Annotated in this window: 48 protein-coding genes (1 of these 48 running past the window's edge); 22 read left to right on the forward strand and 26 right to left on the reverse strand. The window is 43.1% G+C overall.

Going from position 1 to position 57,671, the window contains the following annotated elements; genetic code table 11:
- Positions 1-407 precede the first annotated feature (407 nt).
- The 6 genes from AB4351_RS03760 to AB4351_RS03785 all read left to right on the forward strand — a co-directional run bounded on the left by AB4351_RS03760 (position 408) and on the right by AB4351_RS03785 (position 8,760).
- A complete protein-coding gene (locus tag AB4351_RS03760) occupies positions 408-620 on the forward strand; it encodes a DUF1656 domain-containing protein (protein ID WP_017059802.1) in 213 nt (70 codons plus the stop codon).
- 10 nt (positions 621-630) lie between these two features.
- A complete protein-coding gene (locus AB4351_RS03765; protein ID WP_017059803.1) occupies positions 631-1,497 on the forward strand; it encodes an HlyD family secretion protein in 867 nt (288 codons plus the stop codon).
- Positions 1,498-1,506: 9 nt separating this feature from the next.
- A complete protein-coding gene (locus AB4351_RS03770) occupies positions 1,507-2,862 on the forward strand; it encodes an FUSC family protein (RefSeq protein WP_102319722.1) in 1,356 nt (451 codons plus the stop codon).
- A gap of 326 nt (positions 2,863-3,188) precedes the next feature.
- Positions 3,189-4,847: a hypothetical protein gene (locus tag AB4351_RS03775; RefSeq protein WP_104216369.1), complete on the forward strand. Its 1,659-nt coding sequence runs from the start codon at positions 3,189-3,191 to the stop codon at positions 4,845-4,847.
- A 218-nt stretch (positions 4,848-5,065) separates the two neighbouring features.
- The gene (locus tag AB4351_RS03780; protein ID WP_372125094.1) at positions 5,066-7,219 is read left to right on the forward strand and encodes a carboxylesterase family protein; all 2,154 of its coding nucleotides are present in this window, start codon (positions 5,066-5,068) and stop codon (positions 7,217-7,219) included.
- A gap of 83 nt (positions 7,220-7,302) precedes the next feature.
- Positions 7,303-8,760, forward strand: coding sequence for a phospholipase D family protein (locus AB4351_RS03785; RefSeq protein ID WP_029235238.1), 1,458 nt, complete (start codon positions 7,303-7,305; stop codon positions 8,758-8,760).
- A gap of 101 nt (positions 8,761-8,861) precedes the next feature.
- Here the strand turns inward: AB4351_RS03785 and AB4351_RS03790 are convergent, their stop codons facing one another.
- The 7 genes from AB4351_RS03790 to AB4351_RS03820 form a co-directional block, all read right to left on the reverse strand.
- The gene (locus AB4351_RS03790) at positions 8,862-9,626 is read right to left on the reverse strand and encodes an aspartate/glutamate racemase family protein (RefSeq protein ID WP_017070494.1); all 765 of its coding nucleotides are present in this window, start codon (positions 9,624-9,626) and stop codon (positions 8,862-8,864) included.
- Positions 9,627-9,854: 228 nt separating this feature from the next.
- Complete coding sequence (locus AB4351_RS03795) at positions 9,855-11,573, reverse strand: autotransporter assembly complex family protein (RefSeq protein ID WP_102319724.1); 1,719 nt, start codon at positions 11,571-11,573, stop codon at positions 9,855-9,857.
- A gap of 214 nt (positions 11,574-11,787) precedes the next feature.
- On the reverse strand, positions 11,788-13,077 hold the full coding sequence (locus AB4351_RS03800; RefSeq protein WP_017059810.1) for a DEAD/DEAH box helicase: 1,290 nt from the start codon (positions 13,075-13,077) through the stop codon (positions 11,788-11,790).
- Between the two features lie 201 nt (positions 13,078-13,278).
- Complete coding sequence (locus AB4351_RS03805) at positions 13,279-14,019, reverse strand: DUF1223 domain-containing protein (RefSeq protein WP_017059811.1); 741 nt, start codon at positions 14,017-14,019, stop codon at positions 13,279-13,281.
- 175 nt (positions 14,020-14,194) lie between these two features.
- Positions 14,195-14,383, reverse strand: coding sequence for a hypothetical protein (locus AB4351_RS03810; RefSeq protein ID WP_017059812.1), 189 nt, complete (start codon positions 14,381-14,383; stop codon positions 14,195-14,197).
- A 313-nt stretch (positions 14,384-14,696) separates the two neighbouring features.
- Positions 14,697-15,698 carry a TerC/Alx family metal homeostasis membrane protein gene (locus AB4351_RS03815; protein WP_017059813.1) on the reverse strand — a complete coding sequence of 334 codons (1,002 nt, stop codon included), beginning with the start codon at positions 15,696-15,698 and terminating at the stop codon, positions 14,697-14,699.
- 574 nt (positions 15,699-16,272) lie between these two features.
- Positions 16,273-18,012 (reverse strand): bifunctional UDP-sugar hydrolase/5'-nucleotidase, encoded by a 1,740-nt coding sequence (locus AB4351_RS03820; protein ID WP_372125095.1) that lies wholly within the window; start codon positions 18,010-18,012, stop codon positions 16,273-16,275.
- Positions 18,013-18,250: 238 nt separating this feature from the next.
- On the opposite strand from AB4351_RS03820, the gene AB4351_RS03825 reads away from it, so the two are divergent.
- A complete protein-coding gene (locus AB4351_RS03825) occupies positions 18,251-20,014 on the forward strand; it encodes an ATP-dependent endonuclease (protein ID WP_372125097.1) in 1,764 nt (587 codons plus the stop codon).
- Positions 20,015-20,185: 171 nt separating this feature from the next.
- Here AB4351_RS03825 and AB4351_RS03830 read toward each other — a convergent pair whose 3' ends face one another.
- Both AB4351_RS03830 and AB4351_RS03835 read right to left on the reverse strand, forming a co-directional pair.
- Positions 20,186-20,680, reverse strand: coding sequence for a DUF1097 domain-containing protein (locus AB4351_RS03830; RefSeq protein WP_017059817.1), 495 nt, complete (start codon positions 20,678-20,680; stop codon positions 20,186-20,188).
- A 205-nt stretch (positions 20,681-20,885) separates the two neighbouring features.
- On the reverse strand, positions 20,886-21,791 hold the full coding sequence (locus tag AB4351_RS03835) for a LysR substrate-binding domain-containing protein (RefSeq protein ID WP_010429535.1): 906 nt from the start codon (positions 21,789-21,791) through the stop codon (positions 20,886-20,888).
- Positions 21,792-22,064: 273 nt separating this feature from the next.
- Between AB4351_RS03835 and focA the strand changes: the two genes are divergently transcribed.
- A complete protein-coding gene (gene focA / locus AB4351_RS03840; RefSeq protein WP_050650436.1) occupies positions 22,065-23,516 on the forward strand; it encodes a formate transporter FocA in 1,452 nt (483 codons plus the stop codon).
- Positions 23,517-23,790: 274 nt separating this feature from the next.
- Here the strand turns inward: focA and AB4351_RS03845 are convergent, their stop codons facing one another.
- The 3 genes from AB4351_RS03845 to AB4351_RS03855 all read right to left on the reverse strand — a co-directional run bounded on the left by AB4351_RS03845 (position 23,791) and on the right by AB4351_RS03855 (position 25,295).
- Positions 23,791-24,360, reverse strand: a complete 570-nt coding sequence (locus AB4351_RS03845; RefSeq protein WP_017059819.1) for a YceI family protein — start codon at positions 24,358-24,360, stop codon at positions 23,791-23,793.
- On the reverse strand, positions 24,357-24,896 hold the full coding sequence (locus AB4351_RS03850; protein WP_017059820.1) for a cytochrome b: 540 nt from the start codon (positions 24,894-24,896) through the stop codon (positions 24,357-24,359). The genes AB4351_RS03845 and AB4351_RS03850 overlap by 4 nt, the downstream gene beginning before the upstream one ends.
- A 153-nt stretch (positions 24,897-25,049) precedes the next feature.
- Positions 25,050-25,295: a DUF2164 domain-containing protein gene (locus AB4351_RS03855; protein ID WP_017059821.1), complete on the reverse strand. Its 246-nt coding sequence runs from the start codon at positions 25,293-25,295 to the stop codon at positions 25,050-25,052.
- A gap of 252 nt (positions 25,296-25,547) precedes the next feature.
- Between AB4351_RS03855 and AB4351_RS03860 the strand changes: the two genes are divergently transcribed.
- Complete coding sequence (locus tag AB4351_RS03860) at positions 25,548-26,183, forward strand: hypothetical protein (RefSeq protein WP_017067365.1); 636 nt, start codon at positions 25,548-25,550, stop codon at positions 26,181-26,183.
- Between the two features lie 576 nt (positions 26,184-26,759).
- Entirely contained in the window at positions 26,760-27,497 is a 738-nt protein-coding gene (locus AB4351_RS03865; RefSeq protein ID WP_372125099.1) for an EAL domain-containing protein, read from the forward strand.
- Positions 27,498-27,676: 179 nt separating this feature from the next.
- Here AB4351_RS03865 and AB4351_RS03870 read toward each other — a convergent pair whose 3' ends face one another.
- Genes AB4351_RS03870 through AB4351_RS03880 form a run of 3 tightly spaced genes read right to left on the reverse strand, consistent with a single transcriptional unit; the run spans position 27,677 to position 32,876 of the window.
- Entirely contained in the window at positions 27,677-30,736 is a 3,060-nt protein-coding gene (locus AB4351_RS03870; RefSeq protein WP_372125101.1) for an efflux RND transporter permease subunit, read from the reverse strand.
- Positions 30,733-31,788 carry an efflux RND transporter periplasmic adaptor subunit gene (locus AB4351_RS03875; protein WP_372125102.1) on the reverse strand — a complete coding sequence of 352 codons (1,056 nt, stop codon included), beginning with the start codon at positions 31,786-31,788 and terminating at the stop codon, positions 30,733-30,735. Before AB4351_RS03875 ends, AB4351_RS03870 begins: the two co-directional genes overlap by 4 nt.
- Positions 31,788-32,876 (reverse strand): efflux RND transporter periplasmic adaptor subunit, encoded by a 1,089-nt coding sequence (locus AB4351_RS03880; protein ID WP_102319710.1) that lies wholly within the window; start codon positions 32,874-32,876, stop codon positions 31,788-31,790. The genes AB4351_RS03875 and AB4351_RS03880 overlap by 1 nt, the downstream gene beginning before the upstream one ends.
- A 150-nt stretch (positions 32,877-33,026) precedes the next feature.
- On the opposite strand from AB4351_RS03880, the gene AB4351_RS03885 reads away from it, so the two are divergent.
- Positions 33,027-33,767, forward strand: a complete 741-nt coding sequence (locus AB4351_RS03885; RefSeq protein ID WP_102393232.1) for a TetR/AcrR family transcriptional regulator — start codon at positions 33,027-33,029, stop codon at positions 33,765-33,767.
- Between the two features lie 127 nt (positions 33,768-33,894).
- On the opposite strand, the gene AB4351_RS03890 is transcribed toward AB4351_RS03885, so the two are convergent.
- The 3 genes from AB4351_RS03890 to AB4351_RS03900 form a co-directional block, all read right to left on the reverse strand.
- Positions 33,895-35,166, reverse strand: a complete 1,272-nt coding sequence (locus tag AB4351_RS03890; protein WP_017059829.1) for a DEAD/DEAH box helicase — start codon at positions 35,164-35,166, stop codon at positions 33,895-33,897.
- 57 nt (positions 35,167-35,223) lie between these two features.
- A complete protein-coding gene (locus tag AB4351_RS03895; protein WP_017059830.1) occupies positions 35,224-35,835 on the reverse strand; it encodes an ACP phosphodiesterase in 612 nt (203 codons plus the stop codon).
- Between the two features lie 205 nt (positions 35,836-36,040).
- A complete protein-coding gene (locus AB4351_RS03900) occupies positions 36,041-36,169 on the reverse strand; it encodes a hypothetical protein (RefSeq protein ID WP_017059831.1) in 129 nt (42 codons plus the stop codon).
- A gap of 446 nt (positions 36,170-36,615) precedes the next feature.
- Here AB4351_RS03900 and AB4351_RS03905 point away from each other — a divergent pair, with 446 nt between their 5' ends.
- Positions 36,616-37,839 carry an aromatic amino acid transport family protein gene (locus tag AB4351_RS03905; protein WP_017059832.1) on the forward strand — a complete coding sequence of 408 codons (1,224 nt, stop codon included), beginning with the start codon at positions 36,616-36,618 and terminating at the stop codon, positions 37,837-37,839.
- 148 nt (positions 37,840-37,987) lie between these two features.
- A complete protein-coding gene (locus tag AB4351_RS03910; RefSeq protein WP_017064641.1) occupies positions 37,988-39,412 on the forward strand; it encodes a methyl-accepting chemotaxis protein in 1,425 nt (474 codons plus the stop codon).
- Between the two features lie 408 nt (positions 39,413-39,820).
- Here the strand turns inward: AB4351_RS03910 and AB4351_RS03915 are convergent, their stop codons facing one another.
- The 3 genes from AB4351_RS03915 to AB4351_RS03925 all read right to left on the reverse strand — a co-directional run bounded on the left by AB4351_RS03915 (position 39,821) and on the right by AB4351_RS03925 (position 43,214).
- Positions 39,821-40,546: an HAD-IA family hydrolase gene (locus AB4351_RS03915; RefSeq protein ID WP_372125104.1), complete on the reverse strand. Its 726-nt coding sequence runs from the start codon at positions 40,544-40,546 to the stop codon at positions 39,821-39,823.
- A 304-nt stretch (positions 40,547-40,850) separates the two neighbouring features.
- Complete coding sequence (locus AB4351_RS03920; RefSeq protein WP_017059835.1) at positions 40,851-42,659, reverse strand: HD domain-containing phosphohydrolase; 1,809 nt, start codon at positions 42,657-42,659, stop codon at positions 40,851-40,853.
- A 60-nt stretch (positions 42,660-42,719) separates the two neighbouring features.
- The gene (locus AB4351_RS03925; RefSeq protein ID WP_017064644.1) at positions 42,720-43,214 is read right to left on the reverse strand and encodes a hypothetical protein; all 495 of its coding nucleotides are present in this window, start codon (positions 43,212-43,214) and stop codon (positions 42,720-42,722) included.
- A gap of 248 nt (positions 43,215-43,462) precedes the next feature.
- On the opposite strand from AB4351_RS03925, the gene AB4351_RS03930 reads away from it, so the two are divergent.
- The 4 genes from AB4351_RS03930 (at position 43,463) to AB4351_RS03945 (ending at position 49,561) form a co-directional block, all read left to right on the forward strand.
- Complete coding sequence (locus AB4351_RS03930) at positions 43,463-43,942, forward strand: CreA family protein (RefSeq protein ID WP_017064645.1); 480 nt, start codon at positions 43,463-43,465, stop codon at positions 43,940-43,942.
- A 129-nt stretch (positions 43,943-44,071) separates the two neighbouring features.
- On the forward strand, positions 44,072-45,376 hold the full coding sequence (locus tag AB4351_RS03935) for an inosine/guanosine kinase (protein WP_017069885.1): 1,305 nt from the start codon (positions 44,072-44,074) through the stop codon (positions 45,374-45,376).
- A gap of 294 nt (positions 45,377-45,670) precedes the next feature.
- On the forward strand, positions 45,671-47,419 hold the full coding sequence (locus tag AB4351_RS03940) for a formate--tetrahydrofolate ligase (protein ID WP_372125106.1): 1,749 nt from the start codon (positions 45,671-45,673) through the stop codon (positions 47,417-47,419).
- Positions 47,420-47,656: 237 nt separating this feature from the next.
- Positions 47,657-49,561 (forward strand): diguanylate cyclase, encoded by a 1,905-nt coding sequence (locus AB4351_RS03945; protein ID WP_372125107.1) that lies wholly within the window; start codon positions 47,657-47,659, stop codon positions 49,559-49,561.
- 63 nt (positions 49,562-49,624) lie between these two features.
- On the opposite strand, the gene AB4351_RS03950 is transcribed toward AB4351_RS03945, so the two are convergent.
- Positions 49,625-50,230 carry a beta-phosphoglucomutase family hydrolase gene (locus AB4351_RS03950; RefSeq protein WP_017069882.1) on the reverse strand — a complete coding sequence of 202 codons (606 nt, stop codon included), beginning with the start codon at positions 50,228-50,230 and terminating at the stop codon, positions 49,625-49,627.
- A gap of 87 nt (positions 50,231-50,317) precedes the next feature.
- On the opposite strand from AB4351_RS03950, the gene arfB reads away from it, so the two are divergent.
- Positions 50,318-50,728, forward strand: coding sequence for an alternative ribosome rescue aminoacyl-tRNA hydrolase ArfB (gene arfB / locus AB4351_RS03955; RefSeq protein ID WP_017059842.1), 411 nt, complete (start codon positions 50,318-50,320; stop codon positions 50,726-50,728).
- A 93-nt stretch (positions 50,729-50,821) separates the two neighbouring features.
- Here arfB and AB4351_RS03960 read toward each other — a convergent pair whose 3' ends face one another.
- Positions 50,822-51,139 carry a helix-turn-helix transcriptional regulator gene (locus AB4351_RS03960; RefSeq protein WP_372125110.1) on the reverse strand — a complete coding sequence of 106 codons (318 nt, stop codon included), beginning with the start codon at positions 51,137-51,139 and terminating at the stop codon, positions 50,822-50,824.
- A gap of 200 nt (positions 51,140-51,339) precedes the next feature.
- Here AB4351_RS03960 and AB4351_RS03965 point away from each other — a divergent pair, with 200 nt between their 5' ends.
- On the forward strand, positions 51,340-51,666 hold the full coding sequence (locus AB4351_RS03965) for a hypothetical protein (protein WP_372125111.1): 327 nt from the start codon (positions 51,340-51,342) through the stop codon (positions 51,664-51,666).
- A gap of 100 nt (positions 51,667-51,766) precedes the next feature.
- Here the strand turns inward: AB4351_RS03965 and AB4351_RS03970 are convergent, their stop codons facing one another.
- From AB4351_RS03970 to AB4351_RS03980, 3 genes are all read right to left on the reverse strand, one after another.
- Positions 51,767-52,828 carry a trypsin-like serine protease gene (locus tag AB4351_RS03970; protein WP_372125113.1) on the reverse strand — a complete coding sequence of 354 codons (1,062 nt, stop codon included), beginning with the start codon at positions 52,826-52,828 and terminating at the stop codon, positions 51,767-51,769.
- A gap of 279 nt (positions 52,829-53,107) precedes the next feature.
- Positions 53,108-54,241, reverse strand: a complete 1,134-nt coding sequence (gcvT, locus tag AB4351_RS03975) for a glycine cleavage system aminomethyltransferase GcvT (protein ID WP_372125115.1) — start codon at positions 54,239-54,241, stop codon at positions 53,108-53,110.
- 447 nt (positions 54,242-54,688) lie between these two features.
- Positions 54,689-55,312, reverse strand: coding sequence for a helix-turn-helix domain-containing protein (locus AB4351_RS03980; RefSeq protein WP_017059847.1), 624 nt, complete (start codon positions 55,310-55,312; stop codon positions 54,689-54,691).
- Positions 55,313-55,752: 440 nt separating this feature from the next.
- Here AB4351_RS03980 and AB4351_RS03985 point away from each other — a divergent pair, with 440 nt between their 5' ends.
- The 3 genes from AB4351_RS03985 to gcvP all read left to right on the forward strand — a co-directional run.
- Positions 55,753-57,045, forward strand: coding sequence for a serine hydroxymethyltransferase (locus AB4351_RS03985; protein WP_017064653.1), 1,293 nt, complete (start codon positions 55,753-55,755; stop codon positions 57,043-57,045).
- 51 nt (positions 57,046-57,096) lie between these two features.
- Positions 57,097-57,477 carry a glycine cleavage system protein GcvH gene (gene gcvH, locus AB4351_RS03990; RefSeq protein WP_017064654.1) on the forward strand — a complete coding sequence of 127 codons (381 nt, stop codon included), beginning with the start codon at positions 57,097-57,099 and terminating at the stop codon, positions 57,475-57,477.
- Positions 57,478-57,566: 89 nt separating this feature from the next.
- On the forward strand, positions 57,567-57,671 hold the 5' portion of the coding sequence (gene gcvP, locus AB4351_RS03995) for an aminomethyl-transferring glycine dehydrogenase (protein ID WP_372125117.1). Its footprint extends 2,775 nt past the window's final position; only the first 105 of its 2,880 coding nucleotides appear in the window; the start codon lies at positions 57,567-57,569; the stop codon falls past the right edge of the window.

Raw genomic sequence — 57,671 nt, forward strand, 5'->3', positions numbered from 1 at the left:
ATTTGTTGGATTATTCAAAATAAATAAAGCATCTCGTTGCTTCGAACCGAATATTAAGAACAAAAGGTTTTATTATGTAATCCCATTTGATGGATCAAATCATCACTTTAACTGTTCGCATAGTTTTTGAAGTGCAATTTACATCTTAAGTGATTGTTTTAAATGGATTTATCTTAAGCCGGCAAAAGTAGATGATTTTCGAAATCAATTTCAATTAAGTGTTTCCACTTCAAGAACGACAACCTACCTACCGTTGTTTTACTGGCTTACGGCTCTCAACAAAGAGGCAGTTGGCATAATCACCGAATAAAGTTGGATTTTGATGGGTACGATCCTCTATAAGCGATTATCACAATAAATCGAACTCCGTTACCGTTGCATTCATCAAACAAATAGAGAACAGAACCATGAATACCATGCCGCATGAGCTTGTGTGGGATGAAGTCTACTTCCCACCGCTGTTATTGGTTATCGCACTGGCTTACATACTGACAATGCTAACAGGGTCAATCGCGACACGGTTTGGCCTTCATAAGTACGTCGCCTTTCCTGCAATAGCAGAACTGAGCTTGATCGTGATTTTTACTGGCGCTATCGGCCATTTTATTACCATTTTTTGAGGCACTTACTGTGATCAAACGTTATCTCATCACACTTTTATTATTGGCTGCTGCGGGAACTGTGGTTTATAGCTATTACCAGTCGTACTCAAGTAACCCATGGACCAGAGACGGACAAGTCAGCGCTTATATCGTCTCGATTACACCTCGAGTCACGGGTCAAGTCATTGAAGTGCATGTCGAAGACAACTCGAAGGTAAAAAAAGGCGATCTTCTTTTTGAGATCGATCCGAGTATTTACAAGGCGACCTACAGAAAAGCACTTGCGACTCAAAAACAAGCATTTGCCCTACTCGCCAAAGCCAAAAACGAAGAGCAACGCGCGTTGAATTTAGAGAAAAGAACGCCCGGTGCCGTGCCCGTGCTGACACTAAACAACTTGAACAACGCGGTAGAAACCAGCGCCGCAAATGTCGAACTGGCAAAAGCGAACGTAGAAGAAGCACATCTCAACCTTGAGTACACCAAGGTATATGCGCCTACTAACGGCTATATCACCAATCTGAACCTACGTGTTGGCTCTCAAGTTGTCGCGAATTCACCTGTGGTTGCGCTAATTGATGAAGATAGCTTCTGGATTGAAGGTTATTTCAAAGAGACTGATTTAGTCGGTGTCGATGCTCAGGACACTGCTTATGTGACCTTAATGATGCACAACAATGTTCAGCTAGAAGGACATATCAAAAGTATTGGTTTTGGTATCGCGAAGCAAGACGGCAGCACAGGTAATGATTTATTGCCAAACGTGAATCCAAACTTCCAATGGATACGCCTAGCTCAACGCATCCCTATCAAAGTGAAGTTAGACAAAATACCAGAAGACGTACAACTGCGTGTTGGTATGACTGCCTCGATCAAAATAATCAAAAATAGCTAGGTGATTCTTATGTTCACTGCATCGACTAAAGACGCGATTAAAGTCGCACTCTCTATAGTTATCGCAATCTGCCTAGCGTTGTGGTTTGGTTGGGAAAAACCGTATTGGGCTGCGATAGCCGTCGCAGTGATGGCATTGAACGAGAGCTTCGCCCATTCAATAAACAAAGGCCATAACCGGTTAATGGGAACCTTGTTAGGGACCGGTTATGCCTTTTTCCTCATTGCGATGTTTTCACAAGATCGATTTTTGTTTCTAACATTTCTTACCGTGTTCTTGGGCACTTGTATTTTCATGTCTAGTGACGAGAAATACGGCTACATCTTTTCAATAGGATTTACCGTGTGTTCGATTGTTGCTTGTCTGGGCGGGTTTGATAACCAAACCACCTTTCACTTTGCTGTACTTAGACTTCAAGAAACACTATTAGGTGTTGTTGTGTTCTCTATTGTGTATCGCATCGTGTGGCCAGTGAATACTGAACTCAACTTTGTACAACGTTTCGAAACCAGTAAACAAGCGTTGTTAGTTGCGATGGAAAAAACAGACAACATCGACATTGCCGCACTTGAAAGCAACACCGCGAATATTGATAAGCTGTATCAACTTTTAGATCTGCCACTGACCGGAAGCTACCACCTTAAAGAGAACATCCAAACATGGCGCTTGCGTATCGATGAAATGGCACATATCCAAGATACATTACTCAAACAAAGTAACAGCGAATCAGACTTAGATATCCAATGGGCAGTTCTTACTCACAACTTGAAGACGTTCGATGTATTAACACCAGAACAATCTCTTGTTGAGGGTGAACTCAATGTCATAGGTGATCATAAAGACGTGTCTTGGCATCATGCACATCGCACGTTTGTTGAACATTTGAATGAAGATGGGCGCAAAGTGCTGCAAGGCGTGTCGATGTTTATCACATCGCTGTTGGTTTGGATTTATCTTCCAGTTCCAGGTGGTTTCATATTTCCTATGTTAGCCGGTGTATTCTCTTCTATGGTGCCGACCATGCCACCAAGCGTTATTAAGGACGCTTTTTATGGTGTGTTGGGTACAGGGTCGGTGGTTCTGTTGCAATACATCTTTGTGATGCCATTAATGACAGAACTATGGGAGCTGGGACTATTCTACTTCCTTAACATTATGGTGATATGGAAAGTGTTCGCGACACCTAAGCTCATGGTACACCGAATATTGGGTATTAACTTATTAGTTGTTCTCACATCTGGTGCGCTCAACCTCACACCTGTTTATGGAATTGAAACGCCACTTTTGATGCTCGTAAACATTTTGATTATTCTGATGATAGCGAAGTTGTTTACTGATCTATTTAGAGTGAGGGTAGCTGCTTAGAACTAAATGCGCTTAACAACTCACAACAAAACGGTCTGCCAAGTATTTTTACTTCACAGGCCGTTTTTTTATCTATTGAAAATCATTATAAATCAATTGATTAATGCTAATTATTACTAAGTGAGGATAGCGTCCATCAAAAGCGATTAACGCGATCTGCCACCTCCTATTAAAATCCTCTCATTGATTGACGCAATGCATTTTTAGTCGCGACATTCACACTAGCAATCCTAACGGATAAATACATAACAACTGAACACGACGTTCAGTATTACATCGACTGTTTGAGTCTCGAAGGTTTGAGGCCACTCAGCGTGGAAACCGTCATGAGTTTTTTTGAAATACGCACCAGCGCCTGTAAGACCCATACTCTTTCTGTGTTAGCGAGCGCCCTATTACTTACCACCCCCAATTTTGCGTCTGCGGCAGAAACCAATACTTACAGCGAAGTTATGGAAAAAGGTCGAGCACTATTTGACAAATATGGCATCAGTCATGATTTACCAAAGCTAGCAATCAGTTCGCTCGTACAGGGCGAACACCTAGTTGAACACGCACATCGAACCATACAAATTGGCGATGAGGTTCGTGACTCAAGCGTCTATCTGATAAAAAACACAGACAGCAAAGGCAACATCGACCTGCGCGTCAAATACAACCCGCAAGAGCTGGATGAAAACGAAAAACTGATCGATGAAATTGAAGAGTTTACGCGCACTGAGTATCGACTAAGAAATTATGCAGAAAGCTTCGATCCATCGTCAGTGAAAGTCAATGAAAAAGACAACGGCGACGTGACCATTAGCTTCAACTATTCGAAATACGGCTTACCACAAGACATCGCCTATTTCCGTTTCTTGAATGTTGATATTGAACTTGTAGGCGGCACACCAAAACGCATGGTAATCACCAACGACAAGCCATTTAATCTTGGTAAGTCAAAAGTCGATACGTATTACCAAGTGATTGATTTCCAAACGTTAGACTCTGGTAAAGTCGTTATTGAACGTAAGACAACTAACATCGAGGGTACGTCTAAAACGAAACCGATGACCATGAGCGCTGTAACTGAACCCGTCGCAATTTATGAAGACGACAACGGCGTTAATGTCCTGCATGAAGAGCGTCTAAAAGAAGTTTCAGATCCTCGTATGCAAGAAGCGAGTGTTAAGTTAGATCGAGTATTCCCTTTAATGGGTGACATGGTGCGTCGTCAAGGTATCGATTTGCCATTACCATTCGGTGTTTCAGTTGCTTATCGCAATCAAGACATGAACCTTCCTATGACCGATTACGTGATTGGCGGTGTGCGCTTGAATGACCTGTTCGACCCTGAAGATAGCGTTGCAACGGTTAAAGCAGAAAGTCTTTCAATACGTGGTGATGTGAATATTCTGCCGTTCTGGAATGTATTCGGATATGTAGGAAAGGTAAACGTTGACGCGAATGTTGATGCCTCTTACACCGGCGCTGCGGGAGAATATCTACAAGATAAACTCAATAACAAACTACCTGGTCTAGGTGACAAACTGTGCGAGGGCGTATCAGCACTGTGTAACAGTGGGCGTTTAAATGTACCACTGCATCTCGAATATGACTTACGCGGTGCGGGTACAACACTATCTGTTGGTTACAAAGAGTTCTTTGCATCACTGACCGGCACCTATTCACAAACCCGTCTGAAAGGGATGGATGATTGGGGTGACGGCATTGTCACGATTCAGCCAATGTTGGGCTACCAATTAGTTGATTATCGCGCTCAATTCTTCGTTGGTGCTGAATACCAAGGTTTAGATTCACGTATGCAAGGTACTGTAAAGACAGACGATATTGAGTTTGATTACGACGTTGGTGTCGACATTAACCAGTGGGCATTTTTAACCGGAGTCAACAAACAGATTGGCAAGCATTACAACATGACCGTGTTGTACAACAAAGGTGAAACTCGTTCGGCTGTGACATTGAACCTTGGCTATCGCTTTTAGACTAAATCTAACCAAATTTCTGATGTGAACCTACGTTGTATTAGGTCGACATCATACAAATGAAAACGCGCCAACGTTGGTTATCCAGTAGATAACACACGAAGAAACACAACGTCAAATGCTCCAAAGACGGAGCCATCACCTTATGGATCTACAGGTTTGACGGTATCGATGCGCGGTTCGTTATTTTACCGAATTCTATTGTGGACACATTTTTTATGACTATTGCATATCGTTCTCTCATCGCACTCGCTATTGCGGCCGCTCTTGCTGGCTGTGACACAGACGTTGAACCAACGGTTCCAAAGCCAGATAAACCTGAACCTCTCGTACCTGCCCCTGCTGAAACGTTTACTACTCAAATCGGCGATGTGATGGTTACTGCGACCAAAGAAGAGCTGGTTATTACATCTAATACCGAAGACGATAAGCTGGCTTCTGTTGAGTCTTTTAAAGGCATTAAGTTTGCCGATGCAGAGCGTTTTGAACATAGCAATCCTGTCGACTTAACTGAGCTGCTCAATTCAGAAGGCATTGTTGAAGCAACGTCGTTTGGTGATGCTTGTCCTCAATTGAAGACCGTTTCACAGAACACATCTGAAGACTGTTTGAATCTGAACATTTGGCGTCCAGTAGGCGTAGATGCTGATGCAGACCTACCAGTTTATGTATTCATCCACGGTGGTGACTTTGAGTATGGTTCAGGTTCTGAGGCACTTGTGCACGGTGATACAGTGGTTGCTCAAGGAAGTGAGAATGGCATCACTAATGAGTCATTTATATATGTAAGCTTTAACTACCGTTTAGGTCTACTGGGTAGTAAATGGGTCGATGGTAAAGCTAACCCAGAAGGCGGAAATTTCGGGATACGCGATCAAAAAAACGCTCTTAAATGGGTGAAGGAAAATATTGATAAATTTGGTGGCAACACCGAGAACATTGCTGTTATGGGGCAAGGTTCTGGAGCAATGTCTATAGGTATCTTAATGGAAGATGAAGATATCTTGGACGTAGACGACCCTAATTCTTCGTACTTTCAACAAGCGATCATGCAAAGTAATCCCTATGGATATGAATATGCTAGTTATGATGTAGCAAAAGAACGAACAGAAGATTACGACCTATCTAGAACGAGTGATGTAGAAGACATTTTGAAAGCACAAGCAAAAATATCTGATCCAGGAAATCAAATTTTAGGCTGGTTGAAGCTATCGATCGGCATAGATCCGACTAACCCTTTAAATTTATTATCTTCTGACAACACTCCTATGTCTGCACTTATGCCGTTTGCACCATATGTTGAATATAAAAAGAAGACTTTTGGGACTGATATAAAAGGTTACCACTTAACTCAACAACCTGTTCAAACAGGTCTAAAAATACCGACAGTCATTGGTGTTAACGCTCATGAATCAAACAGCTTTGGTATGCTACCAAGTCTTACATTTCTAGCTCCAATGATAATTTCAGAGCTGTGTGAATCTGGCTTGATCGATATAGAACTAATATGTGGGGGAAATAGTGAACTTAGTTCTCTATCTCAAGACGATATTGATGACCTTTCCATTGGAATGATTAACTGGTTAGAAAACGATACAAATAAAAAGCAATTACTAAATAATATTGGAGCCATGTCTGAACAAGAGATTATTAACCAAGCCGAGGCTGGCCTTACGGCTTATGGCATAGTTACCAAGTTGTTTTTTGGTGAGTTACTTAGCTTGGGGGGAGAAACTGGATCTAGCACGTTGTTAAATTTATCAGACTACTATCCTAATCCAGAGATCGAAATCGGTGGCACGCTTGACAATATGAAGCAGTTTAAAACTCTACTAAACGATGTTTTATTTACTGGGCCGTCACGCACTTTAGCGAGCAGCAGCGAAACTACCAGTACTATGTATTATTTTGACATACAGCCAACGTTCAATATGTGGAGTTCCGAGAAGTTATTCGAGGATGGAGAAATCGTTTTGGGAGCAATTCCAAGCTTAATCAAAAGTATTGGTTGTATTTCTGGAACATGTAACAGTTCTGAACTTCCTTTTATTTTTAATAAATCAGTTCGATTCGATGGAAGTGAGGTACACCCTAGCAGCAATGAAAGAACACTGATGAATAAAATCTCGCGCGCTTGGTTCAGTAGAGATTTGTTTAACCAGCACCCTTATAGTGCTAGTGAAGACAATGTGCTTGTAATTGATCGCACTGGTATTAATGAAAGTGAATACTCAATGGGAAACTGGGATTACCGCAACAATCTTAGTACCGAAACATGGTTGGACAAAGGTCGTTTAACTCACTTAGATGACGAAAAACTAACCCTGTGGTATCTAACATCAGACGATGAAGATACAGGTGAAGACAAGTAACCACAAAAATTGACCACGAAAAAACACGGCCAGCTCGCTGGCCGTTTCTATATCCAAATTTTATGTTTAAACGCAGGTTAGTTATGACACTTAGCAAACTAAAAACAGCATGCACAATAATGTTGATTGCTTTGGTCACAGGATGTGCCCAACCTTACCCCGATGTTGAACCTGACTTCGAAGCTAACTGGCAAAGCACAGAACATCAAGCCGAAGTCTATTTGATCCCGAGTGCGCCTGAAGCCTTTGCGCGCCGCATTGATCTGGTTCGCCAAGCAAAACACTCGATTGATATGACTTACTTCTCTTGGGAAAACGACACTCTGGGTCTGATGCTGTTAAACGAGCTGAAACACGCCGCTGACCGCGATGTGGCCGTGCGCCTCACACTGGATGACTTGTTGGTATTCAATGACAAATGGCTTGCGGAGTTGGACTCACACGCCAATATTGAGATTCGACTGTTCAACCCTTTTGAGTCACGTAAAGCTGGCTGGATTGGTCGTGCGCTCAACTTCTCTACTCATCAAAAACAGTTAGATAATCGACTGCATGAGAAATACTTTAACGTTGATCACCAATCGATGATCCTCGGTGGGCGCAACATCGGTGATGACTACTTTGGCTACAGCGAAAGTGCCAACTTCTTTGATATGGATGTGCTGTTTAAAGGCGACGTGATTGCTGCTTTCGACCGAAACTACCAAGCGTTGTGGAACAGTGAGCATGTAGTGCCAATTCAAGAACGCATTAAAATCAAAGAGAAAGAGCAATACCAAGCGTTCACCAAAGCGTTGAACAAAGGTGAAAAGAATCAAGCATTGATCACGTCTGAAGTCGAAAGGCAGATAAAGAGCTTAAACCAACCGAAGTTCATTTCAGCCTCTGTCACGCCGGTATTTGACTCACTGGAGAAACTCAATGACAACAAGCCCTACTTTCGCCAACGTATTGAACACTTGATGAAGCAAAAAGTACCGACACCTTCTAAGGTTATTATTTCTACGCCTTATATGGTGCCAAGCGATAACAAGTTTGTATTCGTCGATGCACTTAGAGAGAGCGAAGCCGAAGTCACCTTACTGACGAATTCATCGGCTTCTAATGATTCGGGCTTTGTGCCTGCGTATTACGAAAAACACCGTGAGACTCTACTCGACAAGGGCGTAAGTATCTATGAGTACAAAAGCCAAGCGATCAATGATGATCACTACTTTCATGTTGATACCTACTACCACAACAAGACAGTAATTTTAGATGAGCGTGTCACCTATATTGGCTCTTCTAACTTCGATCCAAGATCAGACTTTCTCAACGTTGAGTTTGGAGTGTTGGTTGACAGTGAAGAGTTTGCGAAGCAAGTGACACACTACTTAACACGTCAGAAAGAGGAGTTGTTCTGGGCTGTGTCGCGAGAACAATCAGGTGACACCATCTGGGCTTCAGAGGAACAAATCCATACTAAGAACCCGAACTACAGTTCATGGAACAAGGTACCTGATTGGTTATTTCGAAAAATGAATGGCGAGTTCGAGCTTTAAGTGTTCAGCTTCGAATCTTAATTTTTAATTTTCTCCAGTCCAAATGTAAAAAAGCCGCGTAATTCGCGGCTTTCTCATGTTTCAAATACACGTATCTGAGCTTATAGACGGTAGGTCATCGCTCTTTGGGCTACGTAGTTCACCATATCAAGCGTTGTGAAGATCGAATTAACATCATTAATGTTGTAATCCACATGTCCACGCTCCACATATTGCTCAGCGAGACGGTAAATATCAACGACACGCTCAGCTACCGCTTCCATAGGATCAATAAAAGTGACTGTTGGAAATGCCGTTTCAAGTTGCTTTCTAACCAAAGGAAGTTCCGTGCATCCCCAAATAACCGTATCAACGCCCTTCTCTACGATGGATTGAATCGCTACAGCAAGCAGTGCGGCATTACGCTCAAACTCGCCCGCTTTGATCCCGTTGGTTTCTCGGATTGCTTGTCCACACTCTGTCATCTCACCGGTTACTTCACCATAGATAGCACTATGCACGTTATGCTCTTGCTCAAAGGAATCTGGCTTAACGAACACCAGATTCGCGTCCGTTAGGTAACGATCATAGATTCCCGAATTGTATGTGCCGTTGGTACATAAAATACCAACAACAGATTCAGAGTTCTGCTCTTTGATTTGATCAACGGTGGTTTGAAGCATGTCGACGATATAAACGTTGGTGTGCTTTTGAACCTCAGGTCTAAAGTAATGAGCGGTGTTACAGGTCATTACGCCAAACTGAACATTGGCATGTTCTAAAATGCACGCTGACTCAATCAGTTCAGGCACAGGATCGGTACCGCCTTCGTTAATCACTTCAGATCGATCGGGGATATCTGAGTTTTTCACCACTATCATGGCCATGTGGTCTTAGTCTTTAAGTGCGCCGTGTTCAGTTTCTTTCTTGGCGACGATATCTTGGAACAGAGCATCTGCTTCAGGGCCCATATTACCAAATACACCGAATCGTAGCTTTTTCATTGTTTTTACCTTTGTGTTTGCTAAAGCACAAAGGTTATTACGCTCTTTCGATTTACTTGAATCCTATTAGATGGTTCGCATCCTCGCGAGTGCATAAACAGCGTACAAAAATCAGAATTGAGTACCCAAGGAAAAATGAATACGAAATTCGTCGCCTTCAGGCGCATCTAAGCCGTAAGCAAAATCGAGCTTAACTGGCATTAACTGTGAGTTCCAAATCAAACTCACGCCCGTCCCACGCTTCCAATCCGCTTGTTGATCAAATGCATCACCCACATCAAGAAATGCGCCCAACCAAATTGAACGATAGACTTGATGCTGATATTCGAGCCCAGCAGTTAACATATAACGTGCCCCCGTTAGTTCACCATTCTCGTCTCTAGGGGAGATAGATTCGTAACCATAACCTCGCAGGTTTCCATCGCCACCAGCAAAATACCGCAGTGACGACGGCACATCAGATAATGATTTGGCAATGTTGATGCCTACGTTGGAGCGGAAATGGAGCTTCTGCCTGTCACTAATATCCCATGAAAGGACACTGTTTCCTTCCAACCGCAACAGCCTTGAGTCAGAGAACAGACTAGGGTCAGAATACTCGACAGAATAGATGTGTCGATGATTGAGCTCCAACTGATCATTTTTACGATCAACCTGAGAAAAACTGATGCCAGGTAACAGTAATTGCGATTGCTCTTCCTCAGACGCCTGACGGTACTGTTCGTGCAAGTATTTGACATAAATGGTGCTTTGCCAATCACTGTCTAATTGCCAGTAACGTTCGAACTTAAGATCGTTTGTAAAGCTATTGGTGTCTCGATGATCAATTCGTTTCGATTCAAACTGAATACCAAAGTAATCCGTTGTGACTTTCTCTGTGGGGATTTTGTACCCCAACTGAAGTGATTGCTCCTGTTCAGACAAATATGTCTGTGTTTCAAAGCTGTGGCCTCTCCGATTATACCAAGGCTTTGACCAACTGAGAGAGGCGCGTAAACCGAGATCTGTAGAATAGCCGCCACCGACCTGCACGATATTTCGAGAACTTGGCTCGGCAATGATTTCAATTGGAACTTCTAGGTTGTCATCAAGTTTGTCAAAGTCACCATGTACGATGACACTTCGAAACCATTGAGTGTCTGACAAATCAGATTGCAGTTCACCTAACTTGATGGTGTCAAAGTCATCACCTTTTTTAAAGGTGGGTATTTTCTCGATACGAGTAGGGTCAACCCCATCATCAGGAATACTTATAGAACCGAACTTGTAGCGTGGACCACTTGCAAAATACAAGTGTATATTCGCGATGTTCTCGCTAGGAATAACTTCAATCTTTGACTCGATAAACCTGCCGTCAAAATAACCTTTCCGCTTTGCTAAAGAGAAAATCGCACGCTTAGTTTGGTCATATTCTTGGTGAGACAAAGTTAAACCTGAGCCTAACTTGCTTTGATTGAGTATATTGATGAACTCCGCATCTAGGCTAGCTTCACCTGTTATTTTTACTATCGATTCTGCGATGCGCATGACAGGACCAGAATCGATGTTAATGATCACGTTATCAGAATCATTGAGGTCGATATCGAGCTGTGGGTGATAATAACCATAAGGGTTGAGTGCATCTTGAATACGTTTAGATAGCTTCGTTTTCGATAGCTGTGATGCAGGAACATCGGCTAAAGGTTCTAAATATAATTCTACATTTTCGGTGAGAGTTTTATTAACCCCTTTAACCTCAAATTCAGCAGCACTAGAAGAGTGTTGGGTAAACAGGAAAAATGAAGTGGCCAGCACTAATTGTTTAATCGAGGTCTTCACGCGGTTACCCAATTGCTCAAAACCCGAACAGGTTATGAGCAAAGCGTTAAATCGCCGAATCTCTTATGGAGGACGCTATCCTTCGAACGGCTTATCGGGTTGTTTAACACTGCAACAGTCGTTTATTAACGACTCAAATCCCAGCCCTACAGACACAAAAAAGGCGCAATTAAGCACCTTTTGAATGTCTATTACTTATTGATTTATATGGCTTGCTGACTCAAGATCAGTTGTTGTTCAGCCACACATCTTGGTTTTTTGGAGCTTTCTTCTTCTTTTTCTTCTTGCCAGTACCGGCCGGTGGCGCAACAGGTTTTAGTGCTGCGATCAGTTCAGCTGTCGCTTCTTCATCCACTTCAAAGCCTTCAATTTGCTCACGCTCAAGACGAATCTTGTTCTTCTTCTCGATGATTTTGAAGTGGTGGTAATCTTCGTGATCGATCAGAGATAACGCAAGACCAACTTCACCTGCACGACCACTTCGGCCGATACGGTGCATGTAGTCTGACGGGCTACGCGGTAAGTCAAAGTTGATTACCACTGGAAGCTTCTCAATATCCAGACCACGTGCCGCGATGTCTGTCGCGATCAGAACGTCAATCTCGCCAGATTTGAAATCTTCTAGGATACGAGTACGTGAACCTTGCCCTTTATCGCCGTGGAATACTTCTGCGATGATACCGCGCTTGTAAAGCTTGTCTGCTAGGTGCTCACAGCTGTTCTTCGCATTAACGAAGATCAGAGCTTGGCGCCATTCATGTTGTTGAATTAGGTGTGCGAGTAACGCTGTCTTGCGACCTTTTTCTACTTCGAATACACGTTGAACCAGTGTGCTCGCATTGGCACTTTGAAGTTGAACTTCAATTGGATCGCTTAGAAGTTCGTGAGTCAGCGTTTTAACTTGCTCTGGGAAAGTTGCAGAGAACAACAAGGTTTGTTTTTTGCTCGGCAAGAGCTTCAAGATTGCATCAAGTTCTTCGGTAAAACCTAGGCTTAGCATTCGGTCAGCTTCATCAAGCACTAACGTTTTCACTTTATCTAGTTTGATAGCGTTGCTCGAAATAAGGTCAAGCAGACGACCCGGTGTTGCCACCAATATATCAGTGCCGCCACGTAGCGCCTGCATTTGAGTGTTTACCGATACACCACCAAACACACAAACCGTTTTAATCGCGCCATTGAAATGCACAGCGTAAGATTTAACGCTGTCAGCCACTTGCTTAGCAAGTTCACGAGTAGGAACCAAGATAAGGCCAGAAACAAAGTTACCTTTGCCTGAACGACGGTCCAGAGGGGCATCTTCATGAATCTTTTGTAACAGTGGAAGTGCAAATGCTGCGGTTTTACCTGAACCGGTATTTGCGCCTGCAATTAAATCGCGTCCTGCTAACACACTTGGAATCACTTGCGCTTGGATAGGCGTTGGCTGTTGGTATTCAAGCTCAGATAAACGAGCCATCAAAGGAGAGATTAAGCCAAGATCAGAGAAGTTGGTTGGTGTAGTGGTGTTAGTCATTAATTGCAGGAACTCAAAGCTAAAATAATAGCGCGCTATATTAACGTATTTCAGCAGTATTACGTAACTAAATCGCCCTTTCGCTTCTATTTCACTGATTAATATCCGTCAGAAGCGAAGTTATCGATGTGAGAACCTCGATACTCGCCGTACCAACTTCGTCTAAGAGTATTCCAGCTACACAATTGTCGTGGGTTGCAGTTAGTTCAGCCAACCTGCTACCGTTTGTTCCGGTGCATACGAATTCGGCTCGGTTAACCAAACAGCGACTGCGTCTGGTGTAGCGACAAGTGGCTCAAAATTGATATTAAATTGCCATTCAGACTCACCACGCTGATAACCATCGTAAACCACAACAAAATCATGTTCGAGTTTCTTACCCCTGTTCTCGCCCGCCTTAACGCTGGTGACTTCGTTCATCGCCAGCAAAGCTATATGAGCAACATAATCCCCTTTGCCTTCGTAACTTACGCTGAACGTATCGCCTTTATAGTTGACCGTTAGCTTGGGGTTATTTTGTTGTTTGAGCGAAGGCAACGTTCTGTCTAACCAGTTAAAGTAACCGCGCCACTCTTTTCCATCGACAACAAAGCCGGGTGTGTAAACCCCACTTGTTACTCCATAAGCTTTGTACAAGCGTTGCTTCTGACTGAACGCCTTACTCGCGAACTTGTCGCCCCAACCTAAGTAATCCCAATAATCGACGTGATAGGCAAGCGGAATAACTTGTGTCCAAAGTTTTGGATGGTCTTCAAAAGTACTGAGGTACTGATCAGCAGGTGGACAACTTGAACAACCTTCAGAGGTGAAGAGCTCGATAACCTGTGCGGGCTGGCCTTCATTACTCCAGGTTTGTGCAAGCGACACTGAGGAATAGAAGCCGATCGGTAAGGCAAATAAACAAAGTTTAATCAATGATGAATTGCGTTTGGCGTGTGACATACCGAGATCCTTGTACAAAGCGAATTGAATGGCGCTCAAATACAGACCGTTATGCCTAGGTTTTTCTTTCAGGTGCTTAGTTTACGAAGAGATTGAGTTTATTTCAGATACAAAAACGCCAGCTTTAGAAGCTGGCGTTTTCTTAAAATTCTATATTTACATGTTAACGCTGAGATTAACGGTTAATACCGATATCGCGTTGCATGTGACCAGATAGGTCGCTTGCGTAGTAACTACGTGGAGAGTTGTCTACGAAAAGAATATCGAAAATGTGTGCAATCAATCCTTTGAAGTTAACCGAGTAGGTTTTCTTATCCATAGAGTTAGGAACAGCGATAGTATTCATTTGTACTGCTTGAGCCATGATTGCCTCTCTATAAATTTATTAATGTGTTTCGTTCTGATGACAAGAATAATAGGTGATCTTTTGCAGGTTAAAAAATGACTAAAATTATATTTTGGGATTAGCTTTTCTAATAAAACAAACCATTAACAATGCCACAAAATAGATATGCAGATTATGTGATTACAAATTCAATATAGTGTTTAAATCATGCATTTAGTACAAATACCCCGCAAACAACAGTGGCCAATGTCACAGAAAATTTACATAAATAAATTTTCCACTTCATCAGCCACGTGTTCATTATCGACTTTTCGATAAGTTATATTTGTTTTTAATTTACTTGTTCAATGCCTGGCTTCTTCGCATAAACCGACGCTATAACCGCAATCGTCATCGTAGAAACCAATACCGCCAATGACCAGTAAGTTGGGATAGCCCACTCGCTATCAACCAGAAGCATTTTCACACCAATGAACACCATGATGAATGAAAGCGCGGGTTTCAAATAGATGAACTTGTCCATCATACCCTGCAGTACAAAATACAACGAGCGAAGACCAAGTAACGCAAACACGTTAGCCGCAAGTACCAAGAACGGTTCTTGTGTTACCGCAAAGATCGCAGGGATAGAGTCTAATGCAAACATCACGTCCATGACTGCGATCGCACCGATGACCAACATCATTGGAGTGAATGCCCATTTAGCACCCTGTTTAACCATTAATGCAGGGCCATGGAAGTCCTCTGTTACCGGCATCACTTTACGAAGTAGCTTTTCAGGCAGAGTATTCACACTCTCCTCTTCGCCCTTGTCTAATGCCAGCTTAATACCTGTACCAATCAAGAACGCAGCGAACACGTAAAGCACCCAGTGATATTCCGCCAATAGCTGTGCGCCTAGTGCGATCATAATTGCACGAAGCACCAATGCACCAATTACGCCCCAAAGAAGCGCACGAGGTCTTAGATGCTCAGGAACTTGGTATTGAGCAAAGATCATCGCAAAAACAAACAAGTTGTCTACGCTAAGGGATTTTTCTAACAAGTAACCCGTAATGAATGACACGGTTGCTTTTTGCGCTGTGTAGTCACTGTTCGGCGCATAAATGTCCCAAAATAGGTAAATCGAGCCAGCAAACAAAAACGCAAGTACAAACCAGAAAACACTCCAGATTGCCGCTTTCTTGATAGTAACGTTACCGCCACGAGTCTGATAGATATCAATAGAGACGAGAATAACCGTTAGCAGGAAAAAGCCCGCATAAGTCGTCATGATTGGCGATGAAAAAAAGGATTCACTATTGGTAGATAATAGAGATTGAGTTGAGTTCATTATTCCTCCGGGCGGAAGAACTGTACAAAGACCTTCCGCAAACAAAGCATATCAAGCTCCATTACGGATCTTGACTGTGATTGCGTTGGTCTCGTTGAAGTGAAATATGGGATTTCACTTTTACATACCGGATAGACTCTTGGCCTAACGAGATGACGATATGTAAACTTGCGCTAACTACTCCCCAAACGCGTGGATAATAATCCTCTGGTTGTGTTTCGTCTATATAAATTTGCACGGAAAAAGCAAAAAAGGAGCAAACGCTCCTTTCTGATTGATGCCACTTTGTCAAATAAACACTCGAATTGATTCTAAGAATAAATTCGCAAGTCAAACACACTATTGCACTGCGTAATGAATTTGCAAAAAGAGCAATTTACAGCCCTGCGGCAGGTATTAAATACACTAACGCTGACCAAACTGATACCCAACCGACAACCGCTACCGCATCTAACCAATCTTTCTTATCCATGCATATCTCCACAAGAAGGCGACCTGCAGAGATAAAGCATAAACAATGCCAATTTTATAAATAACCCAAAGTAATAGTGTTAAATATCAGTATCAGCTTTAGTTATCTAAAACACTCCATGCAATTCAACGGTTCATTGAGTTGAAGCGACTCTGGGTGGTCTTGCAGAAACTCGATGAAGCAGTCTGCCATCGAGTCAGTGGTGACCGTGCCATCACCGATCATATCCAACACAGCGTTATAGCCCTCTTTGCCTTTCATTGTATAGGCTGACGACGCGCCCCGGTAAATACGGTTGCGAGAAACAGCTTGCCAACCTGAATCATCAGAGTGAATTTCTAGATGGTGAATCCTGTGTCCTATAGGCGCTTCTTTGTGGTAACAAAACCTCAAATTATGTGTATAAGGAAAGCTACCTGAACCTGTGCCCACGACACCATTATCAATCGCGTTATTGATTGCACCTTCAAGCATGCCAGCGATCGTTTCACCTTTTACTTCATACACACCAATAGGTACGGCAAACGGTAGTAGTTTTCCGGCAATATCGGCAACAGAGACATCGCCGCTGTTCAGTGAATTTCTTACACCACCGGCGTTGTGAATGGCAAAGTCAACCTGATGCCCTTTCTTGTTCATTAGATGGTGAAATGATTGAGCAACCAAGGGGGCTAGTTGACTCGGGCCTTTAGCATCTGGAATACGTACATGGCGAAGTTTAGTGTCTGCATGAGCAATCACTTGTTGCTGAAGCTTTCGAACTCGCGGCTGGTATTTATCCGTCAGAATGCTCTGCAGCTCAGGATCTTTCTTACACACTGCAATATTAGGGTGATTGTTTAAAAACTCACACGCCATATCGTGGGCATCGTCTTGCCCTACTTCACTCAGTTTCGCGTCTATAAAGAGTCGACGGCCTAATAACAGTTCGTTTTTACCATTGAAGTGCGTCACTTTGCCTTGAGAATCGAACTCGATTTCGCAGTGTCCTAAGCTCATGGCGTGGAAACCCGCTTGCACAACATAGGTATCGCCAATTTTCACACCGTATTCATCATCTTTAACTAAGCCGATATCAGAGAAATCACCTTGTAAGCGATGACTATGACCACCAACGATGACACCAATACCTGTTACGTTGGCTGCTAACTCTAAATCAGCTTCGTAACCAAGATGGCTAAGTAACACAATCTTGTTGATACCTGCTTGATGGATTTGCTCAATGGTCGCTTTTGCTGTTTCCAAAGCATTTTCAAACGGTGTATCGATATCTGGGTTAGCGATGCCTGCCATCTTGTCGATGCTTAAGCCGAATATTGCGACCTTCTCGCCATCAAACTCTTTCGTTATAAAAGAAGCACTTCGTGTTTCAGGCCGATAAGGCTTAACAATGTCGTTGTCCGCTAGCGTATGAGTTTTATTGATACCCTCATTCGATAGATTCCAGTTACCGGCCAACAGCGGGAATTTGATTCTTTTCGCGAAAATCGCAACGGGCTCATTACCCATGTCTAACTCGTGATTACCGAGCGTCATGGCATCTATATTAAGGGCATTCAACAAATCGGCATTGGCTTTTCCCTTGAATAAGGAAAAGTACAACGTGCCTTGGAAGCAGTCACCAGCGTGCAAGAACAAGGTTCCAACCTTCTGACGCTGGGCATCTTGTTCTATTTGTTTGAAGCGTGTTGAAATTCGAGCAAAGCCACCAGCACTGACATAAGGTTCAATGATGTGGTTGTTCATTTTAAGTGATAGCTGTAACGAGGTTGGTTCAAAGTATGAGTGGGTGTCGTTGATGTGTGCCAACACTATTTTTGTCGGCTTATTCTTTTTAGTCATATTTTCTTCTCTCTTTGTCCCTTCATACTAGGTCGAGAATCATGACAGAATCGTGAATTTTATGAAACTGCACTGCAAAAAAATACTCGAGATAGATCAAAAATCTCATTTTGCACCGTATTAATAAACAACGGGTTTTGTGACAGGTGAGCATACCGGATTTGGATTTTTCGATTATGATTAAAGATATCTGTTAGCTTTCAAATAATTAGCAGAGCCTTCCGTTAGGAGTAAGCCTATGCAACTAGAAAGAATCGAGATTTCTGGCTTTCGAGGTATCAAGCGCATGTCACTCGCGTTTGACGAGCTAACCACGCTTATTGGTGAAAATACTTGGGGTAAGTCTTCATTATTGGATGCCCTTTCCGTCATTCTGCCCTCAGACGGTGTGCCATATCACTTTGAAATGACCGATTTTCATGTCGATTACTCTGTTTCACACCCGCAGTCTCAACATCTTCAAATTGTTCTCGCTTTAAAAGCTAACGATAAGAGCGAACTTAACGCAGGTCGTTATCGCAAACTCAAACCTATTTGGGTTCAAGATGAATTTGGCGTATTTCGCATCTACTATCGCATCAGCGCGACGTTAGAACAGTATGAGACAACAACACACTATGCATTTCTTGGTTTGGACGGTAATCCGCTCAAGCTTCATCATTCTGAAAAGCTTGCTCAAGAATTGATGACCTTACATCCCGTCATCCGTTTGCGTGATGCAAGGCACTTTGATCGTCCTTTTAACGGCAAGTCCCTTAACCACAATGCTCACCTGCCGACTAATGTTCACGCTAATAACGGTCACGCTAATAATACAAATTCAAACGGGAATCATCACGCTAGCAATGGAAATGGCACAAACGGAAACGGCGCCAATAACGGTAATGGTCGCCAAGCAAGAATAGAAAAACGAATCGACAACACATGCCGTCGTTTAATGGCGATTCCCGGTCACGTTAATAAAGGGGAAATGCGCAGTAGCCTAGAGTCGATGCAAAGTTTGATTGAGCACTATTTTTCTTTCAAAAGTACTTCTCGTCGTAACCCTAGAAAACAACGAGACGGATTGCTTTATTCCGCGGGCGCCAATGATCAGAGTATTCATCAACTCGTCGAAGAGACCAAAAATAAACAAACCCGCTTATTATTCATGGGATTACTTAACGCTTATCTACAAGCTAAAGGGCCAAACGACTTAAGACGATGTGCGCGCCCTCTTTTGATCCTTGAAGATCCAGAAGGTCGATTGCACCCAACACACTTGGCAAGGGCTTGGAGCTTAATGCAGAAATTGCCCATGCAGAAAATCCTCACCACCAACAGTGGCGACCTACTTGCAGCGGTTCCACTTCAATCGATTCGTCGCTTGGTTCGTCAGTCTGACAAAACCATCGCCAATCAACTCAACATGAACCACTTCAGTAAAGACGAACTTCGACGAATTGGTTTTCATATCCGTTTCCACCGCTCAGGGGCACTGTTTGCTCGCTGTTGGCTATTAGTAGAAGGTGAAACCGAGGTTTGGTTGTTCAATGAGCTTGCCAACCAATGTGGCTATAACCTAGCAGCCGAAGGTGTGCAGATTATTGAGTTCGCTCAGTCAGGACTTAAGGCACTGATTAAGGTCGCGCAAGAGTTTGGCATTGATTGGCATGTGGTAACTGACGGCGATGCGGCGGGTAAAAAATACGCAGCAACGGTGCTATCGAAGCTTGGTAATGATCAGGAAAGACATCGACTCACGGAACTGCCAGATAAAGATATCGAGCATTACCTATATATGAATGGGTTTGAGAGCTTTTTCCGTGACATGGTTAAGATTCCCTACGATCACCCTATCCCTCCAAAGAAAGTGGTTGCCAAGGTATTGAAGAAACATGCAAAACCCGACCTTGCACTCGCCATTGTTTCTCATTGCGAGAATCAAGGACAAGAATGCATTCCACTTTTGTTAAGGTGGACATTAAAACGCGTGATCACCATGGCGAATGGAAATACCTAAGCATAATTTGTCTTATAGATGCTATCAGTTGCTCTACTGATGAAATATTTAGCTAGTCGCCTCAACCAAAAAAGGCACACCAAACGGTGTGCCTGTATAAATCGATATACAAATTAATTGGGGGTTATCTTGCAAGAGTTCACAGTGTATAACTAAGGTTAGGTTAACGAATTAAGCCTTTGCCTGTTTAGCGTGTTGTTCAACAACTTCCGAAGATTGAGTCGATTTCTCGTGAAGCCATAGCCCCGTTGCTTTCATCAAGTACCCAAATACACCACCAAGCAGTAAAGATGGTACTACAAGTTGCCAATCGCCACCTGCAGCAAACGTCGCACAGCAACCAATGAAGGTTCCTGGGATATAACCTAGCCACGCTTGTTTCGCTTGAATACACATAAAGAAAGCCACAATAGCAGTAATCATGTAGCCTAAAATCTCTAACCCTGCGAAGGTTGAGCTTTCGATAATTACCATTGCCCAGAATACGCCAGTCATGTTGGTCAATAGGCTACCTGCAAGTCCTTTAACGCCGCCTGTTGGCGAAGCAAAGTAACTGGTGCAACCTAAGAAACCTGCCCATGACAATAAGCCGAAAGAGATAGCAATCCATCCCCATAGACCTGACAAAATACCTGTTGTTAATGAAATCGCGACTAATGTACTCATACTATTTCTAAAGCCTAATTACGTAATTGAACGCAACCGGATTTAGCCTCACTTAAAATCAAGTAAGCATACTATGGGAAGATAGCCCTTATTTAGCCGATCACGATCACATTAATAATGTACGTAGTTGTTCATTTATCACTAGATAGAGACCGGAATCGCTTATTCAACACATTTAGTTATTAGCATTGGTGTTGAATAGCGGCTAAAGAACCGACCGTTTGCCTTTCATCATGCGCTTACCTTCACGCTTGATACATTCAGCAAGTGGGTTCTCTGCCATGTCAGCACGCCAAATAAAGGACAAGGTTCTTTCCATTTCAAGCTCAGGGACATTTAATGTGACCAGTTGACCAGACTCAACAAACTGTTCGACATCGAGATAAGGTAAACACGTTAAATATGGGCCGTTTGCAACCAAACTTCTTAAAACAGGAACGTGTTCATACTCTCGCCAAACATCAAGATCACCAATTAAATGGTGAATAGAGCTATCAAAAACTTTGCGAGTACCCGAACCATGTTCACGTAATACCCATTTTGCTTGTTCTAATTGCGCCAAGCTTACTCGTTCACGCTTCGCAAACGGGTGATGAGCCGATGCAACCACCGTTAAATGGTCCGTACACCACACTTCTTGGTGAACTCGGTTGTCATCACAACGACCTTCGATAACACCCAAGTCATATTGATAATCTAATACGCCATCAATAACCGCATCGGTACTTTGTACGCCGAGCGAGATTCGCATCTCAGGAAAGTCGTTATCAATAATACTGATGAGGTCAGGAACTAGGTGTTCCGCTGGTGTTTGGCTTGCACCGAGTTTGAGCTCTCCACTTAGTAAATGCTGCTCATAAAAACCCATCTCAATTTGCTGCGCATCTTGCAGTAAACGCTTCGCTTTAGGCCTTAGCCACATTCCCCAATGAGTAAGAGCCATTTGCTTGCCCTGCCTTTCAAACAAAGGCCTGCCGAGCATTTTTTCCAACTGTGCAAGAGACATACTTGTCGCCGACTGAGTCAACGCCAATTTGTCTGCTGCCTGACTAACGCTCCCGGAGTCTGCTACTGCATCAAATACCGCGAGTTGCTTTAATGAATAACGCAAAATTCATCCTTAATGCTTTTAATTATTTGTGTCCTGATGCTCGTTTTTTATAAAGCCAATGAGCAATCAATTTCATTCTACGCGTAACCAAATCTATATCAATAAATTTGATGTGGTTTCTAAAAATTATCAATTTTACCTCTACCCCTCAACGCCCTAATCTGGAATGGCAGGACACAACGAGCCCTGCAAAACATTACTGATTAACCATTACGGATTAACCAGGTCATTAACACTAGGAATTACACATGACGGATTGTTCAAGGGGGGGATATGGCAACCAGCACTTCTGAAAATCATCAACTGTTCTCACCAACAGAAATGATGGCGGAAGCAGAGAAGTTTGCATTAAGTAAAGCAAATAAAACCAGCAGCATGACATTGAGTTTGGCAATCATGGCTGGCGCATTCATCGGGCTTGCTTTTTTGTTCTACATCACGGTAACCACGGGCAGCGCTGATGCTGGATGGGGACTGAGTCGCTTAGCCGGCGGTCTTGCCTTCAGTATGGGTTTGATCTTGATTGTGATTTGCGGTGGTGAGCTATTTACCAGCTCAGTGTTATCAAGCATCTCATGGGCTAACAAGCAAATCACCTTCACGAAGATGCTGTCTATCTGGGGCAAGGTGTATGTCGGCAACTTTATCGGTGCCATGTTCCTATTGGCTTTGGTAAGCGCAGCAGGCTTGTATCAACTGGATGGCGGGCAATGGGGCTTAAACGCTTTAAACATTGCTCAACACAAGCTACACCACACCCCAGTTCAAGCGTTTGCTTTGGGTGTGCTTTGTAACTTGTTGGTGTGTTTAGCGATTTGGTTAACGTTCAGCTCTGCTAACGCAATGACCAAAGCAATGATGACCGTGTTACCCGTTGCAATGTTCGTAAGCTCAGGCTTTGAACACTGTGTGGCGAATATGTTCATGGTTCCGCTAGGCATCACGATTCAAGCATTCGCACCAGAAAGCTTCTGGATGCAAATCGGCGCAACACCAGCCCAGTATGCAGACCTAAACGTCATGCAATTTGTCACCGCAAACTTAATACCAGTGACAATCGGCAACATCGTAGGTGGTTCAGTATTGGTCGGCTTAGCGAACTGGAGCATCTACCGTCGCCCACAACTTAAAGCAGCAAAAATTACCGCTATTACACAAACAACAGAAATTACGTCAGTTAAGGAAATTACTATGAACACAGCAACTACTATCAAGCAAATCATGAACACTCAACCAATTACACTGAGCGTAGAAATGCCAACATCAGTCGCGATTGATACACTTTTAGACGCGCAACTTGTTAGCGCTCCTGTTTGCGATGTTGAAGGTCGTCTAGTGGGTATCTTCTCTGTTCATGACGTAATGGTTGACCTTTGGTGCCAAGATTACATCCCAACTAAAGGCCAAAAAGTTGTAGACCTAATGAGCCGTGACGTTGTGGCAATCGACGCAAACGACAAGCTAGTGGACGTTGCTGAGTTCCTATGCATCGACAAAGAGCAACTGTACCCGACGACAAGCATGGGCTTCGCAACTCGCCTGACATCTCTTTCTCTAGAAGAGCGTGCAAAAGCGATGAAAGTAAGCCAACCACATATGCTTCCAGTGTTAGAAAACGGCGTAATGGTGGGTGTGTTGACTCGCATTGAAGTGATGCAAGCACTACGTCCAATCTACGGTGACCGACTAAACGTGGTTCCACAAGCTGAACTAGAAACGGCTTAACTAATCTTAAGTTGAACTATTAGGGATTAGTAGTTCAATTAGATAACTCAGTCATGGCAACGTTGACTGGCTAGAGGTAAACGGTGGCTTTTAACGTACTAAACGGTTTGACACAAAACAGACCTAAACGCGTTGCCATTTATCTCAATAAAAAAGGCGCAAAGTGAAAACTTTGCGCCTTTCTCTATTTCTAAATACTGACCTATTTAGTATCGACCAAACTTTTGATGTCTCTAAAAAATGTTGATACCTGTCAGAGAGCTAGAAAGCTAGATTACTTCTTTACACCTTCAACGTGTAGATCCATATCTACATAGCTTGAAGCGCCCATTACTGGAATGTTGAAGTCAGCAAGTTCTAGACGAGTTGTACCAACGAAACCTGCACGCTCACCGCCCCATGGGTCTTGACCAGCACCGATGAATTCAGCTTCGATAACGATAGGCTTAGTTACACCGTGAAGTTTAAGGTCACCCATTACTTCAAGTTTGCCGTCGCCTTTATCAACAACTTTCGTGCTGTTGAATGTCGCATCAGAGAACTTACCAGCATCGATGAAATCGCCGCTACGGATATGCTTATCACGTTCTGCGTGGTTTGAATCAAGGCTTGTAGTATCAACCGTTACGTTTACTGTAGACGCTTCAACGTTGCTTTCATCAAATGAGAAGTCACCTGAGAATGTGTTAAAACGACCTTGGATAAAGCTGTAACCCAGGTGGCTAACTTTAAAGTTAACTGAAGCATGCGCACCTTTTGTATCAATCACGTAATCAGCGGCGTTCGCAGCGAAAGGCATTGCCATTGCAAATGCTAATCCTGTAGCGATAATTGACTTTTTCATTTTGAAGCTCCTATCATTTTTCGTAGCGTATCGTCTTTGTCGATAACGTGGTGTTTTATCGCCGCTAAGGCGTGTACTGATGCCATGATGATCAGTACCCATGCAGCATAGTAGTGAATCGTTCCTGCGAGATCAGATTGGTTTGCAAACAGTTCACCCATACTTGGTACAGTGAACCAATTGAATACGTCGATCCCGCGGCCATCTGATGTTGAAATCAAATAACCTGAAATAAATAAAACCGCTAAGTTAATGTACATAAAGCCGTGAGCGATCTTCGCTGCTGCAACTTCATAGCTTTTACCTTCTACTTTAGGTGACGCGGTAACTAGTTTCCAAACCAAGCGGATAACAGTAACAGTAGCCAAAAGAATGCCTACCGAGCGGTGATAGTCTGGCGCTGTTTTATACCACTCGCTGTAATATGAAAGATCAACCATCCACAGGCCCACACCAAATAAGCCAAATACTGCGAGAGCTGAAATCCAATGCATTGCTCTAGCTAAAGGGTTGTAATTTCTAACGTTGTTGTCCATGCATCTCTTCCGAATGTTAACGAATCGTGTAGTTTTGAAAAGCGTACCCTACACTAAGTTTGTGTAACATATTATTTACCAAGCTTTACAATAGTTACATCATTGCAAATTAAACGAGTTATTCAAATTATTTGAACAAGTTTGGGCTAAACGTTAAATTTCAACAATTTGCTCGATCTCGTAGAGCTCATCTGAGATGTCTAACATTTTGCGTTCCATCACTTTCTGAGCGTCTTCTATCCCTTTGTTGTAGTAAACAGCACCAAACTTTTTGCTGATGAAGTCGACCAAGAATTCCGTGTCGAACTGACCAAGCTCCACATCAAGTTCATCTTGCAGATACTTTTGGAGCGTATGAGTAAGCTCAGACTTTTGTTTCGAATCTAATTGAATGGTCATGAATGTTTCCAAATAAAGAGTAAGTAGATCAATTGTGATTTGCTGACTAGACTATAGTCGAGGTAACTAGCTAGAATTCCTCATAATTTAGAATACAGACCTGTAGAGCGCCAGTGCTATCCATAAAATCACTCAGCAATGGTTAATTTTGATAGAGAGATCAAGAACTCGCACTTTGACGATAGGTAACGGAACCGCAATTACCGTACTATTGCCCATCAATAAGATAGTAGCTGTGTATAAGGGACTTCATTGTTATTAGATCTAGTGATTAAAAGCGTTAATCAATTTCAAGACGATTGCCTAAAGCTCTGTGAACGCCACTACCCTACTGTACACAATCAAGGGATCAGTGAGCACCATATAGGTAAGGCATTTGCCCGCCGAATGGAGCACACCTTCGTTAGCTTTAATCATGCAAGCAACATCAGCCCACTTGAAATGCTTTCCTCTAGAGAAACGCCTCGACACTTCCGAATATCTTCCGAAATCGGTACCGTTTGGATGATCAGTCATCATATGGTGAGTGCCGGGAAAACCTGTCGTAGAAAGTTGATGTTAGACATCCATAATTGGCAACAAGAGTATGGATTTTCCATTCAACCCAATGACGTTTTGATCATTGTCTCAGACCATTGGATTAGCCGAAGCAAAAACAGCGGTGAATTATTGCATTGGTGGATGGGTGAACTCCCAGACGAGATCACGGAATATAGCCAACAAGGTATCACGCTAAGAGAGAGTGATTCTCAATTCGCTACTGACTTAAATAATAATTTTAAAATCAGCCCTTGCTTCATTAAATTTGGACACCCTTTAAAGCGGTCAGGAAATCAACAACTGGTTCGTAAATACCTGCAACTTTACGCAGTACTTCAATGGCAGTAAGAATACGGGTCAACTTTTTTAATCAGTCTTGAAAGTAAATAGTTAGACCTCCATCCCAATATTTTATAAAACCCAACTCAAGCCCTACCCAATAATCAATCAAAATTTATCTTCGATAAAATAATAACTTATCAGCTCATCGTTCATATTTTGAGAAGTAGATATCATTTATATGCAAACAGAGTTGTTTGTTAATAATGTAACTTTGACATTCCCCCATAACCTGAGGCTTTATCCTTACTTTCACCTGGTGTATTAGCGTTGAAAGCTTATATTGATTGGTGTTGATATAAGATAGATTACTCAGAGATTAAATTCACAATAGTCATTATTAATGGTGAATGATAAGTAATTTTAATGACTAATATCAATTATCATGCTGTTTTTTCGTTAATTATATTTATTTAAATATTGACTCTACAAATGAGTTTTTATTAATTGACAATTTACTTACACCTGTCAATATTGTGACAGCCGCGACATGTACGTCCGCCATTGAATAAGCCCTCTTTACTAGCGACTATGATTTTATCAGACAGAAGTGAATTTATTAGCTGTATATCCGTAGATGCTGATATGCAGTTTATTGCGAAATACCAAGACCTGACGCTTAGAAGCGTCTATCAACCTATATTCGACTCTTCTATGACTCAAATAGGTGTTGAGGCTTTGGTGCGCATTTCAAATAACAAAGGTGATATTGTTCGTCCTGATCACTTCTTCCATTCCGACGAAACCTCAAGCACAGACAAAATCAATGTAGAGAGGTTGAGTCGAGCGATTCATATCCGTAACTTCGCACAATCGACAATCCGTCATTTACATCTATTTTTGAACGTTCTTCCAAACGTTGGTGAGTTGTTTGCTGCAGAAAAGGTCAGCGATAGCTTGTTAGCTAAACGCCTTCACGAGCTTAATCTTTCATGCGAACAGATAGTGATGGAGTTGGTAGAGCTTAATGTAGAGAGTGAAGAACGTTTGAAAGACGCAGCCCATTCATTGGCGGAAAATGGTTTTCAAATCGCTGTTGATGATTTCGGAACACAAGCATCAACCGAACAACGCGTTCGTCACATTAACCCTCATATCATCAAGATAGACCGCTCGGTTATGTTGGACTTTGAACAAGGCGACACTCGAGAAATGGAGTTAGTACTTGATCTTGCAAACCAAATTGGCGCAAAGACAGTGATTGAAGGTATTGAAACCCAACAACAACTCGAAGCGATGCAGGGCTTAGGCTTCAATATGTATCAAGGCTATCACTTAGCCATGCCAAACCCGATTGAATTAGACATACGCCTAGCAATCTAGAATTGCCCTATCCTTCTCAAAGCCGCTTGACCATTGAGTAGCGGATTTTTTAATGCTTGCCTATTCGTACCCTCATACCGCTCTCACGTGTCAACACATTTCAGGACGGGACAACACGCATAAAAAACCCAGTCAAATTTGACTGGGCTGGCTTAAAAGAATCTGTTTTATATCATTCCCTAATAACCCGCAGTGGACGGTTTGATTCTATATAAAATAGCGAACATCACCGGTACTACTATTAGCGTTAGTACGGTAGCAAAGCCTAAGCCTGCCATGATGGTAATCGCCATCGAGCCGAAAAATGCATCGAATACCAAAGGAATCATACCCAAGATAGTCGTTAATGCTGCCATAGATACCGGTCGTACACGACTAATCGCACTGTCGACAACCGCTAAATATGGGTCTTTACCTGTTGATAGCTCACTGTTGATTTGGTCAAGCAGTACAATGCCGTTCTTCAAAATCATGCCGCTTAGACTCAATAAGCCAAGGAACGCTGTGAAGCTGAATGGCATATTGGTACCTAACAGACCAATTGAAACACCAATGATAGAGAGTGGAACCGTAAACCAAATCACAAGCGGCTTACGAACCGAGTTAAACAGAAGCATCGTGATGATAAACATCAGCAAGTAACCCATTGGCAGTGAGCCAAACAGAGATTCTTGCGCATCTTTAGAGCTTTCGTACTCACCACCCCAGCTAATGCTGTAGCCTTCTGGTAAATCTAATGCTTCTACCTTTGGTTTCACACGAGCAAACAGACTCGCTGGCGTTTCATCACCAAGAACATCGTGGTCAGCCAATACTGTTAGCGTACGTTTTCTGTCGCGACGCTGAATCAGTGGCTCAGACCATTGAAGCTCTACGCCATCAATCACTTGCTCAACTGGGATGTAAGTTTGTAGTGATGGGCTCCAAATCTTCACATTGTTTAGCGATTCGAAATCAAAACGCTCTTCTTCCGGTAAACGCGCCACGATAGGTAACATATGAGTACCATCACGCAGTAGGCCGATGTTGTAACCGCCAAACGCCATCTGTAATGTCTCAGACAAGTCAGTTTTTGAAATGCCTAGGCGACGAGCCTTAGATTCGTTGAACAGTGGTACAAGTTCTTTAGTGCGTTCACGCCAGTCATGACGAACATTTCGAGAGCCTGGATCGGCAAGCAAGATGTCTTCGACTTCAACTGCAATGTTACGCAGTACTTGTGGATCGGCACCGATAATACGCGCTTCAATTTTTGAAGCGGGTGACGGACCAAATTCAATCAACTTGAACTGGAACGTCGGTTGTTCAAATTCGTTTGCTAAGTCTTTGTCTAGCGTCTCTAACGCCTTAAACATGGTGTCGCGGTCAGTCGTTCTTACTTGTAACTGAGCGTACGCTTCATAGCTTTTCTCTGGTTGGTATGTCAGAGCGAAACGTTGCATGCCCTGCCCAACCGTTGTCGTTACAAACTCAACGTTGTCTTGCTGGCGAATGTAGCTTTCAACTTTTTCTGTCTGCTTGATCGTTTCACGAACATCGGTGCCTTCTGGCATCCACATGTCTACGTAAAACATTGGGGTATTTGACGGCGGGAAGAACTGCTGCTTCACCATACCAAAACCGACGACAGAAACTGCTAATAGAGCGACCATACTAACTACAGTAAGCCATCTAAATCGAAGTGCTACTTTCAGACACGCACCGAATACCACAAACAGGATGCCTTTGTATGGGTCTTCGCTCGCATCAACCTTGTCTTCTGCTTTCAGCATCATTTCTGCAAGGAACGGAGTCAGTGTGAGTGCCGTAACCCAGCTTAAGAACAATGAGAAACACAGTACCCAGAACAGTGAACCCATGAACTCGCCTGTTGCGTCTTTCGACAAACCGATCGGCGCAAAGGCTGTGATAGCGATGATGGTCGCGCCTAATAGTGGCCATTGTGTTTGTGTCACGATGTCTTTTGCTGCTTGAAGTTTGGTCTTACCTTTCTTCAAGCCCACCAAAATACCTTCAACGACAACAATCGCATTATCCACCAGCATACCCAGCGCGATGATCAGTGCCCCCAGAGAGATGCGGTGCAGTTCAACATCGTTGTAATCCATCAGGATGAAGGTACCGAATACCGTCAATAGAAGAACCAAACCGATGATCAAACCACTGCGTAAGCCCATTGCGAACAACAATACAATGATAACGATGGCTACCGCTTCAACTAGGCTGATTAAGAAGTCAGCCACAGATTTGTCTACTTCTTGCGCTTGGTTGTAGAAGTAATTCAGTTCTACACCCGCTGGCTTAATGCTTTCTAGGCGATCCAGTTCAGCATCCAGTGCTTTACCAATCTCAACCACGTTTACGCCTGATGAGAAAGCAATACCTAAGTTGATTGCAGGTTTACCGTTGTACGTTAATACATTACCCGGTTTTTCTTGAATACCACGAGTCACTTCAGCAACGTCTTTTAGACGAATTAGATTGCCAGTGTCACGACCATGAATGATTAGGTTTTCTAGTTCTTCAACCGTGCTTAATGTGCCGTTTGGCTTAATCGTTAGGCTTTGACCATTCAGCATCACCTCGCCTGCCGATACCACACTGTTTTGTTGTGCTAGCAATGCTGTCACCGTCGACATATCTAGGTTCAATGCGGCTAAGCGTTCCAGTGACATCTCAACAAACAGTTGTTCTTGTTGGTCACCTGCAATGCTAACTTTACCGACACCGTCAACCAGTTCGATTTCACGCGTTAGGTAATCTGCGTACTGTTTGAGCTCAACGTAATCGTAACCATCACCGGTCAGCATGATCATCACACCAAACACATCACCAAAATCATCGATGATCTGAACGGAATTTACACCACTTGGCAGTGTTGGTTGTAGATCGTTGATCTTACGGCGCATTTCATCCCAGATCTGAGGCAGCTCGTCTGGACCGTAGTCCATCTTCATACTGACCATAATTTGGGACATACCGTTCGATGATGTCGAGGTAATCTTGTCGATGTACGGAAGCTGTCTTATCTCTTTTTCTAGTGGGTAAGTCAGCTCTTCTTCAACTTCCATTGACGTAGCGCCAGGGTAAGTTGAAATAATCATTGCATCTTTAATGGTAAAAGCTGGGTCTTCTAAACGGGATAGATTACCAAAAGACGTCACACCGCCAATGGCCAAAATGACTAGAAACAGCCAGCTGATTACTTTGTTCTTTATTGAATATTCTGCGATGTTCATTCTGCTTTTCCTGACAATTGGATTCCGTCACGGAGTTTTCTTAAATTCGAATTTACGAGTAGCTCACCTTGCTCAACACCATGAGCGATGAGTGCGCCTTGGCCACTGATCTTGTCGACTTCTACTTCGCTTTTGAATGCTTGTCCGTCTTCCATTTTCCACACATAGAACTGATTCGCTTCAGAGCCCGCTTCTAGCGTTGTCATTGGTAATTGGTAGCCTTGAACATCGCTCAGGCCCGCTTTCGCCATATCTACATTGACCGTAACGCTCGTGCCCGGCAGAATTTCACTTTCAGGCTGCTGCATCTGCATCCAAAATTCGTAGGTACGGGATTGTGGGTGCAGTTCACTGGTGTGTTCTAGATACGTCAGTGGATATTGGCCTGTGTGACCGCCAAAGGTCGCCTCAGGACGATAGCTATTTGAACGCATGTCTGGGCTAATTGACGCCAAGATCGAATCTGATACTTGAATTCGCACATACACCTTGTCGTTCTGGTACACACTCAGTAGTGTTTCTCCAGGCGTCGTATTTTCGAATCGTTGCTTATCGACAGTTGAAACTGTTCCTGAGAATGGCGCTAAAAGTTCTGTGTAACCTAGCTTGCGTTTTGCCGCCGCCAAATTCGCCGATGCGAGCTTGTAGTTAGCCGTCAGTTGGTCGTGTTCTGATTGCGATAACATTTCGCTGCCAAACATCTCAGTACCACGGGCCAACTGTTTGCTCGCCAGTTTGAATTGAGATTGAGCATCAGTCAGATCTTGGACGTACGTTGCGTTATCTAAGGTGGCTAATAACTGCCCTTTTTCGACATTGTCGCCCGCTTCTACTAATACTTGTTGAATCTCGCCTGCTAGCTTAAATGCCAAGGGAGTCAATTCAGCTGGCATCACCTGTCCATTAAAACTTCTGAACAGATTAGTAAGCGGTGCGCCAACTTCAAAGGTAGAAACCAACAAAGGTGGTTGTTCACGGTGAACAGCTTCATTGTTACAGGCTTGAAGTAACAGAACCGACGCGACAACAACTGATAATTTTGAAAGGTTCATTAAATACCGCCCTCACGAAGCCAAGCTTTTACTTGTTGTCCGTCTGATAACACATCCACACCCGCTTCAACGATAAGGTCACCAGACGACAATCCGTCGATAACCTTGCCTTGCTCATCAAGAAGGACTTGTACTTTAGAAATCAGTTGAGAGTCAGGGTTATAACGCCATAGTTCACCATGGGCTACGTCTTTGTTTAACCAAGCTGAATCCACAATACCAATGCCGTAGTCAGATTTACTTTTCTGAACTTCAACTTGCGCTGTCATACCAGAAAGTAGATTGATGCCTTCTGGCTTTTCGATAGACACAACCGCTTGGTAGCTGTTGGTATCTTCATCTGGTTGCGTTGAGATTTCTTTAAAGCGAGTCGGGATACGAATGCCGCGGTGGCTGTCCATCACAACCCACATGTTTGAGCTCGTTAGGTCTTGAATAGAACGGTCTTCAAGCTTTGATACTGGAATTGAAAACGTCACATCCATTTCACTGTGATTCAAAATATTCAGTACAGGCTGCTTTTCTGCGATCAATTGATATTGCTTTCCAAACACCATCGATACCACGCCATCGAATGGAGCAACTAAGGTAGTGTAGCCAAGGTTTGTTTTTGCTTGGTCCAACTCAACTTCAGCGGCAGTAAAGGTGTTTACGGCTTGGTCGTAGTAATCGGTACTGACCAGTTTTTTCGCATACAACTCAGAAGCTTGTTTGTATTGGCTGTTCGCCAGATCAAATTTAGCTTGGGCTGCGTCAACGGCAATACGGTAATCCGTCGCGTCTAATACGGCTAACACCTGACCTTTCTTCACTTCTTGTCCCATACGAACATCGAAGGTTTCTATATCTCCACCCACTTGGAAAGAAAGTGCCGCACGGTCGGTTGCATCAACCTTTGCAATGAAGCTATCGAGATCAATATCAGTCTGTTGTGGGATTTCGAACAGCTTGACTGGCTTGATTACCTGCACATTTTCCTCTGACTGAACTTTGTCACATCCAGTTAGAGAGCCTGCGAGCAATAGTGCTGCAATAACAGCTCCCATGCGCTTGCTCGATATGGCATTGATCGACAAATTGAACTGCATGATGCCTCTCCGTTTAATTATTATGATTTATTACACAGGTGGGCAGTATATTTAATATTAAATAATTCTCAAGCTTTACTTTCCACTTGTGCAGTATTTTTTATTTCAGTAAAAACAGTGTAGAATGTTGTAATCAGGTAATTATGTGAAATGAAGATGACCGAAAAGAAACAAGGTAGAAGAAGCGCAAAAGACGCTGAAGAGACTAGATTTTTGATCATGGGTGTTGCTGCGGATATGTTCTGTGAGCAGGGTTATGATAGCGTTTCGCTTCGTAACATCAGTGAGAAAGCCGGTGTATCGCATAGCCTTATTCGCCACCACTTTGGCAGCAAAGAAAAAATCTGGCATGCGATAAGCGATTGTTTACACGCCTATTTTCAGTCTTATATTGCTAAGATTATGGAAGAGTTACCAAAAGGCGTCGCACCAAACATTACTATCTATTTATTTAGTATGCGCCTCTTTAGCAACATGATTCACTCACGAAAACCGATGCAACTTATCACTGACTCTGTTCGTCAAAAAGATAACTTGGTCGATTACTTTATCGACAATGTTGGCGATGTCGAAAAAGAAATCAACATGTTAGCTGAACAGTATAACGATGCGAATCCAGAGAGCTTGATCAACATTTATGAGATTAAGTGGCAAATGATCATGTATGCGCACGGAGCAGTATGTCTCACTCCCTTTATGGAAAGCACTTGGAATGAAGGTGATATGGTCACCTCACCCGAAGACGCCCTACTTAAGCATTGGCACCTTTTCAACACGCAGATGGTAAGCAAGTTCAATATTGGTGAAGAGTGGGTTCTAAATCCAACCTCGATTGAAGAGCTGATTTATGAAGTGCCCTGTGTATGGAAGTGCAACCAAGAACATCATTAATCCAGTGTTTTTATCTTCCTTGGTCGTAATTTGATTTACTTGAAACAAAAATGCGCCGTTACAGAACTAACTGCAACGGCGCATTTTTATATGTAGAGATCTTTAAACTAGAGCTTTGTCCAGCTTTTTAGCGACGAGCTTTACCGCGATTTTGATGAATCTTAAGCTTTGCTTTCATCTTACGTTTTTCTGATGAACGGCTCTTGCTGCGACCACCACGATCGGGGGCTAGATCTTTTTCTAGGCTTGGTTCAAAGCCCTCCAGCCACTCTTGAGGCAAGCGCGTATCAAGTAATCGCTCAATGTCACCCAATAGGTAAGCTTCATCCTGACTCATCAAAGAGATCGCTAAGCCGCTGTTACCCGCACGGCCAGTACGTCCGATGCGGTGAACATAATCTTCTGCTTTAAATGGCATGTCATAGTTCACAACTTGTTCTAGCTGCTGAATATCAATACCACGAGCTGCCACGTCGGTTGCGATCAACGCACGAACTTTGCCTGACTTGAAATCGTCTAGGGCTTTTTGACGCGCACCTTGGCTCTTATCGCCATTGATTGATGCCGCTTTAATGCCGTCTAACTTAAGCTCTTTAACGAGAGCATCAGTGCCCTGCTTAGTCTTTGTGAACACCAACACTTGTTGCCAGTTTTTTGAACCAATCAAATACGCTAATAGCTCACTTTTACGCGACTTATCTACCGGGTAAACCATCTGTGTTACGGTTTCAGCGGTGCTGTTTTTTGGCGTAACTTGGATTTCACTTGGCTTCTGCATCATACGGTGTGCAATCGCTTTGATTTTGTTATCAAACGTTGCAGAGAAGAACAGAGTTTGACGCACTTCGTTCATGCGAGAAAGAATACGCTTAATGTCAGGCATGAAGCCCATATCTAACATACGGTCAGCTTCATCCAGTACCAGTACTTCCGTTTGGCTCAACATGATGTTTCTAGTGAACATGTGATCAATAAGACGACCAGGCGTCGCGACAAGAATATCTGCGCCACCGCGTAAGTTATCAGTTTGCACCTTCATGCTAACGCCGCCGTAAGCCACCACGACTTTAATGTCGGTGCCCTTTGCGTAGCTAGTTAAGTTATCGAAAACCTGTTGTGCCAATTCACGAGTTGGCACTAATACAAGCGCACGAACGAGCTTAGGGTTCGGAATAACGTTGTCTTTTGTCTCGATTAATCTTTGAATAATCGGTAAACCAAACGCAGCCGTTTTACCTGTACCCGTTTGAGCACCAGCAAGTACATCTTTGCCTTCTAATACCAATGGAATTGCTTGTTCTTGAACACTGGTAGGAGCCGTAAAATTAAGCTCAGACAACGTGGCAAGAAGATGCTCAGATAATCCTAGTTGGTTAAAAGATTTTGTAGATTCAGACATAGTATGATGCTCAAAGATTAAATAGGCGCGGATTGTAGCAAACCTGCATTACGCTGTTTACCTTTCCTTTTGATTTTTCTTCATTTGAAGCGCATTAAACTGCTTAGCTTCCTCTAAAACGTTGGGATAAAGCTCATTAAAGTGACACTGCAATGTATCATAGTGACGTTCGAGGTCATCGTAACATGCCTCGAGCATACCGAGCTTAGGCCTTCTCAACGCCATTCGCTGCAACACCACCTCTATAGATGACATGTCTTGATAGCTCTCTAACCATCTATGCTCAGCCATTTTCTGATGAACCATAACGAAATTTTCAGGCCAGTGTGGCTCTTGATGTTCAAAGATCTGCTCATGGCTATCTAAACAAAAACGCTCTAATGTCTGCTGTGAAAACTGATCCCAATGATTGGCTAAGCAGTGATCCCAAAATACATCGAGTGCGATAGGCGCAAAGCGTCGTGTTTGGTCTGAGAAAAGTGATTTTGCAGAACGAGATACATCATGACGATCAGTATAGCTATCAACAAATCGATGAAGCCTAATACCGTCAGAAAGGGAATCAGAATAGTGTTTATTAGGGTCGCCTTTAACAAAATCACCTAACAGGTTACCTGCTAAGTTGCTGTTACAGTGCTTGGCGATGTGAAGGTGTGCGAGAAAGTTCATTGAACCTCATTAAAGTATCGAGAACTAAGTAACATGGTAAACGTACTCGTTTATCTTCGCGAACTTTAATGAGGATAGTTTTGGTATGACGTGTGAGCGAATACGATTTGCTCAGTTTAGAATTGTTTGCTTTGAGAAGCTTTAGCTAAGAAAACTTTTAGCTTTAAAACGTTTCAGTTGAAACTGAATTAAAGATCTTAAAAGCTTAGTTCGAAGACTTGAAAAGCTCTTCTGCTAACTGTTTCACTGTCTGCTCATAGTCAGACAAATCAATGCCAATTTCCATAGCATCTAACAACTCTAGACTTTCGTCATTATAAGATTGGTCACTCATTGTGCCCCCTCTATTCCTTGATGTGGACATGATGTCCGATTAACTAGTGCACCATCTTGGACTTATATTATGTCACTTTGATGAACGCACTCTACTCTACCCATTCCATATTCATAGCTTAAAGCTACTCGCGATCATTAACGCTTTTTTGCGCTAAAGGGGTATACGCGAACGACATATGTACTGCCACCTTACACCAAGTACAACAAATTACTCTATAAATTTTGAAACCGATCATGGTCAAACGTTTGCTTTGCTCATTTGAATGCTGACACGCCCCTTTGTGTAAATATTAATTTACAGTGGATGTTTTTAATTACAATAAGAATTGCATTTGGAATTAAACTCAATCAGAATACTTCAAAATCGAGATATTCTTTGGGTTTATGCGCTTAAGCTAGAAGAATTACAATGAAAACACACCCTAACGTAAAGAATTATATACAATGAATAAATCAAAGGTTTTTGGTAGTACTTTGATCATTGCAGGCACAACCATTGGTGCTGGCATGCTCGCTCTTCCACTTGCTTCTGCAGGTATTGGCTTTTCAACTTCACTTTTCTTGATGCTGGGTTTATGGGCGTTAATGGCTTTTACTGCGCTATTAATGGTAGAGCTTCACCAATTCGCAGAATCTGACGCTACCCTACACACGTTAGCTCATACCATTTTGGGGACAAAAGGAAAGTGGATTGCGAGCTTCGCGGTGATGTTTCTTTTCTACGCTCTGTGTGCGGCATACATAGCTGGCGGCGGTGCGCAATTTAACCAACGAATTTCGGATATCGCGGGTATCGAACTTAATGCTCAAATCACCACGCTTCTATTTACCCTATTAGTTGCCGGCGTTGTTACGATTGGTACACACAGTGTTGATAAAGTTAACCGCGTTTTGTTTGGCTTAAAGCTTATCGCGATGGTTTTGGTACTCAGCTTCCTAGCGCCAAACATTACCTCTCAATACTTAATGAGCATGCCTTTACAGCAAGGCCTGATTGTTGCGGCTATTCCGGTTGTGTTTACCTCTTTTGGTTTCCACGGCAGCATCCCATCAATTGTTCGATACCTAGATGGTGACGTTCGTTCTTTACGTAAGGTAATGATTATTGGCTCGGCACTGCCTCTGGTTATCTACGTTTTCTGGCAAAGTGTTACTTTGGGCGTGATTAGCCAAGAGCAGTTGTTGTCTGACACAAGCTTGGGCGCGCTATTAGTCTCGCTATCGCAAACGGTTCATCAATCCAACCTAAGCGTGATCGTCGGTGTGTTTGCAGACCTTGCACTGCTGACATCTTTTATTGGTGTGAGCTTGGGCTTATTTGAATTCATGGGCGACTCACTGAGCAAGAAACTAGGTAACGCAAAACGTGTTAAGACAGCTGCTATCACCTTCTTACCGCCACTGGGGTTTGCCTTATTTTACCCACAAGGCTTCATCATGGCTTTAGGCTACGCCGCCATTGCACTTTCAGTGCTCGCGATTCTGTTACCAACAGTGATGGTCTACAAGGTTCGTTACACTGATTTCTCTGTCAAACCACAATCTTCAGAAGCCAGTTACCAAGTGTTAGGCGGTAGCAAAGCGTTGTTTTTAGCAGGTAGCGTTGGCGTATTTATCATTGCCATTCAAGTTCTTATTTCAGTAGGGTTACTGCCTTCTTTAGGCTAATAAACCTATACAGAACTAATTTATTTGATTCAGATCTCATAAATGACATATCACTATCATTAATTTTCACAATTAGTCGATTGAAGTCACATTTTTATTGAAGTCGGTTATTTAGAGTCCACGGTAAAGGATTTACCGTGGAGTTTTTATGAAAGAAGTACAATTTCGAACGATAGACAAACTGTTTATTAAGATGTCGATCAACGACAAGTTTTGGGTCATTTTCTTAATCTTTTTTGCCGCTCTGGCAAGCCTAGCTGGACTGAACTACGTCAACAAAATGGAACACATTGACGTAACTGCAAAACAGCAGGTCGAGTATCAACTGCAAGGCATTTTATCAGCATCAGATTCCCCGGCATCTGTTCGCTCTGTTAGCCAGCAAACTCGCGCTCAACAAACCACTATTTCAAATAATGGTTCTGTGACTGCCACAGCACTCGCACAAGATGGCAACTACTACTCACTTACCGTTTCAACTAACGATATACAGAATCAAAAGCAGCAAGCACTGTACACTTTATTACTGAGCTTCTTGTGGTGTGTGCCTTTTGGTCTTTTCTGTTACTGGGTAGCGACTTTCCTAGGCGGCGCACTTTGGGTTCTTTATTCAACGACTCAAAAGATTGGTGATGGTGACTTAACATCACGCCTTGGCTTCCACCCTGGCCGTGATGAGTTCGGCACGATTGGTTGTGCGCTTGACCGTTCAATGGACACGCTTAGTGAGTTAGTCAACAACGTAAACCACAGTGCAGCAACGCTAAGCGAAACATCGGCTTCTTTCGAAACTGAGATGAAGCGCAGCGAAACACAAATCATGAGCCAAAATGCCTCTCTAGACTCTGTAGCGACAGCAATGGATCAGATGACAGCTTCGGCAAATGAAGTCTCTAACATCTCTGCACGCTCAACTGAACAAACAGAACAAGACGCGCAGCAAATCAACGATAGCCACGCGAAGGTTCAACAGGCAATCTCGGAAATCACCACCCTTTCTTCTTTGATTGAGCAAACCTCATCTTCTGTTACTAGCTTGAATGTGAATACGAGCCAAATTAACGAGGTCATCACGACGATCAATGCTATTTCAGAGCAAACTAACTTACTTGCTTTAAATGCCGCGATTGAAGCCGCTCGTGCGGGCGAGCAAGGCCGAGGTTTCGCTGTTGTTGCTGATGAAGTAAGAACACTGGCAAGCCGCACTCAGTCGGCTACTGTAGAAATCCAAGCGATGATTGAACGCTTACAGCAAGAGAGCCAAAATATCGCGAAGATCACCGAACAGACGGTTGACCAAGCGCAAACCAGTAGCCAGTTGATTTCAAACATTGGTCACGACGTAAACTCGATTGCAGATTCAGCTCAAGCACTAATGGACATGAGTATCCAAATCGCAACATCAGCCGATGAGCAAAGTAACGTTGCCAATACGATTGCAGCAGAGCTTAACGATATTCGAAGCCAATCCGATGTGATTAAAGACGTGGCTCAGAATTCTTCAAATGGCGTATCTAGGCTAACAGAAGCGTCGGTTTCTCTATCTCAGACATTGGCACGCTACCGAACTTAAGGATCAACTGGTGAACTAGCGGCGTGAATTGAAAACAAACTAATGAGGACTCGTAATGGGTCCTTTCTTTTTGGCTTTTGTTTAATAACATTACAAGAACCATGGTCAATAACGATGACATTATCAATTACCATGAAGCAAGTCGCAAAGGAGAGATTAAGAAGTGTCAGAACTGTCTAATATTCGAGCTTAGGAGTAATCTAATTGAACGGGTCTTTTTTCGCTTACCCCCTTGCTGCAGGTGACACATAATGAATAAAACAGAAACACCAAACACCGACGACATTACATGCCCTTTATGCCAACACGACGAGTATCTGCTTTCAGAAAGTGGAGAAAAGTTTACTTGTGCATCTTGCGGTTTCCACACCAAACAATTTAGTAAGGTAGTCAGACTTCAACTAAGCTCTACCCCACCAAAGCTGCAGAATTCGATATACCAACATTTGAGCAGTGCTTGCCATTAATCCAAACTGAAATTTCTTCTAAACTGTAGATATCCTGAGCCGCGAGTTCTGCTGAGTCGGCTTCGGGATCTACGATTGCTTCATCAATACTCGGGCGTAATCGAAACGATTGGATACCCGCGCGAACACCAGCCTCAATCCCTTTCAACGTATCATCCACGTAGATGCACTCATTTGGCAGAAAGCCCATGTTCATGGCCGTGTACATGATTAGATCAGGCTCTGGCTTCCAGCTGTTAGCATCAAAAGCTGAGAACACTTTGCCTTTGAAGTCGTCTAGCATGCCTGTCATCGCCAATGAAGATTCAACTCTAGATTTTGGTGCATTGGAAGCGATACAAAACTCGATATCTTGTTGTTTGAGAAATTCAATAAGTTCGATAGCGCCATCCATCGGCTTTAAATGACGCTGGAACAGTGCTTCTAATTCAGTGCGATATAACGGTTCAAGTGTATCAATCGAGATAGATAGCCCATGACGTTCTTGTGTATCCATTAAGATGTCGGCTAGCTTCCCGCCTTGAAAGTGCGCATAGCAGTCGTTGACGTTTAGCTCCGCCCCAAAGCCAGTGAAAACGTTCACCAAAGCCTGGCAGCACAGCTTTTCACTATCGATAAGTGTTCCGTCACAATCGAAAATCACACATTTAGTCTGTTCTAACCGCATAGGTATCTCACTCAGATTGAATCCAAGTTTTATCCTATAGTGTTCTTTCAATGCGCGAGATGATTGAGGTAACAGTTTGCAGATACAGGCTTATTTCTCTTCGCGAAATATGGAGTTGATCACTTTATCGCTCGACATAAGCAACAGTTTTCATCAAATGACCCCAGATTCTACGAAATCAAAGACTGCGAGGTTTACATAAGTGACTCAATTTCAGGGGAAATATAAATCACTACTTCCTAGCCGGATCGTGGTGAATAGATAAAGAAGCCAAGACGTATAGGCCACTCAGATAAAGCAACGGTTAGCTAACAACCGACTCTTCTAAGACCTTAGCTTCAAACGAAGGTGAAGACGCATATTCTATAGTTCCAGTATCGGGATACGAATCTCGGATAGCGACAAACTCGGGTAAGTGTTTCAGTAGCAATTTAGTCAGCTGAGGATCAAACTGGTAGCCACACTCTCGCTCGAACAAATCGACCACCATCTCTAACGGCCACGGTTCTTTGTAGCAACGTGCACTAAGCAGCGCATCAAACACATCGGCTACGGCAGTGATACGAGCAAACAGGTGTATTTCATCACCCACTTTTCCATTCGGGTATCCAGCACCATCCCAACGCTCGTGATGTTCGTTAGCAATGATTGCCGCGAGGTTGGTAATATCACCCGCTCCGCTCTTTAGTAAGTTATAGCCAGCCGTAGTATGAAGCTTCATCACCTCCCACTCTTGGTCGGTTAATTTCCCAGGTTTATCCAAGATTGATTCAGGGACTGAAATCTTACCCACATCGTGCATTGGGCTGATGATCTCAATCATCTCGACCTCGCGATGGCTCAAGCCACGATACTTAGCAAGCAATGCAGACAACTTGGCTACACGCTTAACGTGATTACCTGTTTCGCCAGAGCGGGTTTCAATCGCTTCACCGAGAACATGAATCATATCCTTTTGGATATTCAAGGTCTGTTTCTGAAGCTTTAAGATTCGTTTGTTCTTATTGGCCAACTCTTTCTTTTGGCGCAGAGTGACAAATTGCATCAAGATGATCAGGCTCAAACCCGCAATCACCATCGATAGCCCTAATAACAACTGGAAGTTTTTACGAATAAAGGATGAAGGCTCGTTAATGAATACCGCTTCGTCAGGTAACGCGTTTGCACTAATCCCGTATCGCTTCATTGCAGGGTAATTAAATACAAAACGCTTAGTGTCTCCGGGAGTTAACGGTGTCGTAAAACCCAGAGGAAGGTATTTATCTAATGCATCGACAGCCTCTTCACCCATGCTTTGTGAGTGATTAACGTAACCACCGAGTACATCACCCGAAATATAGAACTGCCACAAAGCAAACACCGGAGCTGCACTCGCTTTTGACAACGTATCCGCAATCTCTTGGTAAGTGTGATAAACCCCTTGCTTTAACTCGGTGTTGTAATGACTGAGTAATACCGCATCGTCCGCAGAGATCCCTTCCAAAAATTGGCTTGTATGTTCAAGCGACAAATCGCGAATTTCTATGAGGTTAATATTCGGAAATTCAGCCATCATTCTGTTCATTTCTTTATGAATCAGCTCAGACGTGACACTGTAATCATTTACAAAATAGAGATTCTTTAGATTAGGTCTTAATTTGGAGATCAGCTTAATATTAACGTCTATCTGATCGTTCTCATAAAGCACGGTTGCTCTGTCAGACACCGCGTACATGTCAGTGCTGAAATCATTGATGCCGGCTGCAACGACAGGTGTGGAGCGATCAATCAAATTAGGCAGAGATTCAAGAAAATTGGCCGCGTTATCGTCCGTCGCGATTACGCCATCAAACTTATAACCTGCATATTTCGAACGTAAGTAGTTCCCGAGAGAATCATAGTACTCTGAGCTGTGGACACGCTTTGAATCCAAATACTCTATTGAGAGTTTAACTTCGGTTTGAGACTGGCTGAACGCACTGTCTATCCCTTTTTGGAAGTCAGCAGTCCATTGGTAAGAAGGTTCGTATGAGTGTAAAACTAGGATGCGCTTTATATCCCAGTCGTTAGCAACGCTGAGTGAAGAATAAGCGCTAACACACAATACAGCGATTGATATCAATAGCTTGTACATACAATACCCTTTAAATAAGACGGGGTATTGTACTTAGATTAACGCTTTGTCAAAGAATCTTTAGTTCTCGATCCACACTTTATCGCAAGAAGCATGATCTTGTGCCCAAAAATCGTGTAACTGCTTAGCAAAGTTGTTGATACTTTGACCATTTTCAGCAACGACATCCGAGATCAATAGGGAACCATCCGCTTCTGTGACGATAGCGCTCGCCACAACTTCACCGTTTTGAGTACCAATATATAATACATGATCGTCAGAAAGCATAATTTGGCTCAAGAACTCAAGCATGTGTGCCCTTTCGATTTCATCTTGGTAAACGCTTGCTTGGTTGAGTGAAAATAGCACGGTCAATTTATGGAAATCGACTTTATGCAGTTCATCAATTTGGGAAGGAGTTTGATCTTGTGCTAGGAGTTGGTATGTCTTGGATGGAAGTTTGCTTTGATAAAGTTCACGGCCGAGGAGGCTCTCTTTTGCGGGGTAAGCAATATCGAGCTGACTAAATAGCCATTGGTTTTTCTTGTGTGCAATTTCAGGTATTTCGTTATTCATTCTTTTAGTACCTACGGTTAGTATCCCCAAATATCGCAGTTATTTGGAAGACATACGGTCGGCTGAGGTGCCGAGCTACAAGCAGAGAGCATACAGAGCATGACCAAGGCCAACAAGTACTTTAAATGCTTCATATTTTTCATTATCCAACAACATCCTTTAAGAACTTAACGAAAAGCTCTACACTCGTATCCAAGCTTTCAATATCCTTATAGTAAACAGAACTATATAAATAAAAAGGACTTCTTATGAAAAAAGCCTTAATAGCAGCAGGTATCGTGACAATGTTAGCTGGCTGTTCGGACAACGAGGTTGGCGACGTCTCACTGGGTTTCTTCACAATGAAGGATATCAAGATGTCTTCATTAGATGACGATAAGATCGCGGGTGTTACCTGTCATATCGCATCAATCGAAGCAAACCTTAGCCTTTCTGATCCAAGTGATAGCTCTATATCTTGTCGTCAAACAGGTGAAATTACACCAGAAATGATTGCTCAAATAGACAAGAGTAAGTCTGGCGAAGTGGTATTCAAGCAATCGAAAAGTATCTTCTTTAAAACAATGAAGGTTCGTCGTATCTACGATGCAGAGAATCAGTCGCTGCTTTACTTGTCTTACACCACCAAAGAAACAGAAGGTAGCTTCAAACACAGCCTTTCAACTGTTCCACTATGGGGTACAGAGGCTTACGTTGATCCAGCGACGTTAGTACAGCCAACCGAGTAGTTTCAAACATATAGTTAGTTGAATCACCTGTACAGACATTGTGCAGGTGATTCAAAATGTAATAAAAATGAAAGAAACAGAAACAAAATGTGATATCATGCGGCAAAATTTTTTCACTGTATTTTTCATATGAAGTTTCCTGGACAGCGTAAATCTAAGCACTACTTTCCAACTCACGCACGTGATCCGTTGGTCAACCAAATTCAACAAACGCCTAAGCTTCACCGCGCAACGATTGTGGGTGTTGGCCAAACGATTGTTGATATCGAAGCCCGTGTTGACAACGAGTTCCTAGAAAAATACGAGCTGAGTAAAGGTCACTCACTGGTATTGGAAGAAAGTAAAGCAGATGCGCTGTATGAAGAGTTAGTTGAGCGCGGTTTGATCACGCATCAATATCCTGGCGATACTATCGGCAACACACTGCACAACTATTCCGTACTTGCGGACAGCAAATCTGTCCTGCTTGGCGTAATGTCTAAGAAGATTGAAGTTGGCTCATTTGGTTATCGTTACCTTTGCCGCACTTCTTCTCGTATGAATCTAAACCACCTTCAAACTGTTGATGGTCCAATTGGTCGTTGTTACACGCTGATTTCTGAAGATGGCGAACGTACGTTTGCAATCAACGAAGGCCACATGAACCAACTTCTTCCAGAAAGCATTCCTGAAAAAGTCTTCGAGAAAGCTTCTGCATTGGTTGTGTCGTCATACCTAATGCGTGGCAAACCTGAAGATCCGATGCCAAAAGCGGTACAAAAAGCGATTGAATACGCGAAAGCGCACAATGTGCCTGTTGTACTAACACTTGGTACTAAGTATGTGATCGAAGGCAACGCTGAATGGTGGCAAGAATACCTGAAAGAAAACGTAACCATCGTCGCGATGAACGAAGATGAAGGTGAAGCGCTAACGGGTGAAAAAGATCCTCTATTGGCTGCTAACAAGGCACTTGAGTGGGTTGACCTAGTTCTATGTACTGCAGGCCCTATTGGTCTATACATGGCAGGTTACACTGACGAACCAGCGAAACGCGAAACCACACTGCCATTGTTACCGGGTAACATCCCTGAGTTCAATAAATACGAATTCAGCCGTGCGATGCGTAAGCAAGACTGTAAAGACCCAGTAAAAGTGTACTCTCACATTGGCCCTTACCTAGGTGGCCCACTTGAGATTAAGAATACCAATGGCGCTGGCGATGGTGCACTTTCAGCACTACTTCACGACATGGCAGCAAACAGCTACCACCACGTGAATGTACCAAACTCAGAGAAACACGAGCACACTTGTCTAACTTACTCTTCACTGTCTCAAATTTGTAAGTACGCAAACCGTGTAAGCTACGAAGTGTTGACTCAGCACTCTCCTCGCCTTTCTCGTGCATTACCTGAACGCGAAGATAGCTTAGAAGAAACATACTGGGATCGTTAATCGACCATATTAGGCAGTTACCTCTTAAAGGTTAACGCCAAGTGAGATTACCCATTCCTTGAAGGGCTGCTATATGCAGCCCTTTTTGTATTCAACACCAATATAACGGCAGCTGAAGTTAATCATATCGAATATTTTGCTCGTTTAAGATTTGATCTCGCGCAATGACTCTTTAGATCTGTTATCTTCCAGCACATAATTCGTGTGGTTTGCCTTTACTTGGCAAATTTATACAGTACTATCGCCACGCAAACGTTTACGTACCACCTTTCGGTTCTGATATAAGGATCAAATATGCTGTCTGATATTGATATTTGTCGCTCTACTCCCCTTAAAAACATCAGTGAGGTTGCCAAGCAAGCTGGCCTGCACCACAACGAACATCAGCCATTAGGGCAATTCAAATCTAAAGTGTCTCTCACATCACTTGAACGCCTCGCCAACCAACAAGATGGTAAGTTAGTCGTAGTCACGGCGATCACACCGACACCTCTTGGTGAAGGCAAAACCGTCACTACTATCGGATTAGCACAAGGCCTCGCAAAGATTAACCAATCTGCAATGGCCTGCATTCGTCAGCCTTCAATGGGCCCGGTATTTGGTGTAAAAGGCGGCGCAGCGGGCGGTGGTTACTCTCAAGTTGCCCCTATGGAACAATTAAACCTGCATCTCACGGGCGATATTCATGCTGTTACGGCCGCTCACAACCTCGCCTCCGCCGCCATTGATGCACGTTTGTATCATGAACAGCGTGAAGGGTTAGACGCCTTTGAAACGCGCTCAGGCTTAAAAGCACTGAATATCGACCCAAGTAGAATCGTTTGGCGACGTGTACTTGACCATAATGATCGCGCATTACGCATGATCACGGTTGGCAAGAACGAAGCAGACAAAACAATTAACGGCTTTGAGCGAGAAGATGGATTTGATATCTCAGCCGCTTCTGAACTAATGGCCATTCTTGCTCTAGCCAATGACCTTCAAGATTTGAGAAAGCGCATCGGACGAGTGGTACTTGCTTACAACAAACAAGGCTTGCCGCTAATCGCAGATGACTTCAACGTTGCAGGCGCAATGACCGTAACCATGAAGGATTCTATTGAACCAACATTGATGCAAACCCTTGAAGGCGTCCCTACCCTAATTCACGCCGGGCCTTTCGCGAACATCGCACATGGTAACTCTTCAATTATTGCCGATAAGATAGCGTTAAAACTGAGTGACTTTGTTGTGACCGAAGGTGGTTTTGGCTCAGACATGGGTTTTGAGAAAGCATGCAACATAAAAGCGAAAGCGTCGAACAAAAAGCCCGATTGCGCTGTGGTTGTTGCAACATTACGTGGATTAAAGGCCAACTCTGGTTTATACGATTTGAGACCGGGCACTCCATTACCAGATTCAATTTTTAATGATGACCAAGACGCGCTAATTGCAGGCTTTGAGAACCTAAAATGGCACATCAACAACGTTAAGCAATACCAAGTGCCTACAGTTGTTGCGATTAACCGATTCCCACAAGACTCAGCGCAAGAGCTCGATGCTTTGAAGCAGATGATCACCGACTTCGATCCAAGCGTTAGCGTTGAAGTAAGCGAAGCATTTGGTCAAGGTGGCGAAGGGGCAACTCAACTGGCTCACGCTGTAGTAAAAGCTTGCCAAAAACAGAGTGAATTTAAGCCTTTGTATCACTCAGAGCAAGGCCTAGAAGAAAAGCTGATGGCAGTTGCTGAAGTTGGCTATGGCGCGGCAAGTATTTCGCTATCTCCACTGGCTAAAAAACAGCTGGCTGAATTCAAACTTCATGGCTATAGCGACCTATCGGTTTGTTTGGCAAAAACACCACTATCAATCTCGACAGAAGCACACATTAAAGGTGCACCAACCCAATTTGACGTGCCTGTTAGAGAACTAAAATTGTGTGCTGGTGCTGGCTTTATTTACGCGTTGTGCGGCAATCTGATGACCATGCCAGGCTTGCCTGACAAACCGGCATTCATGTCGTTAGATATTGATAGTAATGGAAATATCGTTGGCCTAAGCTAGCTGCCCTTAGTTAGATAATCGGCAATTAATCGCGATTAATTTAGCTTAGGTTTCGGAGCAGTGTTCTATATTGAGTAATCATTTACTAACGAAGTGATTGCTCAACAATCAAGCTTAAATGCAAAAAGTTGCACTTAAATCGTAGTTATATGCGAATCTTGTCTTAACTTCTCGGTCAAGATCACATTAAAAACCCTATAAAATATATAGTATTGCGCTGATTCTTTGAGGACAGTGATGAATACAAGTATAAAAAAACTAGTCAGCCAATTTCTATGTACCATCTTTGCCCTAGGACTAGTCCCTGCCCTCTACATCAATTCTGAACTTGACAGAATTGATGCTCAGCACACTCTAAATATTAAGCAGTCTAGCCAAAATCAAATCGAATACAGCTTTCATGAACTCGCTGTTATTGTTGAGCAAATCTCTAACTCTGTTCCTTCAATCGCCGACTCTCAAACACTACTCCGAGCGATTCGAGAACCTTCTATTATCCATAAAGAAACCCTGCAAGATCTTTGGGTGATGTTAGCTCGTGGCCAAAAATACTATTCTCAGCTTCGTTACCTCGATCTAGCTGGCAACGAAGTGTTTCGCGTTAATTATAAAGACAATCAAGCAATCGTGGTTCCAGATAGTGAACTGCAGAACAAGTCTTCGCGTGATTACTATGAGGTACTACAGCAATTAAAGATTGGTGAGATTAGCTCTCGCGGTATTGATCTTGAAGTCGAAAACGGAGAGATCGTTCGCCCTTTGATTCCAGCACTACGCATTATGACGCCAGTCGCTGAAAACAACCGCATTATTGGTTACTTCATCGCAAACCTGAACATGCTTGAGATTTATAAGCGCCTTCACTATCAAATTGGTGCATCTTCTGCTGTTCCTATTATTCTCAACAAAACCGGACACATAATCATGGGGCCGGATCCTACGGAATCTTTCGGACATGTAATTGAATCACGTTCAGAGCAGACTTACGCAAAGTTATACCCTGAGCTTTGGACTGCGATTCAAGACAAGACATCTTCGAGCTATTTCGATGGTGAGAACTGGTATTTTCATTCCGACATCAGCCCTAAAATCAAACAGTTTGAAAGCCCTATTTACATGGTTCTTCACATTGAAAATCAGCAGTTCAGCAGTCAATACCGACAAGAAAAACAAGCGATCGTCGTTCAGATCATCACCTTGTCTTTCTTGATTTCGATGATCTCCGCTGGCTTCGTATTGTGGAACAGCAACCACAAGAAGAACAGTATCGAGAGCCAACTTGCTAAGGCCGCAATGAATGGCATGTCTGCCTTGGTGATTACCGACAGAAACAACCGAATCATCAAAGTAAACCAAGAGTTCACCCGTGTGAGTGGCTACGAGTTAGAAGACGTAAAAGGCCGCCAACCGTCCATGTTTGCCTCTGGTCGCTACAACGAAGAGTTCTACATCAAGATGTGGAGCATCATCAAAGAGAAAGGCATGTGGGAAGGCGAAGTGGTTAATCGTCGTAAAGACGGGTCTTTGATCACGGAAATATTGCGAATCCAAACCATTAAAGACTCGAAAGACGTGATTCAGTTTTATGTCGCTTCATTTGTGGATATAAGTAAACACAAAGAGCTAGAAAACAAACTGAGAAACCTGAGTGAAAAAGATGCCTTAGCTGGGTGTTGGAACCGCCGTAAATTCGATCTTGAGCTGCGAGATGAGTGCTCTCGTGTTAATCGTTACCCTACTCGCGAACAGTCTTGTTTAGCGATTTTGGACATAGACCACTTCAAACGCATCAACGACAGATTTGGTCACGATTATGGAGATCGCGTCATTCAAACCGTTGCTCAAGTATTACAACGAGAGTGCCGAGAAACTGATTTTGTGGCTCGTATTGGTGGCGAAGAGTTTGGCGTTATTCTGCCTCATACCACAACAGAAGAAGCTGAGTATGTACTTAACAGATTGAGAATCGCAGTCAGTATTGAGCTCGATAACGTGGTGACGGTCAGTGGTGGAATTACCAACCTGACCAACGACCCTGCTCTTAACTACAAGTGCGCCGATTTAGCACTTTATGAAGCCAAAGCAGCAGGTCGAAACAGTGTGTGCCTGTTCCTAGACAGCGAAATGAGCGAAATCGCCTAACAGAAAATCAGTATTGTTCCGCTAGGCTATTAGTTTGGCGGTTTAACAACCCAATCCTTGCAATCAGCTTGGTGCAGGATAGAACTCTAGTTTGTTCCCCTCTACCACTAGAATACAATCCATGTTCGCAGCATGAGCAGCCTGCTTACCTAGGTTCGTATCTTCAAACACAACACACTGCTTTGGCTGCAAACCCATACCAAAACACGCATCTAAGAAAGTATCCGGATTTGGTTTGTGATTCTTAACGTCTGTTGCTGTCACGAGAATATCGAGCTTACTCAAGATCTCTGTCTTATCCAGTAACTGTTCGGCACTTTTACGTTGACTGCCCGTTCCGACTGCAATCTTCTTGTTACCCAGATGCTCTAACAACAGAGAGTGAGTACAAGGGATAACGTCTCCTTTGTCTTCGATAGCCGCAAACGACGCCATTTTAAACGTAGAAACCGCTTGTGGGTCGAGCGATAAACCGTATTTGCTGTTCACCTCACCGGCTATCTTATAACTCGGCATGCCACCTAAGCTATGCAGCCAAGACGCTTCAAAATGAAAGCCAAACTCTTCAGCCGTTCGCTCCCACGCCTTTACATGTGCAGGCATTGTATCGATCAACGTACCGTCCATATCAAAGATTAATCCTTCATATGCCGTTAAATCTATTTTCATCACTACTACCACTCTTAAATAAAGTTACTGATACCATAACCAATATTCAGTATCATGGCGCCATATTACCGTTCAAAATGGATGTTTATGTTACAAATATCTAACTCTGTTTCGATTCAAGACTGGGAACTCCAGTTAACAGCGATCAGAGCACAAGGAGCCGGCGGTCAGAACGTCAATAAAGTATCGAGCGCGATACATTTACGTTTTGATATCAAGCACTCTACCCTACCTGACTTCTATAAAGAAAAGCTCCTCGCACACAAAGATAGCCGCATCACCAAAGACGGTGTGATTATCATTAAAGCGCAACAGTATAGAACTCAGGAACAAAACCGAGATGATGCTTTAGTGCGCTTGAAAGAATTGATCTTGGAAGCGACAAAGGTTCAAAAAGTAAGACGAGCAACTAAGCCGACGCGTGGCTCTCAGAAAAGACGTTTAGAAAGCAAAAAACAAAGAAGCACCACCAAACAGCTGCGTGGAAGAGTGAGCTGATGGCTTCATGCCCTCAGAGAACACATTACCCTAGAAGTATCTGTCAATTTGACTAACGAATCGATCTATTACGCTGTTTATTTGAAAGAAAGACTACTGCTTCTTTTTGACCGACAAAATCAGCTTGATCAACAACAGGCGCTCTTCGCTGGTCAGCAGACGACTGACCGAAGCTACATCTTCCGCTGTTACTTGTGATGCGCCAACAATATCAAGCACCACATCCAAATCCGTCACTTTTAAGGTTCTAGTGATTGAACGATACTGAGACATCTTGATGTCCGCCTCTCCGCGTTCAATCCTTTGATAGGTTTTTAAGCTCATTCCTGCACTCGAGGCTAACTTTTCTTGAGACAAGTTGGCTTGTTTCCTACGCTCAATCAGCGCCAATATTATGGGTTCTTGTGACATAAGCTCATCCTCAAAAGACAGTTATGTCCTAAATTCAGCAAGAAGCAGACCATATTGACTTGTGATGGTTTACATAAGCCATCAAAGGCATATTATTCGCTTGATAAAACCGTTACGTTTCATAAACCTTCACACTGATATCAGTTGTGAACGTACAGGCTAGGTAACTTGAGTATTCAAGTGTTGGGAAATAATAAAAATTGCATATTGCGAATAAGAAAGACGTCAAATTGGAAATTGCGAATCGTTATAAAGTGGCATTTCCTTGCATTAAGCACGCATTAGAAACGGACAATACCCGCTCAGAAATTATCGCAGTGCAGCATAGGCTACTGACTTACAAAGAAGTGCTGTTGCACGGAAGTATGTTGGAAGAGAAAGAATTGAAGCAGGCCTTTTCTGCATTGAACGAAAATGAAAAAGGTGTGGCTCAAGGTGGGATTAAAAGCATCAATGCTGCGATAAAAGAGATGGATGAGATTCTAGAAAGATACAGCCGTAAAGCGGTTATCGAGCTGAGTAACTAGTTCTACAAGCAACTAACCAACTGCACACCTGCAAAAGTAAAAAATAAAAAGTCGACGCTATCTTTAAATAAAGCGTCGACTTGTTCAAAACATTGAAGATCTAACGTTTAACTGCTTTTCTAACACCAGCAATCAACATCAGCATCCCTAGCAAACCAAATGAAATACCTCCGCCACTGCTACCAGAGCCAGTTGACGCACTTGTCCCAGCAACAGCAACTCGTTTTGCCTCTGTCGCGGTAAACTGGACAGTTTCCGTGCTATCATTTACCCCTTTAGTTACATCCGTAATCCAATCTTTATAATCATATACCTCTGTAAATACAGATGTTACGCCGATGTCATCACCGCAAGTAGTCGGCCCAAAACTCGTTATACCGACCTGTTCATATGTAGAGCCATTTTTCCAAAACACCGGACCACCAGAATCGCCTTGGCATGTACCCCCGTATAAGCCATTATTCGGTCCGTTACCGTTGAAACAAATTTGTTTATCAGTGACTAACGGACCGAAAACAGCTTTACAATTAAGAGTATCAACATATGTCAGGTCAACTTGTTGTAGCAATGTCGTACCATCAACATCAGTCTCGATGTCACCATGGCCAACTGCAACGAAATCATTCGCAGCATTAAGGTATGTATCAAATTGAGGGATAACAGTTTCAGCTGAGGATTGAAGGTTAAGAGAAGCTTCTAACTTTAAAATCGCAATATCATTTCTTAATAGTTGATTGATACTGTTTGAATAATCCGTTCGATAATACACCTCAGATACTCGTACTTTCTGGATGCTACCGTTAGGGAATAGAGAAGTATCTTCCAATTGAGGAACAACTACCGTGAAAAGTTGAGCATTCTCATCACCATAAATACAGTGTGCAGCAGTCAGTACATGATAGTTATCTAAAATTGTCGCACCACAGTAAGGGCCTGTTGAGTAAACACCGTCATAATCAATACGATCAATGAACAAGCTTGCCATCGAAGGAAATTCCGTGACTGAAGCGTCGCTACCATTCACAATATAGGGTGTTACACCCAAATCAGGAGTACTTTCGTCCGTGTTTTCCGTTGCTATAACACTTGATGTGTAAATTAATGGCGTTAAAAGCCCTAAAACGGCTTTACGAACCGGACTCATTGTATGGTTTACGTTCATAGTTAACTCCTTGTAACCCCTACTACTTATTTACAAAAATGATGAATCGTCACCATAACACGTCACAATCGTGATTATAGTAAGTATTTGTAACGATATCGCCACATATCTCATTTTATAAACGAATTTTAAGTAACCGTTGTTAGTGGGTAACGTTAAAAGCAATACGTTACCAAAGACATACGCTACCAAAATCAAAAAAGCCTACCGTTAGGCTTCCCAATAAAGAGAAGCAAACAATAGGCTTTCATTTAGCTTAGTGGTTTCTCTTAAAAGAGATTAGCCACGATAGTAACGCTGAGGTACGAATGGCATTTTTTCTACTGTCATTGGTAGCTTCTTGCCACGAACTTCAGCGAATACTTCAGTGCCAATAACCGCTAGGTCAGTACGAACGTAAGCCATAGAAACAGGCTTGCCCGCGTTAGGACCCGCAGTACCACTTGTTACAACGCCAATCTTGTTGTCTTCAGCATCGAACAGCTCAGCGCCTTCACGTACTGGTGCTTTAGTCTGACCAACAAGACCAACACGCTTGCGTTGAACGTCTTTAGTCGCGATTTGCTCAAGGATGATATCAGCGCCAGGGAAACCGCCTGCACGTTCACCGTCAGTACGACGCACTTTTTGGATACCCCATAAAAGGCTAGCTTCTACCGGCGTTGTTGTTGTATCTAGATCGTGACCGTACAGACATAGACCACACTCAAGACGAAGTGAGTCACGAGCACCAAGGCCAATCCACTCTACTTCTGCTTCTGATGTTAGTTTACGAGCAAGTGCTTCAGCGTGATCGTTCGGTACTGAGATTTCGTAGCCATCTTCACCGGTATAACCACTGCGGCTTACGATGCACTCTACGCCTTCGATATCGACTTTTTGAACATCCATGAACAGCATGTCTGCAACGCTTGGTTGGAAACGAGCCAGAACTTCAGACGCTTTCGGACCTTGAAGTGCTAATAGAGCGCGGTCATCAATCACTTCCATTTTTACGTCTGCAGGAAGGTGAGCCGTTAGGTGGTCGATATCTTGTGTTTTACACGCCGCGTTCACAACAACAAATAGGTGATCGCCAAGGTTAGCAACCATAAGATCATCCATGATGCCGCCCTGTTCATTAGTAAAGAAGGCGTAGCGCTGCTTACCAGAAGGCAGGTCGATAATATCTACTGGAACCAGAGATTCTAAAACAGCGGCTGCATTTTCACCGTGTAGACGCAGTTGCCCCATGTGAGAAACATCAAAAAGACCAGCAGCGTCACGAGTGTGTAAGTGCTCTTTCTTTACACCTAGTAGATACTGAACTGGCATGTCGTAGCCAGCAAAAGGAACCATTTTTGCGCCGACTTCAACGTGAAGTGCATGCAGAGGTGTTTTTAGTAGGTCTTGATTAGCGTGTTCTTGAGTCATTTTATTCTCCATGAAGCGTTGCAGGCTTTCCAAATCGAATCTGCCGCTTATATCTCTATTTAGAGTCGCCTCTAACGATATGGGTTAACGTTAGAAACAGTAGATAGTAAAAAGTGATGTCTTCTATATAGGCTTTTATTACTAGCGATATAAAAAGAGGCTTCTGTATAAAAGCTATACGACTCACTTTCTAAGAATTCACTTCAGTAAACTTCAATCAACATGAGTAAACCGTGTTCACTATAGTAAACAAGCCTGAGTCAGTTTTACACCCTTAACAAGATTAAAACAGCTCAAAATGTGATATTTAACAATTTAAAAACAACTTTCAGTCGCATACAAAAACGCGATATTGATGCTTTTCACACCAACATCGCGTCTTTTGGCAAACGTTAGAAACAAAAGCAAACGTTTGCATTCACTATAAGAAATTCTAACTTTGTTAACTTATTTTGCAGTCACCCACAAAATCAGTGCATCTTCTGTACTAGTAGAAATCAACATATGCCCCATGTTGGCGTCGTAATACATGCTGTCACCTTCGCTCATGGGTACCGGCTCATAGAATTCTGAGTAGAACATCACATCACCAGAGATCACCATCAAGAACTCCTCACCATCGTGGCGAACCCAATCGTTATACTCTTCAAAGGTGCGTGCTCTCACTCGGCTCTTGAACGGCATCATCTTCTTATTCGAAAGTTCTGTCGCGAGCAGTTCATGCTCGTAAGTCGGAGTTGGGTGAGGTTTGCCCTGACCTGCTTTAGTTAAGTCACGACGTCCTGTGGCAACCTTTTTTCTTGGTGGCTCAAAGAGTTGCGGCATATCAATTTGCAAACCCATAGCCAATTTCTGCATCGCTTGGAACGTCGGTGAGATTTGTTCGTTCTCGATTTTACTCAGCGTAGAGCGCGCCAAACCAGTACGTTGGCTCGCCTCTTCTAACGTAATGCCCAGCTTGCTGCGGATATCTTTAATACGCTGACCGAGCCTAAGTGGTTCGATATTCTGATCTAACGTCTCTTTCGCCAACGTTAAAGATGGGTACTCATCATAAATGTCTTCTGACATAGGTCCCTCATTCATTTCTTACTTCCTGTCTATTGATTTCATTGTTGCATGAAGCGCTTTGTTGATTAAAGAGCACACAGGGAAATAAAGCGTGCTCCCTGTAGCAAAACGAGAAAATCTGTTTCCTATTGGAAATTTTTGTTGAAAATTGATTTTATCGGAGCTATGTTATCGACTTGTTAGATGAAGAGATGCTACTTCAGCTTGCAGCAAGTGATAGATTTAACATTTGTAAGAGCTGTTTTTTACCCGAAATTTTTGGGAACCAATTCGTGCTGCATTGACCCTACAACGATCGCTTTGACGCTATGGTCGTATAAATAAGAAGCAACGCACTATTTATACACCTATATAACGCAAACGATACCGATGCAGAAATCAACGTAAGACCTAATGGACTATAAAAACAATCACCATTAGCTTAATGAAAGGTCTCGACAATGAACGCTTATCAAAACCATAGCTTAGACAGTTTTTTCTCTACGAACCTATCTGCGACTGACGACGCAGTATTTGCTGGAATCCAAGCAGAGAACACTCGTCAAAACGAACAAATCGAACTTATTGCTTCTGAGAACATCGTTTCTAAAGCAGTAATGCAAGCTCAAGGCACTTGCCTTACCAACAAATACGCAGAAGGCTACCCAGGTCGTCGTTACTACGGTGGTTGTGAGCACGTAGATACAGTAGAAGCTATTGCAATCGAACGCGCTAAGCAGCTGTTCAAATGTGAATACGTAAACGTACAGCCTCACTCTGGCGCTCAAGCGAACGGCGCAGTTAAACTTGCCCTACTTCAACCTGGCGACACTATCCTAGGTATGTCTCTAGACGCTGGTGGTCACCTTACACACGGTGCGCGCCCTGCAATGTCTGGTAAGTGGTTCAACGCAGTTCAATATGGCGTAGACCGCGACACACTTGAAATCGATTACGAAGCGGTTCGCGCTTTAGCAATTGAAAGCCAACCTAAAATGATTATTGCTGGTGGTAGTGCTATCCCACGCGTTATTGATTTCGCTAAGTTCCGAGAAATCGCTGACGAAGTTGGCGCTATCCTAATGGTCGATATGGCACACATCGCGGGTCTTATCGCGACAGGTGCTCACCCTAGCCCACTACCACACGCACACGTTGTGACTACAACAACGCACAAAACACTTCGTGGCCCACGCGGCGGCATGATTCTGACTAACCACGAAGACATCAACAAAAAGATCAACTCTGCAGTGTTCCCTGGCCTTCAAGGTGGCCCATTAATGCACGTTATCGCGGCTAAAGCAGTGGCGTTTGGCGAGGCACTTGGCCCAGAATTTAATACTTATATTGATTCAGTGATCGACAACGCAAAAGTTCTTGCTGAAGTGTTGCAAACTCGCGGTTGTGACATTGTGACTGGCGGAACAGACACGCACCTAATGCTGGTTGACCTTCGTCCTAAGGGCTTGAAAGGTAACGTAACTGAAGAAGCATTAGAGCGTGCAGGGATCACATGTAACAAAAATGGCATACCATTCGACTCAGAGAAGCCTATGATTACCTCTGGCATTCGTTTAGGTACGCCAGCTGGAACCAGTCGTGGTTTTGGCACTGAAGAATTCAAACTTATCGGTGAATGGATCGGCGATGTTCTTGACGGCTTAGTTGAAAGCCCTGAAGGCAACGCTGAAGTTGAGCAACGTGTTCGCAAGCAAGTTAAAGAGCTTTGCAAACGCTTCCCTCTTTACCGTTAAACCGTTTTTAAGATTTAAATTAAAACCTCATAAATTTTTGGAGAATAAGCAATGGACAATACACTAAAGTTTGCAGACAGCCACGAGTGGGTAAAAGACAACGGTGACGGTACTGTGACTATCGGTATTTCTGAGCACGCTCAAGAGATGCTAGGTGACGTTGTGTTTGTTGACCTGCCTGACACTGACGACGAAATTGAAGCTGGCGAAAGCTTCTCTCTAGTTGAATCAGTGAAAGCTGCTTCTGATATCTACGCACCAATCTCTGGCGAAATCGTAGAAATCAACGAAGAATTAGAAGATAGCCCAGAGCTAATCAACGAAGAACCTTATGAAGGTGGTTGGATTGTTAAAGTGAAGATGTCTGATGCGTCTGAACTAAACAACCTTAAAGATGCGGAAGAATACCTAAGCTCTATCGAAGAAGACTAATAGGTAACCTCATTACGATAAAGCTGCTCTTTTGAGCAGCTTAATTTTAGGGGCTAGCTCACGGCTCCAGAGAGAAAGTAGAACATATCATGACTGAATTACTTCAAAGCCAATTACTGAAAGACTTGGGTACGCAAAACGAGTTTGTTGCTCGTCATAACGGCCCTAATAAAGCAGACCAGCAAAAAATGCTT

This window comes from Vibrio sp. 10N.261.51.F11 (assembly GCF_041471665.1).
Classification (GTDB): Bacteria; Pseudomonadota; Gammaproteobacteria; order Enterobacterales; family Vibrionaceae; genus Vibrio; species Vibrio crassostreae_C.

Excerpts from the sequence above, each read along its gene's own strand:
- AB4351_RS03775 (WP_104216369.1), top strand. The coding sequence starts at position 3,189 with ATGAGTTTTTTTGAAATACGCACCAGCGCCTGTAAGACCCATACTCTT.
- AB4351_RS03805 (WP_017059811.1), bottom strand. The coding sequence starts at position 14,019 with ATGTCACACGCCAAACGCAATTCATCATTGATTAAACTTTGTTTATTT.
- AB4351_RS03845 (WP_017059819.1), bottom strand. The coding sequence starts at position 24,360 with ATGAAAAAGTCAATTATCGCTACAGGATTAGCATTTGCAATGGCAATG.
- gcvH (WP_017064654.1), top strand. The coding sequence starts at position 57,097 with ATGGACAATACACTAAAGTTTGCAGACAGCCACGAGTGGGTAAAAGAC.
- gcvT (WP_372125115.1), bottom strand. The coding sequence starts at position 54,241 with ATGACTCAAGAACACGCTAATCAAGACCTACTAAAAACACCTCTGCAT.
- AB4351_RS03865 (WP_372125099.1), top strand. The coding sequence starts at position 26,760 with ATGCAGTTTATTGCGAAATACCAAGACCTGACGCTTAGAAGCGTCTAT.
- AB4351_RS03925 (WP_017064644.1), bottom strand. The coding sequence starts at position 43,214 with ATGAATAACGAAATACCTGAAATTGCACACAAGAAAAACCAATGGCTA.
- AB4351_RS03980 (WP_017059847.1), bottom strand. The coding sequence starts at position 55,312 with ATGTCAGAAGACATTTATGATGAGTACCCATCTTTAACGTTGGCGAAA.
- focA (WP_050650436.1), top strand. The coding sequence starts at position 22,065 with ATGGCAACCAGCACTTCTGAAAATCATCAACTGTTCTCACCAACAGAA.
- AB4351_RS03875 (WP_372125102.1), bottom strand. The coding sequence starts at position 31,788 with ATGAACCTTTCAAAATTATCAGTTGTTGTCGCGTCGGTTCTGTTACTT.
- AB4351_RS03885 (WP_102393232.1), top strand. The coding sequence starts at position 33,027 with ATGAAGATGACCGAAAAGAAACAAGGTAGAAGAAGCGCAAAAGACGCT.
- AB4351_RS03970 (WP_372125113.1), bottom strand. The coding sequence starts at position 52,828 with ATGAACGTAAACCATACAATGAGTCCGGTTCGTAAAGCCGTTTTAGGG.
- AB4351_RS03850 (WP_017059820.1), bottom strand. The coding sequence starts at position 24,896 with ATGGACAACAACGTTAGAAATTACAACCCTTTAGCTAGAGCAATGCAT.
- AB4351_RS03910 (WP_017064641.1), top strand. The coding sequence starts at position 37,988 with ATGAAAGAAGTACAATTTCGAACGATAGACAAACTGTTTATTAAGATG.
- AB4351_RS03780 (WP_372125094.1), top strand. The coding sequence starts at position 5,066 with ATGACTATTGCATATCGTTCTCTCATCGCACTCGCTATTGCGGCCGCT.
- AB4351_RS03950 (WP_017069882.1), bottom strand. The coding sequence starts at position 50,230 with ATGAAAATAGATTTAACGGCATATGAAGGATTAATCTTTGATATGGAC.
- AB4351_RS03800 (WP_017059810.1), bottom strand. The coding sequence starts at position 13,077 with ATGACTAACACCACTACACCAACCAACTTCTCTGATCTTGGCTTAATC.
- AB4351_RS03810 (WP_017059812.1), bottom strand. The coding sequence starts at position 14,383 with ATGGCTCAAGCAGTACAAATGAATACTATCGCTGTTCCTAACTCTATG.
- AB4351_RS03895 (WP_017059830.1), bottom strand. The coding sequence starts at position 35,835 with ATGAACTTTCTCGCACACCTTCACATCGCCAAGCACTGTAACAGCAAC.
- AB4351_RS03870 (WP_372125101.1), bottom strand. The coding sequence starts at position 30,736 with ATGAACATCGCAGAATATTCAATAAAGAACAAAGTAATCAGCTGGCTG.
- AB4351_RS03760 (WP_017059802.1), top strand. The coding sequence starts at position 408 with ATGAATACCATGCCGCATGAGCTTGTGTGGGATGAAGTCTACTTCCCA.
- AB4351_RS03890 (WP_017059829.1), bottom strand. The coding sequence starts at position 35,166 with ATGTCTGAATCTACAAAATCTTTTAACCAACTAGGATTATCTGAGCAT.
- AB4351_RS03915 (WP_372125104.1), bottom strand. The coding sequence starts at position 40,546 with ATGCGGTTAGAACAGACTAAATGTGTGATTTTCGATTGTGACGGAACA.
- AB4351_RS03770 (WP_102319722.1), top strand. The coding sequence starts at position 1,507 with ATGTTCACTGCATCGACTAAAGACGCGATTAAAGTCGCACTCTCTATA.
- AB4351_RS03935 (WP_017069885.1), top strand. The coding sequence starts at position 44,072 with ATGAAGTTTCCTGGACAGCGTAAATCTAAGCACTACTTTCCAACTCAC.
- AB4351_RS03785 (WP_029235238.1), top strand. The coding sequence starts at position 7,303 with ATGACACTTAGCAAACTAAAAACAGCATGCACAATAATGTTGATTGCT.
- AB4351_RS03930 (WP_017064645.1), top strand. The coding sequence starts at position 43,463 with ATGAAAAAAGCCTTAATAGCAGCAGGTATCGTGACAATGTTAGCTGGC.
- AB4351_RS03815 (WP_017059813.1), bottom strand. The coding sequence starts at position 15,698 with ATGAACTCAACTCAATCTCTATTATCTACCAATAGTGAATCCTTTTTT.
- AB4351_RS03880 (WP_102319710.1), bottom strand. The coding sequence starts at position 32,876 with ATGCAGTTCAATTTGTCGATCAATGCCATATCGAGCAAGCGCATGGGA.
- AB4351_RS03825 (WP_372125097.1), top strand. The coding sequence starts at position 18,251 with ATGCAACTAGAAAGAATCGAGATTTCTGGCTTTCGAGGTATCAAGCGC.
- arfB (WP_017059842.1), top strand. The coding sequence starts at position 50,318 with ATGTTACAAATATCTAACTCTGTTTCGATTCAAGACTGGGAACTCCAG.
- AB4351_RS03790 (WP_017070494.1), bottom strand. The coding sequence starts at position 9,626 with ATGGCCATGATAGTGGTGAAAAACTCAGATATCCCCGATCGATCTGAA.
- AB4351_RS03945 (WP_372125107.1), top strand. The coding sequence starts at position 47,657 with ATGAATACAAGTATAAAAAAACTAGTCAGCCAATTTCTATGTACCATC.
- AB4351_RS03820 (WP_372125095.1), bottom strand. The coding sequence starts at position 18,012 with ATGACTAAAAAGAATAAGCCGACAAAAATAGTGTTGGCACACATCAAC.
- AB4351_RS03905 (WP_017059832.1), top strand. The coding sequence starts at position 36,616 with ATGAATAAATCAAAGGTTTTTGGTAGTACTTTGATCATTGCAGGCACA.
- AB4351_RS03960 (WP_372125110.1), bottom strand. The coding sequence starts at position 51,139 with ATGTCACAAGAACCCATAATATTGGCGCTGATTGAGCGTAGGAAACAA.
- AB4351_RS03830 (WP_017059817.1), bottom strand. The coding sequence starts at position 20,680 with ATGAGTACATTAGTCGCGATTTCATTAACAACAGGTATTTTGTCAGGT.
- AB4351_RS03855 (WP_017059821.1), bottom strand. The coding sequence starts at position 25,295 with ATGACCATTCAATTAGATTCGAAACAAAAGTCTGAGCTTACTCATACG.
- AB4351_RS03920 (WP_017059835.1), bottom strand. The coding sequence starts at position 42,659 with ATGTACAAGCTATTGATATCAATCGCTGTATTGTGTGTTAGCGCTTAT.
- AB4351_RS03985 (WP_017064653.1), top strand. The coding sequence starts at position 55,753 with ATGAACGCTTATCAAAACCATAGCTTAGACAGTTTTTTCTCTACGAAC.
- AB4351_RS03900 (WP_017059831.1), bottom strand. The coding sequence starts at position 36,169 with ATGAGTGACCAATCTTATAATGACGAAAGTCTAGAGTTGTTAGATGCT.
- AB4351_RS03940 (WP_372125106.1), top strand. The coding sequence starts at position 45,671 with ATGCTGTCTGATATTGATATTTGTCGCTCTACTCCCCTTAAAAACATC.